General features: G+C 50.4%; 62 protein-coding genes and 1 tRNA gene (2 of these 63 running past the window's edge). 29 read left to right on the forward strand and 34 right to left on the reverse strand.

The genetic code is table 11. From position 1 onward, the window contains the following. Positions 1-540: the 3' portion of an intestinal colonization autotransporter adhesin MisL gene (misL, locus tag OGY04_RS00615; RefSeq protein ID WP_286584584.1), read on the forward strand. It extends 2265 nt beyond the left edge of the window; the window shows 540 of its 2805 coding nt (coding positions 2266-2805); the start codon falls outside the window, past its left edge; it ends in the stop codon at positions 538-540. Positions 541-648: 108 nt separating this feature from the next. Here the strand turns inward: misL and OGY04_RS00620 are convergent, their stop codons facing one another. The 3 genes from OGY04_RS00620 to OGY04_RS00630 form a co-directional block, all read right to left on the reverse strand. Further along, on the reverse strand, positions 649-951 hold the full coding sequence (locus OGY04_RS00620) for a type II toxin-antitoxin system RelE/ParE family toxin (protein ID WP_286584586.1): 303 nt from the start codon (positions 949-951) through the stop codon (positions 649-651). A 3-nt stretch (positions 952-954) separates the two neighbouring features. Further along, positions 955-1215 (reverse strand): type II toxin-antitoxin system Phd/YefM family antitoxin, encoded by a 261-nt coding sequence (locus tag OGY04_RS00625; RefSeq protein WP_008786497.1) that lies wholly within the window; start codon positions 1213-1215, stop codon positions 955-957. Positions 1216-1554: 339 nt separating this feature from the next. Further along, a complete protein-coding gene (locus OGY04_RS00630) occupies positions 1555-1845 on the reverse strand; it encodes a SymE family type I addiction module toxin (RefSeq protein WP_071444564.1) in 291 nt (96 codons plus the stop codon). 100 nt (positions 1846-1945) lie between these two features. Between OGY04_RS00630 and OGY04_RS00635 the strand changes: the two genes are divergently transcribed. Next, positions 1946-2140, forward strand: coding sequence for a toxin-antitoxin system HicB family antitoxin (locus OGY04_RS00635; RefSeq protein WP_008786495.1), 195 nt, complete (start codon positions 1946-1948; stop codon positions 2138-2140). A gap of 8 nt (positions 2141-2148) precedes the next feature. On the opposite strand, the gene OGY04_RS00640 is transcribed toward OGY04_RS00635, so the two are convergent. From OGY04_RS00640 to OGY04_RS00690, 11 genes are all read right to left on the reverse strand, one after another. Beyond that, positions 2149-2715, reverse strand: coding sequence for a DUF6680 family protein (locus OGY04_RS00640; RefSeq protein ID WP_032945404.1), 567 nt, complete (start codon positions 2713-2715; stop codon positions 2149-2151). A gap of 239 nt (positions 2716-2954) precedes the next feature. Continuing rightward, positions 2955-3275 carry a TA system toxin CbtA family protein gene (locus tag OGY04_RS00645; protein WP_096080170.1) on the reverse strand — a complete coding sequence of 107 codons (321 nt, stop codon included), beginning with the start codon at positions 3273-3275 and terminating at the stop codon, positions 2955-2957. Between the two features lie 33 nt (positions 3276-3308). Then, the gene (locus OGY04_RS00650) at positions 3309-3674 is read right to left on the reverse strand and encodes a type IV toxin-antitoxin system YeeU family antitoxin (RefSeq protein WP_096080169.1); all 366 of its coding nucleotides are present in this window, start codon (positions 3672-3674) and stop codon (positions 3309-3311) included. 31 nt (positions 3675-3705) lie between these two features. After that, on the reverse strand, positions 3706-3927 hold the full coding sequence (locus tag OGY04_RS00655) for a DUF987 domain-containing protein (protein ID WP_096080168.1): 222 nt from the start codon (positions 3925-3927) through the stop codon (positions 3706-3708). Positions 3928-3935: 8 nt separating this feature from the next. Next, positions 3936-4406 carry a RadC family protein gene (radC, locus tag OGY04_RS00660; RefSeq protein ID WP_096080167.1) on the reverse strand — a complete coding sequence of 157 codons (471 nt, stop codon included), beginning with the start codon at positions 4404-4406 and terminating at the stop codon, positions 3936-3938. A gap of 70 nt (positions 4407-4476) precedes the next feature. Beyond that, positions 4477-5298: a DUF932 domain-containing protein gene (locus OGY04_RS00665; RefSeq protein ID WP_096080166.1), complete on the reverse strand. Its 822-nt coding sequence runs from the start codon at positions 5296-5298 to the stop codon at positions 4477-4479. A gap of 74 nt (positions 5299-5372) precedes the next feature. Further along, positions 5373-5801 carry a hypothetical protein gene (locus OGY04_RS00670; RefSeq protein WP_096080165.1) on the reverse strand — a complete coding sequence of 143 codons (429 nt, stop codon included), beginning with the start codon at positions 5799-5801 and terminating at the stop codon, positions 5373-5375. 35 nt (positions 5802-5836) lie between these two features. Beyond that, positions 5837-6016, reverse strand: coding sequence for a hypothetical protein (locus OGY04_RS00675; RefSeq protein WP_096080164.1), 180 nt, complete (start codon positions 6014-6016; stop codon positions 5837-5839). A gap of 50 nt (positions 6017-6066) precedes the next feature. After that, complete coding sequence (locus OGY04_RS00680; RefSeq protein WP_096080163.1) at positions 6067-6870, reverse strand: hypothetical protein; 804 nt, start codon at positions 6868-6870, stop codon at positions 6067-6069. A 19-nt stretch (positions 6871-6889) separates the two neighbouring features. Continuing rightward, on the reverse strand, positions 6890-7324 hold the full coding sequence (locus OGY04_RS00685; RefSeq protein ID WP_096080162.1) for a hypothetical protein: 435 nt from the start codon (positions 7322-7324) through the stop codon (positions 6890-6892). 378 nt (positions 7325-7702) lie between these two features. Beyond that, positions 7703-8905, reverse strand: coding sequence for a hypothetical protein (locus OGY04_RS00690; protein ID WP_096080161.1), 1203 nt, complete (start codon positions 8903-8905; stop codon positions 7703-7705). Between the two features lie 365 nt (positions 8906-9270). Here OGY04_RS00690 and OGY04_RS00695 point away from each other — a divergent pair, with 365 nt between their 5' ends. The 8 genes from OGY04_RS00695 (at position 9271) to arsA (OGY04_RS00725) (ending at position 15287) form a co-directional block, all read left to right on the forward strand. Then, entirely contained in the window at positions 9271-9474 is a 204-nt protein-coding gene (locus tag OGY04_RS00695) for a helix-turn-helix transcriptional regulator (protein WP_096080160.1), read from the forward strand. 351 nt (positions 9475-9825) lie between these two features. Continuing rightward, on the forward strand, positions 9826-10845 hold the full coding sequence (locus OGY04_RS00700; RefSeq protein WP_096080159.1) for a YagK/YfjJ domain-containing protein: 1020 nt from the start codon (positions 9826-9828) through the stop codon (positions 10843-10845). A 380-nt stretch (positions 10846-11225) separates the two neighbouring features. After that, positions 11226-11348 (forward strand): putative zinc ribbon protein, encoded by a 123-nt coding sequence (locus OGY04_RS23155; protein ID WP_437439330.1) that lies wholly within the window; start codon positions 11226-11228, stop codon positions 11346-11348. A gap of 130 nt (positions 11349-11478) precedes the next feature. Next, positions 11479-11802, forward strand: coding sequence for an ArsR/SmtB family transcription factor (locus tag OGY04_RS00705; protein WP_020996602.1), 324 nt, complete (start codon positions 11479-11481; stop codon positions 11800-11802). A 1-nt stretch (position 11803) separates the two neighbouring features. Further along, positions 11804-12517: an arsenical resistance protein ArsH gene (gene arsH, locus OGY04_RS00710; protein WP_207401551.1), complete on the forward strand. Its 714-nt coding sequence runs from the start codon at positions 11804-11806 to the stop codon at positions 12515-12517. Positions 12518-12525: 8 nt separating this feature from the next. Next, positions 12526-13071, forward strand: coding sequence for a sigma-70 family RNA polymerase sigma factor (locus tag OGY04_RS00715; RefSeq protein WP_096080157.1), 546 nt, complete (start codon positions 12526-12528; stop codon positions 13069-13071). A 75-nt stretch (positions 13072-13146) separates the two neighbouring features. Next, positions 13147-13509, forward strand: a complete 363-nt coding sequence (locus tag OGY04_RS00720) for an arsenic metallochaperone ArsD family protein (protein WP_032943271.1) — start codon at positions 13147-13149, stop codon at positions 13507-13509. Between the two features lie 20 nt (positions 13510-13529). Then, entirely contained in the window at positions 13530-15287 is a 1758-nt protein-coding gene (arsA, locus tag OGY04_RS00725) for an arsenical pump-driving ATPase (protein ID WP_096080156.1), read from the forward strand. Positions 15288-15317: 30 nt separating this feature from the next. On the opposite strand, the gene arsC is transcribed toward arsA (OGY04_RS00725), so the two are convergent. The 5 genes from arsC to arsR are packed head-to-tail and all read right to left on the reverse strand — an operon-like array spanning position 15318 to position 19626. Continuing rightward, positions 15318-15743, reverse strand: a complete 426-nt coding sequence (arsC, locus tag OGY04_RS00730; RefSeq protein WP_000065761.1) for a glutaredoxin-dependent arsenate reductase — start codon at positions 15741-15743, stop codon at positions 15318-15320. Positions 15744-15755: 12 nt separating this feature from the next. Beyond that, positions 15756-17045 carry an arsenite efflux transporter membrane subunit ArsB gene (arsB, locus tag OGY04_RS00735; protein WP_016538086.1) on the reverse strand — a complete coding sequence of 430 codons (1290 nt, stop codon included), beginning with the start codon at positions 17043-17045 and terminating at the stop codon, positions 15756-15758. 46 nt (positions 17046-17091) lie between these two features. Beyond that, positions 17092-18849, reverse strand: coding sequence for an arsenite efflux transporter ATPase subunit ArsA (gene arsA, locus OGY04_RS00740; protein ID WP_096080155.1), 1758 nt, complete (start codon positions 18847-18849; stop codon positions 17092-17094). Positions 18850-18865: 16 nt separating this feature from the next. Next, on the reverse strand, positions 18866-19228 hold the full coding sequence (gene arsD, locus OGY04_RS00745) for an arsenite efflux transporter metallochaperone ArsD (RefSeq protein ID WP_057067457.1): 363 nt from the start codon (positions 19226-19228) through the stop codon (positions 18866-18868). Positions 19229-19275: 47 nt separating this feature from the next. After that, entirely contained in the window at positions 19276-19626 is a 351-nt protein-coding gene (arsR, locus tag OGY04_RS00750) for an As(III)-sensing metalloregulatory transcriptional repressor ArsR (RefSeq protein ID WP_096080154.1), read from the reverse strand. Positions 19627-19927: 301 nt separating this feature from the next. Here arsR and OGY04_RS00755 point away from each other — a divergent pair, with 301 nt between their 5' ends. Together OGY04_RS00755 and OGY04_RS00760 are read left to right on the forward strand one after the other, a co-directional pair. Beyond that, positions 19928-20914 carry an AAA family ATPase gene (locus OGY04_RS00755; protein ID WP_032294507.1) on the forward strand — a complete coding sequence of 329 codons (987 nt, stop codon included), beginning with the start codon at positions 19928-19930 and terminating at the stop codon, positions 20912-20914. A 3-nt stretch (positions 20915-20917) separates the two neighbouring features. After that, a complete protein-coding gene (locus OGY04_RS00760; RefSeq protein ID WP_096080153.1) occupies positions 20918-23308 on the forward strand; it encodes a S8 family peptidase in 2391 nt (796 codons plus the stop codon). Between the two features lie 100 nt (positions 23309-23408). Here the strand turns inward: OGY04_RS00760 and OGY04_RS00765 are convergent, their stop codons facing one another. Together OGY04_RS00765 and OGY04_RS00770 are read right to left on the reverse strand one after the other, a co-directional pair. Continuing rightward, positions 23409-24593: a tyrosine-type recombinase/integrase gene (locus tag OGY04_RS00765; protein ID WP_096080152.1), complete on the reverse strand. Its 1185-nt coding sequence runs from the start codon at positions 24591-24593 to the stop codon at positions 23409-23411. Positions 24594-24755: 162 nt separating this feature from the next. Continuing rightward, positions 24756-24850: transfer RNA gene (locus OGY04_RS00770), tRNA-Sec, on the reverse strand. Positions 24851-25140: 290 nt separating this feature from the next. On the opposite strand from OGY04_RS00770, the gene OGY04_RS00775 reads away from it, so the two are divergent. From OGY04_RS00775 to OGY04_RS00815, 9 genes are all read left to right on the forward strand, one after another. Continuing rightward, positions 25141-26523, forward strand: a complete 1383-nt coding sequence (locus OGY04_RS00775; RefSeq protein WP_103014665.1) for a glycoside-pentoside-hexuronide family transporter — start codon at positions 25141-25143, stop codon at positions 26521-26523. 10 nt (positions 26524-26533) lie between these two features. After that, positions 26534-28852 (forward strand): alpha-xylosidase, encoded by a 2319-nt coding sequence (gene yicI / locus OGY04_RS00780; RefSeq protein WP_286584594.1) that lies wholly within the window; start codon positions 26534-26536, stop codon positions 28850-28852. A 456-nt stretch (positions 28853-29308) separates the two neighbouring features. Further along, positions 29309-30862 (forward strand): BglG family transcription antiterminator, encoded by a 1554-nt coding sequence (locus OGY04_RS00785; protein ID WP_032945399.1) that lies wholly within the window; start codon positions 29309-29311, stop codon positions 30860-30862. A 26-nt stretch (positions 30863-30888) separates the two neighbouring features. After that, on the forward strand, positions 30889-31359 hold the full coding sequence (locus OGY04_RS00790) for a PTS sugar transporter subunit IIA (protein WP_128316420.1): 471 nt from the start codon (positions 30889-30891) through the stop codon (positions 31357-31359). Positions 31360-31378: 19 nt separating this feature from the next. Further along, on the forward strand, positions 31379-31699 hold the full coding sequence (locus tag OGY04_RS00795; protein WP_003827230.1) for a PTS fructose transporter subunit IIB: 321 nt from the start codon (positions 31379-31381) through the stop codon (positions 31697-31699). Between the two features lie 26 nt (positions 31700-31725). After that, on the forward strand, positions 31726-32817 hold the full coding sequence (locus OGY04_RS00800) for a PTS fructose transporter subunit IIC (RefSeq protein ID WP_003827232.1): 1092 nt from the start codon (positions 31726-31728) through the stop codon (positions 32815-32817). Between the two features lie 11 nt (positions 32818-32828). After that, positions 32829-33680 carry a class II fructose-bisphosphate aldolase gene (locus tag OGY04_RS00805; protein WP_032945395.1) on the forward strand — a complete coding sequence of 284 codons (852 nt, stop codon included), beginning with the start codon at positions 32829-32831 and terminating at the stop codon, positions 33678-33680. 80 nt (positions 33681-33760) lie between these two features. Beyond that, positions 33761-34621, forward strand: coding sequence for a ketose-bisphosphate aldolase (locus OGY04_RS00810; protein ID WP_003024018.1), 861 nt, complete (start codon positions 33761-33763; stop codon positions 34619-34621). A 49-nt stretch (positions 34622-34670) separates the two neighbouring features. Then, positions 34671-35348 carry a D-lyxose/D-mannose family sugar isomerase gene (locus tag OGY04_RS00815; protein WP_186412852.1) on the forward strand — a complete coding sequence of 226 codons (678 nt, stop codon included), beginning with the start codon at positions 34671-34673 and terminating at the stop codon, positions 35346-35348. Between the two features lie 42 nt (positions 35349-35390). On the opposite strand, the gene OGY04_RS00820 is transcribed toward OGY04_RS00815, so the two are convergent. Beyond that, positions 35391-37100, reverse strand: a complete 1710-nt coding sequence (locus OGY04_RS00820) for an AsmA family protein (RefSeq protein WP_286584600.1) — start codon at positions 37098-37100, stop codon at positions 35391-35393. 121 nt (positions 37101-37221) lie between these two features. Continuing rightward, a complete protein-coding gene (gene xanP, locus OGY04_RS00825; protein WP_003024026.1) occupies positions 37222-38613 on the reverse strand; it encodes a xanthine/proton symporter XanP in 1392 nt (463 codons plus the stop codon). A gap of 225 nt (positions 38614-38838) precedes the next feature. Here xanP and gltS point away from each other — a divergent pair, with 225 nt between their 5' ends. Continuing rightward, a complete protein-coding gene (gene gltS, locus OGY04_RS00830) occupies positions 38839-40044 on the forward strand; it encodes a sodium/glutamate symporter (protein ID WP_003024029.1) in 1206 nt (401 codons plus the stop codon). Positions 40045-40086: 42 nt separating this feature from the next. Here gltS and recG read toward each other — a convergent pair whose 3' ends face one another. From recG to gmk, 5 genes are read right to left on the reverse strand one after another with little or no spacing between them, the layout of a single operon-like run. Next, positions 40087-42168, reverse strand: coding sequence for an ATP-dependent DNA helicase RecG (gene recG / locus OGY04_RS00835; RefSeq protein ID WP_286584601.1), 2082 nt, complete (start codon positions 42166-42168; stop codon positions 40087-40089). A gap of 5 nt (positions 42169-42173) precedes the next feature. Continuing rightward, positions 42174-42863, reverse strand: a complete 690-nt coding sequence (trmH, locus tag OGY04_RS00840) for a tRNA (guanosine(18)-2'-O)-methyltransferase TrmH (protein ID WP_032945382.1) — start codon at positions 42861-42863, stop codon at positions 42174-42176. Between the two features lie 4 nt (positions 42864-42867). Further along, positions 42868-44982, reverse strand: a complete 2115-nt coding sequence (spoT, locus tag OGY04_RS00845) for a bifunctional GTP diphosphokinase/guanosine-3',5'-bis pyrophosphate 3'-pyrophosphohydrolase (protein ID WP_003024038.1) — start codon at positions 44980-44982, stop codon at positions 42868-42870. 18 nt (positions 44983-45000) lie between these two features. Continuing rightward, positions 45001-45276, reverse strand: a complete 276-nt coding sequence (gene rpoZ / locus OGY04_RS00850) for a DNA-directed RNA polymerase subunit omega (protein ID WP_000135058.1) — start codon at positions 45274-45276, stop codon at positions 45001-45003. 54 nt (positions 45277-45330) lie between these two features. Continuing rightward, positions 45331-45954, reverse strand: a complete 624-nt coding sequence (gmk, locus tag OGY04_RS00855) for a guanylate kinase (protein ID WP_003024042.1) — start codon at positions 45952-45954, stop codon at positions 45331-45333. 261 nt (positions 45955-46215) lie between these two features. Here gmk and ligB point away from each other — a divergent pair, with 261 nt between their 5' ends. Continuing rightward, on the forward strand, positions 46216-47895 hold the full coding sequence (ligB, locus tag OGY04_RS00860; RefSeq protein ID WP_286584603.1) for an NAD-dependent DNA ligase LigB: 1680 nt from the start codon (positions 46216-46218) through the stop codon (positions 47893-47895). Here the strand turns inward: ligB and OGY04_RS00865 are convergent. Next, positions 47892-48509 (reverse strand): trimeric intracellular cation channel family protein, encoded by a 618-nt coding sequence (locus OGY04_RS00865; RefSeq protein ID WP_003024049.1) that lies wholly within the window; start codon positions 48507-48509, stop codon positions 47892-47894. The two genes, ligB and OGY04_RS00865, sit on opposite strands and share 4 nt — an antisense overlap. Positions 48510-48767: 258 nt before the next feature. Then, positions 48768-49631 (reverse strand): YicC/YloC family endoribonuclease, encoded by an 864-nt coding sequence (locus OGY04_RS00870; RefSeq protein WP_003024052.1) that lies wholly within the window; start codon positions 49629-49631, stop codon positions 48768-48770. A 125-nt stretch (positions 49632-49756) separates the two neighbouring features. On the opposite strand from OGY04_RS00870, the gene rph reads away from it, so the two are divergent. Both rph and pyrE read left to right on the forward strand, forming a co-directional pair. Next, a complete protein-coding gene (rph, locus tag OGY04_RS00875) occupies positions 49757-50473 on the forward strand; it encodes a ribonuclease PH (RefSeq protein WP_003024054.1) in 717 nt (238 codons plus the stop codon). Between the two features lie 65 nt (positions 50474-50538). After that, a complete protein-coding gene (gene pyrE / locus OGY04_RS00880; protein ID WP_003837602.1) occupies positions 50539-51180 on the forward strand; it encodes an orotate phosphoribosyltransferase in 642 nt (213 codons plus the stop codon). Positions 51181-51246: 66 nt separating this feature from the next. Here the strand turns inward: pyrE and slmA are convergent, their stop codons facing one another. From slmA to coaBC, 3 genes are all read right to left on the reverse strand, one after another. Beyond that, positions 51247-51843, reverse strand: coding sequence for a nucleoid occlusion factor SlmA (slmA, locus tag OGY04_RS00885; protein ID WP_003827257.1), 597 nt, complete (start codon positions 51841-51843; stop codon positions 51247-51249). A 116-nt stretch (positions 51844-51959) separates the two neighbouring features. Continuing rightward, a complete protein-coding gene (dut, locus tag OGY04_RS00890; RefSeq protein WP_003827259.1) occupies positions 51960-52418 on the reverse strand; it encodes a dUTP diphosphatase in 459 nt (152 codons plus the stop codon). Further along, positions 52396-53616 (reverse strand): bifunctional phosphopantothenoylcysteine decarboxylase/phosphopantothenate--cysteine ligase CoaBC, encoded by a 1221-nt coding sequence (gene coaBC, locus OGY04_RS00895; RefSeq protein WP_218659692.1) that lies wholly within the window; start codon positions 53614-53616, stop codon positions 52396-52398. Before coaBC ends, dut begins: the two co-directional genes overlap by 23 nt. Positions 53617-53787: 171 nt before the next feature. Here coaBC and radC (OGY04_RS00900) point away from each other — a divergent pair, with 171 nt between their 5' ends. From radC (OGY04_RS00900) to mutM, 4 genes are all read left to right on the forward strand, one after another. Next, positions 53788-54453 (forward strand): RadC family protein, encoded by a 666-nt coding sequence (radC, locus tag OGY04_RS00900; protein ID WP_032945377.1) that lies wholly within the window; start codon positions 53788-53790, stop codon positions 54451-54453. 276 nt (positions 54454-54729) lie between these two features. Then, a complete protein-coding gene (rpmB, locus tag OGY04_RS00905; RefSeq protein WP_003024071.1) occupies positions 54730-54966 on the forward strand; it encodes a 50S ribosomal protein L28 in 237 nt (78 codons plus the stop codon). A 20-nt stretch (positions 54967-54986) separates the two neighbouring features. After that, positions 54987-55154, forward strand: a complete 168-nt coding sequence (gene rpmG / locus OGY04_RS00910) for a 50S ribosomal protein L33 (RefSeq protein ID WP_003024094.1) — start codon at positions 54987-54989, stop codon at positions 55152-55154. Between the two features lie 98 nt (positions 55155-55252). Then, a complete protein-coding gene (mutM, locus tag OGY04_RS00915; protein WP_003827288.1) occupies positions 55253-56062 on the forward strand; it encodes a bifunctional DNA-formamidopyrimidine glycosylase/DNA-(apurinic or apyrimidinic site) lyase in 810 nt (269 codons plus the stop codon). A gap of 38 nt (positions 56063-56100) precedes the next feature. Here mutM and coaD read toward each other — a convergent pair whose 3' ends face one another. Then, on the reverse strand, positions 56101-56310 hold the final stretch of the coding sequence (gene coaD / locus OGY04_RS00920) for a pantetheine-phosphate adenylyltransferase (protein ID WP_003024099.1). It continues 270 nt past the right edge of the window; the window shows 210 of its 480 coding nt (coding positions 271-480); its start codon lies beyond the right edge, outside the window; its stop codon occupies positions 56101-56103.

A 56310-nucleotide genomic window follows, 5' to 3' on the forward strand; every position in this document is an offset into this window, starting at 1 on the left:
TGGGCGCTGTACAACTGGTTTGATAACAAAGTGATGGGCCAGGAGCAGGCAGCAGAGAAATACAAATCCAGCGGGATAACTGCTTCGGTTGAAGCCGGTTACAGCTTCAAACTGGGTGAAAGCGAACGCAACAGCTACTGGCTGCAACCGAAAGCGCAGGTGGTATGGATGGACGTGCAAGCCGACAGTCACCGCGAAGCGAACGGTACCCGCGTGAAGGACAACACCGATGGCAACCTGATGACCCGTCTGGGTGTGAAAGCCTTTATTAATGGTCACAACGCCATCGACGACGGTAAATCTCGCGAGTTCCAGCCGTTTGTTGAAGCCAACTGGATCCACAACACGCAGACGACCAGCGTGAAGATGGACGATGTGAGCAATGACATGCGCGGCACCAAAAACATCGGCGAGCTGAAAGTCGGCGTTGAAGGTCAAATCACTCCGCGCCTCAATGTGTGGAGCAACGTGGCCCAACAGGTCGGGGATAAAGGCTACAGCGATACCCGCGGTATGCTCGGCGTGAAATATAACTTCTGATGCATTGCAGTAATGTAAATGCCGCTGATTAACCGATCGGCGGCTTTATTTTTTCTGGGAATCGTAGGCCGGATAAGCGTTAGCGCCATCCGGCATTAAGGTGGTGGGTTACAAACGTTGTCCCAGATGTTTTGTTGGTACTCGGCTTTGGTGTAAGACTGCCAATACAACAATATTTGTGTCTTGTGCACAGTAGTAAATCATATGACTAACATAAGGAAAGCTGTAAACATCTGCACCAAAATCATCAATGCGATGCTGCCCCATGCCTGGCATTTCAGCTAACTGAGAGAGAACGACCTGTAATTTCCTAAGATAACTCCTGGACTGTTTAGCGCCCCAATTTCTTGATGTGTAATCACGGATTTCAATAATATCGCGCTGTGCTTCTCCAGTAAGTTTGTAACTCACTTTTTATCCTTTGTGTTGATCCATCAACTCATCAAAAAAAGCATCACCATCAACAATATTGCCCAAATGAATATCGTTTTGAGCACGCTGAATTTTGGCCTTCAGTAACTGGAGCTTCATGGCTTCCATTTGTTCATAGTCTTCAATGGAGACGACAACTGCAACAGGTTTACCGTTACGATTAATTTGCACAGGTTCTCGCTGCGCTTTAAGTAGCATATCGCCAAACTGGGTTTTGGCTTCATTTGCCGTAAGAGTATGCATATTGCCACCATTTCGCATGAATCGTTCGATTCGTTCATTATAGTCGATATCTTTCTGGGGGTCACTATGAGGTGGGTGGTCAGACATAGGGTATTGTGAAAGTAGGCCGGATAAGCGCAAGTGCCATCCGGCACCAGGTGAGCATGTAAGTGTCACTTACATGATTCTAGAGAGCTATTGATCCGAAAAATCTAATCTTTCCCTTCCCAATGAACTATCCGGAATTTCCGGATAGTTCATTTTCTATCAAATCCAGTTCAGTTGAGTAGGCCGGATAAGCGCAAGCGCCATCCGGCACCAAGTAAACCTGTAAGTACCGCTTGCAGGTTCAGCCGTGCTTCACTGGAGAGTCGCCAATGTGCTCTCGATTCTGTTCAGCTTCTGATGTGCCTCTTTCAGCTCATCCTGCAACCGTTGCTCCTGCTCGCCATAGACCATCAGGACGATACAGCCATTCATCACTTTTACGGTAATCTGTTGCCCCGTATCAAACCCCGCTTCGCGTAGCCACTTGCCGGAAAGAATAATTTTGGGTGTAGATTTGTCGAAAACATTAGGGCGGTATCCCACAATTACCGAACGCTCGGTTCCGGATTGGTCGGTGTCTGGGGTAGAATGCGAATCAGCCATAATCAACTCCTTGATAGTTGGTGAGGTTAGCTCTCGTCGGGTACTGCGAATACCATGCGAGGGCGTTATAAGTCAGGTCGCCAGATATAAAGGTACGTACATGTCAACAGCTAAACGCGATCCAAATCAGTCTAAATCCGGAAAAGCACCAACTTTCCAGATTCGTATCACACCCGAGTTAAAGGCGCAGTTCGAGGCTGCGGCAAAGGCCGAAGGGATGAGTTTGGGGAATTGGCTCAAAACTTTAGGGAGAAAGGAGTTGGAACGGTTAGGTATTGAGCCACAGGATAAATAGTGAATAGATTAATTGCCCTGTCTTGCGGGAATATTAATAATTTCCATTTTTAGGGCATTTTCTCCTGAGAATATTGCAGCCAACCCCTGTCTAATTTTTAATTTATCGTTTTCTATTGCCCCGTGGGCAATAGGTGAATATATGGCTGTTTGTAATTGAACTCGCTCAAAATCATAGCCAATATCTTTCGCTATCTCTGATAGCAAGTCTAGAAAAAGATTGTTGCTTGTTTGGTTCCATATGGTGCCAGATGCATTATCATTATCAGGGTAAGATGTATTTAAATGTGCAAAGTAAAGTTTCCACGAAGATAATACCTTACTTTCAGAATCGCTTCTCTTGGTTCTTCCTCTTTTTATTTTTCCGTAAAATGCTAAGTCGATCATATTTAATGCGCGAACATGTTCATTAGACAGTCGAGAGTTCTGAGATCGAGTAGCCATAAGTTGTTTGAATATATCAATTTTTAATGATTTTTTCTGAGAATATCTTTCTATAAATTTCTGTGTCTGAATGGCTAATAATGGGCTAATTACAGTAGCAGCAATGGCCATGATCGTAAGGGCTGTGCTCATATGGGATTCTCGTTAATCATAAATGAAAATAGATATTGTGGGCGAGAATTATAAAAGCATGCATATGCTGAGAATATATGGCAAATGGCTGGGATGATATGAGAATTTTGGCGGAAGATCACAGGAGTCGCATTTGGTGGTTAATCATGTTGAATTTATTGATTATTTTCATATGCGCTTTACTGACATGCCCCCGATTATGCCCCCACATGTTTTTCCTTAATGATCAGCTGGCTGATTTATGAGCGTTTCAAGCCAAGGTTGAACTGTGCCCGATGAACATCCAAAGATGTTATCCAGTGTTCTTGATCCTGCCAGGAGAAACCCTTCTGGTCAATGCGCACAAGATCGAATCGTTCCACAAGGAAATTAACAGCATCAGTAAGATTCACTCCCGCCTCTATATGTTCCTGAATCGTCGTATCGTTACTGAACGGTGTATCGTTGATCGTGAGGCCGTAATGATGCTCTAAAATATACGTTAATAGTTTTTGCCAAACTTGGACAGGAGACAGGCGTGACGAAACCGTCACCGTTGCCGGTACAGTTGAAATATGCATGTGTTGAGTCCCTGATAAAAGAAGAGGAAGGTGTTATCTGGTTAGAGCTGACTGGGGATATATGGCAATGTAAACGTAGCCATGAGAGCCGAGAGTGTCAGCTTCACAAGTAAGTCCGTTGTGATGCCTTGTGACGCAGTGCTGGCTGCGAGGATCAAGCTCGCCAGTCGTGAGCATCCGCTCAAGCTGTTTCATCATCAGTGGAAATGCCTGGTCCAGACGCAAAGCTTCATCGTCACTGAATGAGCCATCAAACCCAGCCCGATCAGTCAGAAAGTAGAGACGGTTGCCTTCCTGTACCAGGCGAGCGCCGAAGCACGGCTTGATATTACGTTTTAATCCCCACTGAAGGCAGGATGCGTTCTCCGTTGATGAGCCGGATAAGGTGGTCGATTGCATTAACATATTCCTTAATGACTGAGAGAAGTGATTAATTCATCGTCACGCTGCGAAGGATGGCATATGGGCCTGCCCGGTCCTGACGACGCTCAACAAAAACAGCGAGTACACCGCCGATGTCCTGAACTTCACGTCCGTAGTAATGGCAGACACTGCCATGCCACTGGTAATGACCTGTACAGAAGGCAGATAACCGGGATTCGGGATGCTGACGATAAATATGCATCGCCTGGCGCTTACTGATGATTTTCATTCTGCACCTCACAACCAACCACATTCAGCAAAAGACACCACTTCGTTCCCAACAACCAAATGATCCAGCACTCGCACTTCTACCAGTGCTAACGCTTTCATTATTCGCTGGGTGATGTGTTTATCCTGCTGACTGATTTCTGTCGTACCGGACGGATGGTTATGCGCCAGAATTACTGCAGCGGCGTTGTGCTTCAGGGCAGACTTCACAACTTCGCGTGGATGTACTTCGGTATGGCTGAGCGTGCCGGTAAACAGCGTTTCTCGCCCCAAAAGGCAGTGCTGGTTATCGAGATACATCACGATAAATACTTCTCGCTCCTGATGAGCCATCTGTAGCTGAAGCCAGGTCTTGGTGAAGCTGGTGGAGGTAAAAGACTCACTCGGTTGACGCTGATATTTTTCCAGCAGTCGTAACGCCCGACGAATAACGCGCTGCTCATTTGGCAGGAATATTGGGGATAAATTGAGTGCCGACATAATTGCTCCTTAAAACAAAATGCCCCGCTTGCTTAGTGGCAGGGCATGAAGAGATGGATGGTAAAAAGGTTCATGAAGCAAGCTGCAGCATATTCTCGGCCATCACCCAAAGTGCGCGGTTCAGCTTCACATCCCCGTCGATGCCTTTAACGGCACGTGTATGGGAGCGTTGACCTTTGGTCGTTCGCCCCGACAGACCGCCTTTAATCAGGTTTTCCTGAATACGCTGGTAAGTGGTCCAGAGATCATTGCTTTCGTCCTGCCAGCGGCGTGGGGAAAGTATCTGCGATTCTGTCACCGGCTGATGCTCTTCACCAAAGCGATAGGTTAATGCCGCTTTAGCCATTGCCTGCTGAGCGGGAGGCGGCAACAAAAGCGACTGCATGGCATCGCGCTTCTCTTCTACGCGGTCAAATATCCCCAGTACTTCGTATGCTCCTTCGATTACTTTCTCTACTACGTTGCCTTTATGTGGCACACGAACTTCACCAAAACTCTCACCGCAAATCAGCCCATTCTGGCAAACCGATCTGAATAACCCCGGTAACATCTGATATGAGCTAGAGCCGTCGTGGCTGTTTAGTAGAATAATTTCTGGAACCTGTTTGCCAGTAATCTGACCTTCACGACGCAGGCGCAGCATGTGCTTCGTATGCTCTCGTTTGCTCTGGTCTCGAACTCGGGTCTGGCAGGCAAAGAATGGCTGGAAGCCTTCACGTTGTAGGTTATCGAGCAGGGAAATAGTTGGGATATAGGTGTACCTGTCACTTCGGGATTCATGTTTGTCTTCGCTGAAGACACTCGGCACATAGTGCGCCAGTTCGTCACGGGTTAGCGGGCGGTCGCGGCGAACAAGATTGACTGAGCCGAAGCGGCTGGCTAAACGGGTCATAAAAACTCCTGTAGAAAATGGACATAAAAAAGGCCACCCCGAAGGATGGCCCTGTCTGTTATTGATTAGTCTGATTAGGTCGCTGGTGGTAACGTGGGCTCCAGGGCAGGCGGCACCATTTCTGCTGAGCCGTGCCTTTCGGCCCGGTAGAGCTGGAGCTGCGCCAGTAACGGGGCTTTCCGTGACTGGAGATAATCCAGACACCATTCCCTTCTAACAACCAGTCTGACCGGCACAGGCAGAAGCTCATAAGCCTTACTGAACATCGACTCGATAAACACATCGTCACTGAGTTTATCCTCGGCAATGGTCAGCAAACCGCTGATAACGATATTGTCGAGCAATCGCTTATATCGGGTAGTACGGGATTCTGGCCCTTCTGTAATTTGCTCACTGACATTTTCTTCTACCTGCTCATCCTTGTTATCAGTGGGGGAGATATTTCCCCGCAGATTTAATTTCTCTTTCAGTCCCTTGAGTTTTCCTTGGGTATTTTCAGACATATTGCTTTTTTCCTCTGAGCTTGCAGCAAGGGAGATCAGGCAAGTGTGGCGAGTTTTTTGATGATGCGTATCAGACTCATTGTGGTGAGGCTGGCACCCAGTGCTTTAACCGCAACAGAATTGCTGCGCATCAATGTCACACCGGCAACACTCAAAACAAGTTGCCAGGTACAGTCCACGGTTGGTAGCGTTTCCTGATGTAATGTTTTTCCCACTGAACCTCCGTTAGCTGAATAACGGTTAAAAATTTATCTCACTGATAATGTTATTTATAACCATTGGGAATCCACTGGCCTTGCTTACGGATATCAGTAATGATGTCTCCCTGGTCGACCGAAATTGTGCGCCAGCCCGGCTCTTTACTGGAGGCATTACCGTAGGTGTACCCTACTGTCATAGTGAGAGCTTCACCCGTTGTGGTGGTTAAGTCAGCTTCATATGCCGCTTCGGTATTTTGTTTGCGGATGAAACGCACGGTATTAATGGCACGACAACGCAGACTACTTTTGGCATGTTCAAATGAGTTATCCGCCATCTGGCAACCTTCAGATTTAATTTCATCCGTCAGGCTTGTCGAAGCATTAAAGTTTTTAGGAGCAGGTACGAAATTCGCCATATCGCTGCGCATGGTTGGCGGATCTGTCTGAAGCACAAGATAAACAGGACAATCTGATTTTCCGACTTCACAGGCTTTTGCCACATAATCACGTACCAGCCAGCCTTTATTGCCGAAATACTCAGCACCACTCTCGTCTTTACATTGTGACCACGTGGCTTTTTGTCCCATCATCACGCCGTCTACCAGGACGCAGGTGACAGCTTTTACAGGCTTCCCGTCCCAGCGAACAGCGTCAAAGGGTTGAATGCCGGTGTGATTCACATCAAGCGTATAAGCCTGCGGGTTCTTCGCTATCCGGTCATTTGCCTGTTTCAGTTGATTACTGCCTTCCTGAGTCAGAAAGAAGGTATAGCGTCCGGGATGTATGTCGCCGTGAATTGTCATTGCAGACGAGACCAATGGAATAAACAGTGCTGCAGAGCTGAGAGATAAAACAACGAGTTTACGCATAAGGTTTCCTTTCAGTTTATTAGTGATTAATACAGTCCTGCCATGTGGTATCAGCCAGTGCTTCATTCAGCCCTTTGGCGCTGAATTTTTTAGAGATAGCGGCATTCATTGAGGTCATTTTTATTACGTCTTTTTCACTTGTCGCTTTTAGCGCAGTAAAGGTCGTTTCATCCAGAGGATGGTTTGTACCATTGATACTGACTCCAGGATCAGAAAGCCCTGTTTGTGACGAGACGCGGTAATCCTCCGCAGGTACGCTGTAAGCAGCAGCCAGCTTTCCGCTTGTGCAGGTCAGTGTGAGCACTTCGCCTGAAGCATTTTGAGTATTGAGTTCAAACTCCATGGCACTGATGTTCCCGTACCAGTCACCCCATTGCTGGTCAGCCTGTACGGCGCTGGCACTGTGGCTAAGCAGCAGTAATCCAGCCAGAGTTGCATAATAGTTTCTGAGCATTTTGGTTTCCTTTCCTGATGATTTAGATACAAAAAAGCCCGCTTCCGTGTTAAGGGGAGCAGGCTGATCGTATTGATAAAATGAGCTAGCAGATAATCGTTAATACAGATCAGTTTCAGAAAATTGATCGTTTGAATCTATCATTAAAACGATCGATACATCATTATCAATAGTCATTGGCTATCATGATTTAAGTATCGATCGGTACAACAGATCAATGTACAGAAGCCACACCAGTAATACATACCGGCGCGGCTTCATGGGGGTAATATAGGTGTGAAAATATGTGGAGTACTTTCAAGGCACTTTTATGGGGTAATTTATCCTGAGTAATAAGATCGCCAATTCCCCACTAGTTAATTTATTAGCTGTAGTTTGTTACTGATTCTTTTTATTTTTTCTTTTACGGGTAAGGTATGTATCCCTGGCACGCTTAAACTGCTGATACAGTTCTGGTTCGATGTAAGTTCCTCCAACATAGAAAATCCAGACTGCATGGATAGCTAAATATGTTTCTTTTGGTGTCGATGGCTGAATGATCTCAAATGCATCATGCCAGCCAATTTTGTTAAAACTGGAAAGTAGACCGCCATCTTCCGGGGAAAGGTCTATGGTTCTGTAACTAACCTTTTTTGTGCCACTTTCATGCCCTGAATTCTTATCACTAGCGGCGTCATTGCCGGTTGATTTATCGTAATCTTCCTGTGAAGTACTTTCTGACATATTCTGATTGCAGATATCATCTTTGTTGTCAGCAGTGCATACTGAGTGGATATTATATTCACCAGATAATGCAACACTCTTCTCCGGGGTGTCTGTGCTTTGGTCGTAAATACGCATTCTCCTGGACGGTTTGTTTTTCATATATTCCCAGGCCCACTGGCATAACTCTGTATTGTCCATGGGAATGCTTAACTTACGTTTTGCTTTAAATTTATTATCCCATTGGGATCTTATGTTTTTTATAAATGATAATTTATCAATGAAGTATGCTGGGACTAAATCCATAAAATACAGAATGGAGTTATAACGTTCTTTATGGGATGTGGGATGTGTATGCAGCGATTTTATTTCTGAAAGAAATGATTCTAACGCAATCGCATACTGAGTATTTGGGTTGAAATTATCAGAAACGGATAGATCAGTCAGGGAATGGACATGACTAAATTTTTGTGGTGCAACCTCCTTTTGGATATTTATCATTTCAGAAGATAGTAGAGGATAATATTTTTTAATGCTTAACCACACAAAATAGCAGGCATGCTCATTTTTCCTGAACCATTCAAACTCTGACTCCGGAAGAAGTGAGTCAAGAAACAACTCTATTTTTCTTTCATAATAAAGTATGGCATCAAGGACACCTGAATAATAATCGCTGACAATTTCAGATAATAGTAAAGGGGCATCCCGTATATTCATTCGATAAATTGAATTTATTCTTTTCATGTTTTTTAGAGGTGAGGAACGGTAATGATCGACCATAGGTTTATTTTCCATTACAAACCAATAAAAAACGGATAGTTCTCTTTTTGTTTTTATTTTTAGCCGGTAATCCTCATTCTTACCTTTGCTTAAACTCATCTTTTACCTCTTCGAATGGCGGACTCAATTTACAGCATATCCATTATTTTTATACTGATAATAGATGTAGTGTATTACGTAGTCAACAAGTGGATTTTTCATAGTTTTTTTGTAGTGTTTTTTTTGATAGAAAGTCCAGTATTACTGACAAATTACACAGAAAGTAGCTTTTTTTAGACAGGTATGTAAGGAGAGTTTCCTTATCGCCATAGTGAAAGGCCATAACCTGTCCCAGCATGCCTTCAGTAATGACTCTTCAACCACGATGGAGACTCTCCTTAGAAATGTAAAACCATACATACATGACCTATCCATTTGAAAGGATGCCGCCCGGCGTCCTCATGATAAATTCTTTTGGAGAAGTCATGAAAGAGATTGATCTTTATAAAGACCGATTCGTTGATATGGTTTTCATTACCGAGCTGACCAGTCTGTCTGATAAGTGGTTTTATAAAATGGCACAGCAAGGAAAGTTTCCAAAACCTGTAAAATTTGGCCGCAGTTCCCGCTGGATAGAGCGTGAAGTAAAAGAGTGGTTGGAAGCTCGTGTTAATGAGCCGAGAACATAAAAGACTGCTAAAGATGGTGATGGTGAGGGTTACTAACTTTACACCATGTTTATATACTCTCACGCCTTATGCCGTGTGAGTTTAATGTGATTTATAAAGTCGGTTTATTTATTATTGTATTCAATGCATTATCAATTATTCTTTAATGCACTCAATCACAAGTCAATATCACTTCATATAAACACGTTTTATCACACTCATTATAGCGTCATACACTTACACTCTGTTATCACACATACTCTACCTCTGATGTCACTATTCATACTGAATATCAGACAAAGACACTCATCCAATAACCACACAAATACATTGCCAGTCAGTCATTCCTGACTGGCTTCAGAGAAACACATCATGGACTTACCTGAATCATTCCTTTTATCTCATACTGAATATCACATTGAAAATAACACTCCACACCTAATCATATCTGATGACAATGTATTCAGATTCAGATTAGAACAACTGGACAGTTGTCTTAAAACTATCAGTAGAGGACGTAAGTTACCTTTCACTATTCTGTATAACCGTTCAGGATACAAAGAGAGTGCTGAGTCAGCCACCATTCTTGATGCCATCCGTTATCTCAATATGTTGCCACAAGATGCAATGAAAGTACGAATAGCTAATCCACGTATAGCTACCTTCCAGCGTTTATTTACTAGCGCCGATTTATATTCGCGTGTCCATAACGGGAAAATAGCAGGGGCAGACACTGTTACCACAGCAGAAATGCTGAATAAGCTGATACTGGATTACCGGTTTACTGTGAGCCAGGCAGGATTTAAAAAAGCATGCAGAAAGTACCAGAGGGCTTCGGTTAAAAATCTGAAGGGAGTGATGAATTACATCAGACATCTGCAGGAGCGTCATTCGCGGCTGCTGGTCTTGCGGGTTGATTTATCATGGGCAAATGAGCACAAAGCTGATATCACTGCTGATGATGCCCGTAAGCACCGTCAGCAGCTGTTTCGCAATATGCAAAAGAATCCAATGTTTCGCCATGTCCTCGGGACGGTATGGAAACTGGAATATGGCCCACAACGTAAATTTCATTACCACATGCTATTTATCTTAAATGGTAATAAGGCACAACAGGATGGCGTGATTGCTCATGCTTTCGGGAGATACTGGAATGAAACTATTACTAAAGGTAAAGGCATGTTCTACAACTGCAACGCTTACAAAGAGCGTTATGAGGACTGCTGCCTCGGCAAACTGAAACGCGGTGACAGTAGTAAGGACAAGGGGTTACTTAAGGCGCTAAGTTACATCACCAAAATCGATGCCTGCGCACGTCTGGTTCTTCCGGGTAATGCCAGAACCTTTGGTCGCGGAGAAGTACGTTCATTGAAAAAAAGGAAGAGAGCATAAATAGGCCGGTAAACCTAAGCTGTTGTAACAGTCGGTAATGCTTCCTTCCCCCCTCTATCTACAAAGCCAGCTAACCATGCTGGCTTTTTTCATTTGTTACGGAGTTCATGATGAATTACTTCGTCTTAGCCACTCACGCCGTCACCGTAGATGGTGAATGGGTTACACCAGAATCTGTTCAACAGTTTGATTTTGATTCATTGCTTTGTATTTACTGCAAACTGCAGATCGGTGTTCAGTTTGATCCTCTGACATCTACAAGAACGTTTGTGCACATACCAAGGCATATCAACAATATTGCTCGGCTTAAAACATGTCGATTTAACAAGCTCCAAACAGTACCAGAACAAACCTCGCCAAAAACTATCCCGCCTTCAGAAATGCGCCTTCGACCTACTAACACGACGATACGGCAATGGCGATGCTGCTGGTGCGATACTCACTGGCATGGGGACAAGGTTTGTCCGAAATGTAGCGACTTGATTTATGTGTTAGACGTTTAAGAGACAGTTTCGGTCGGTAGAGTTCGTAGATTAAATCTGAGCGTGCCGACATCGACCATTGTCCCTCTTTTACCAGGAAAGGAAATTAGATATATTTCTATAATTCCGGAAATATAGAAATGAGATGCAAATGGAGCTATCGAAAGCAGCAGAAACCCTGAAAGAGCTGGGTCATCCTACGCGCCTAAGCGTATACAGAGAGCTGGTTAAAGCCGGGCATGAAGGGCTACCGGTTGGCGAACTGCAGAAGCTGCTCGAAATCCCAGCGTCTACGTTGAGCCATCATCTTTCCTCGTTGATATCAGTTTCTTTGGTACGCCAGGAACGTCAGGGTAGAACGCTCTTTTGCCACGCTCGATATGAAAACCTTGAGGCTCTGATTGCCTTCCTGACAGAAGAATGCTGCTCAGGGACTAACGACTGCCTCCCCCTGCCCCAGAAGACGGAGAAGTAAAATGACAGGTGATCTTAAGAATGTTGATGCGGGTTTGTTCGACACCTCAATCACAGAAGCAAGATTCGGTGTTCCTGCCGTTCCTCATCCGCCGCGAATCCTCATGCTATACGGCTCTGTACGTGAACGCTCTTACAGCCGATTGGCAACGGAAGAAGCGGCAAGATTGCTTACAGCCATGGGCGCAGAGGTTCGGAGCTTCAATCCCTCAGGCTTGCCTCTTCCTGATGATGCGCCTGACTCGCATCCTAAAGTCATGGAACTGCGCGAGCTGGTTCGTTGGTCCGAAGGGATGGTGTGGTGTTCCCCTGAACGCCATGGTGCGATGACCGGCATCATGAAAGCCCAGATTGATTGGATACCGTTATCAGAAGGCGCTGTTCGCCCTTCGCAGGGTAAGACACTGGCCGTTATGCAGGTCTGCGGTGGCTCTCAGTCTTTCAATGCCGTAAACCAGATGCGAATTCTTGGCCGCTGGATGCGGATGATCACCATCCCGAATCAGTCCTCCGTGGCAAAAGCCTGGCAGGAATTTGATGAAGATGGACGAATGAAACCGTCGTCTTATTACGACCGGATCGTGGATGTGATGGAAGAACTGGTGAAATTTACTCTGCTGACCCGAGGTAACTCAGCCTATCTCGTTGATCGCTACAGCGAACGAAAAGAGTCTGCAGAAGAACTTTCACGGCGGGTTAATCAGAGCAAAATTTGAGGGCTGGTATGAGTGATGTAACGGCATTCAACAACTGCATGAGCGTGTTCTGGCGGCAACATGAAGCCGAACTATCTCGCTTTCTGACATCGAAGACAGGTGATAGCGAAAAAGCAGCAGACCTTCTGCAAGAGCTATTCCTGCGTGCCCGCGCTCATTCAGACAGTTTCTGCGAAATGGAGAATCCGCGAGCCTGGCTGTATCGGGCGGCGAGGAATCTGCTGATTGATGAGTACCGCACCACCAGGGAATTCGTTGAGCTGGAAGATGATGCCCCATTAACTGATGCATCCCCTGATGCAATCTCAACGCTGGATATTTGCCTGCCTGAAACATTGCAGGCATTACCTGAAGATGAGCGGTGGTTGATTGAAGAATCCGACCTTAACCGGCGTCCCCAGCAGTCCCTGGCCGATGAACTGGGAATCACGCTTACGGCGTTTAAATCCCGACTACTACGGGCCAGAAAGCACCTGAAAGAAACGATGGCAGAACTTTGTCAGATTGAGGCGGATGACACGTCTCCCGTCTGCTGCCACAAAAAAATGAATTAATCGCGCATCTTTTCCCCACCACCTTCGTTTACCTCAGTGTAAAGCCAAATGACTAAACACTGAGGTAAACAGTCCATGTCAAAAATTGAGATCTTTGAAGCAGCAGGCTGCTGTGCAACCAGCAGCGTTGTAGTCAGTGACGAAGCCGTCAAATGGAACGCCAGCGCCGAATGGGCGAAAAAGAATGGCGTTGATATACAGCGCTACAGCCTTGCGAAGAACCCGCAGCAGTTCCTGAATTCGCCGGTCATTAAAGAGTTTCTGAACACATCAGGGATGGAGTCCCTCCCTGTCACCTTGCTCGACGGCAAACTCGTGATGGCAGGCAAACTGCCGACTCGTGAAGATATCGCCCGTTGGGCAGGTATTCCGCTTACTCAGGACTGGAGTAAAGACAGCGCACAACCACGCTGCTGCAGCATTCCACGTATGCCTTAATTCCAGAGGAGCAATCACTGATGAATATGCCATTTTTAAAAGACATTCCCCCGTTCATCTTCTTCACTGGCAAAGGTGGCGTGGGTAAAACATCCCTGGCCTGTGCTACTGCGGTATGGCTGGCCGATCAGGGTAAGAGAACGCTTCTGGTGAGTACCGATCCGGCTTCCAATGTCGGCCAAGTCTTTTGCCAGACTATCGGCCACCGAATCACAGATATCAGTACCGTAGAAAATCTTGCCGCGATGGAAGTTGATCCGATGGCTGCAGCACAGGCTTATCGTGACCGAGTACTCGACCCGGTTCGCGGGCTGATGCCAGCCGATGTGGTCAGCAGCATTGAAGAACAGCTCTCCGGTTCATGCACTACGGAAATCGCGGCATTTGATGAGTTTACTGGTCTTCTTACCAACCATGAGTTGCGGGAAAAGTATGACCATATCGTATTTGATACTGCGCCAACCGGTCATACCATCCGTATGCTTGAGTTGCCGGGGGCCTGGAGCGGTTATCTCGAAGCGAACCCTGATGCCGCCGCTAACCTCGGGCCGCTGGTGGGGCTGGAGAAACAACAGCACCAGTACTCAGACGCGGTTAAGGCGCTGTCTGATGCAGCTCTCACGCGCTTGGTTCTGGTTGCCCGAGCCCAAGCTTCAACACTGAAAGAAGTCTCTCATACGCACGATGAGCTTTCTGCTATCGGTTTGCAGCATCAACACCTTGCCATTAATGGCGTGCTGCCGCCGTTTGCGGGTGAAAATGATCCACTCGCGCAAAGTATTCTGGCTCGAGAAGAAAAAGCATTACAGGCAATGCCAGAGAACCTGGCGAACCTTCCCCGCTCGCAGCTGTATCTGAAGCCATTTAATCTGGTCGGTCTGGAAGCCCTGCGTCAGTTATTTACGGAGAACAAAGCCTCGCTGCCGCTCCCTGCTACCACGCTGAATACTTTGGATTTACCGAAACTTGCCTCACTGGTCGATGAACTCAGCCAGACAGGCAAAGGGCTGGTCATGACGATGGGTAAAGGCGGAGTGGGTAAAACGACCGTAGCGGCATCGGTAGCGGTATCGCTGGCTAAGCGTGGTCACAAGGTCCACCTGACCACATCCGATCCGGCGGCACATCTGTCTTACACTCTGGATGGCTCGCTGCCAAATCTTCAGGTCAGCCGTATCGATCCGAAGGTGGAGACAGAGCGCTATCGCCGCTTTGTGCTGGAAAATCAGGGCAAAGGATTAGACGCTGAGGGACTAGCAGTGCTGGAGGAAGATCTCCGCTCGCCATGTACTGAAGAGATCGCCGTCTTCCAGGCATTCTCGCGGATCATCAAAGAGGCAGACGATCATTTTGTCATTATGGATACCGCGCCAACGGGTCACACACTTCTGCTACTGGATGCAACAGGAGCCTATCACCGGGAAATGGTGCGTCAGATGGGGCAAACACATGACCATGTGATGACGCCAATGATGCAATTGCAGGACCCGGAGAAGACAAAGGTTATTATCGTGACGCTTGCCGAAACGACACCAGTACTGGAAGCGGCGAACCTACAGCAGGATTTACGTCGCGCTGGCATCGAGCCATGGGCATGGGTTGTGAATAACAGCCTGGCGGCAGCTGAACCATCTTCACCTTTCCTGAAGACCAGGGCGAACCGCGAGTTGCCTCTCATCTCTGATGTGGAAGAGCAGTATGCAAAGCGTATTGCATTAACTGCGTTACAGAGCGAAGAGCCGGTAGGTATTGACCTACTGAAAGAAATGGCTAAGTAACCATGAAGGGGGCAAATGCCCCCCTCATTTTTATTTCAGTCTTTTACCTGCATCATTAACGACTTTTTCACCATCTTCTTTGGTGAAAGCCCCTTTCTGAGATTCTGGCAGGATATCCAGAACGACTTCAGAAGGACGGCAAAGTTTAGTTCCCAGTGGCGTCACTACAATCGGACGGTTAATCAGGATCGGATGTTGCAACATAAAATCGATTAGCTGGTCGTCAGTAAATTTATCATCTGCAAGACCCAGTTCCTCATACGGTTCGACGTTCTTACGCAGCAAAGCCCGGACGGAAATGCCCATATCTGCAATGAGTTTGACCAGCTCATCGCGTGAAGGTGGGGTCTCAAGGTAAAGAATAACGGTCGGCTCATTACCGCTGTTGCGGATCATCTCCAGCGTGTTACGCGACGTGCCGCAGGCCGGGTTGTGATAAATAGTGATGTTGCTCATATCAGTATCTCATTACAAAGTGAAAGAGAGACGTAGCGCCAGCGCTGCCAGCGTTACAAACAGCACAGGCAGAGTCATGACGATCCCGGTGCGGAAATAGTATCCCCAGGTGATGGTCATATTCTTCTGTGAAAGGACATGCAGCCAGAGCAGCGTTGCCAGGCTACCAATAGGTGTAATTTTCGGGCCCAGATCGCAGCCAATCACGTTGGCGTAGATCATCGCTTCTTTGATAACGCCTGTTGCAGTGCTGCCATCAATAGAGAGAGCGCCAACCAGCACGGTAGGCATGTTGTTCATGATGGAAGACAGGAAAGCCGTCAGGAAGCCAGTACCAAGCGTCGCAACCCAGAGTCCTTTATCCGCCAGTACGTTCAGCACACCTGAAAGGTATTCGGTTAGCCCAGCGTTGCGCAGACCGTAGACCACCAGGTACATCCCCAATGAGAAGATGACAATCTGCCATGGCGCACCGCGAAGCACTTTGCCAGTGTTAATGGCATGGCCTCGTTTCGCCACCGCAAACAGAATGACAGCTCCTACAGCAGCAATCGCGCTGACCGGGATACCCACCGGCTCAAGGACAAAAAAGCCAACCAGAAGAAGGATCAACACTATCCATCCGGTTCTGAAGGTTGCCAGATCTTTAATCGCTTTTGCCGGTGCTTTCAGGAGAGCCAGGTCGTAAGTCGGCGGAATATCCTTGCGGAAGAACAGATGCAGCATCACCAGCGTGGCGATAATAGCGGCAATATCCACCGGCACCATTACCGACGCATACTCAGTGAAGCCCAGCCCAAAGAAGTCTGCAGAAACGATGTTAACCAGGTTGGACACGATAAGCGGCAGACTGGCCGTATCGGCAATAAACCCGGCGGCCATGACAAATGCCAGCGTAGTACCTTTACTGAAACCTAATGCAAGCAGCATGGCGATGACAATTGGAGTAAGAATCAATGCCGCACCATCGTTGGCAAACAATGCCGCCACCGCTGCACCTAGCAGGACGATATACGTAAAGAGCAAACGGCCACGACCGTTACCCCAGCGTGAAACATGCAATGCTGCCCATTCGAAAAAGCCGGATTCATCGAGCAGCAGGCTGATGATAATCACCGCAATAAAGGTCGCTGTCGCGTTCCAGACGATATTCCACACCACCGGAATATCGCTTACATGCACAACGCCAGATATCAAAGCCAGTCCTGCGCCTAGCATTGCACTCCAGCCGATCCCTAATCCCTTCGGTTGCCAGATAACCAAAACAATGGTCAGGACAAAAATAGCGCCTGCCAGTAACATACATCCTCCTGACAGGGCGGTTCTACCGCCCTGTAAAAACAAAAAATTAACTCGCCAACTCTCTGAGTTTTTCAATACCGGCTGGCTCAGAAGCCAGTACCGGAACGAGCGCTATACGGTTAGCGTGCTGATTCTTAACAGCCTCAATCTGAGGCTGTTCCTGCTGGGCGCGCTGGCAAAGCAACGGAGAACTCGTATCCGCAATGGAAAGGCTGTTATTGATAATCCAGCCCCACGGATGAATCCCCGCACGCTCAAGATCGGACTGCAGGTTTGCCGCTTCCAGTACCGGTGTGGTTTCAGGCAGAGTGACCAGCAGGACTTTGGTGCGTTCCGTGTCCTGAAGCTGCATCATTGGGGTAGTAAAATGACCTTTACTCCCCATTTTTTTGGCAATCTCTCGGTGGTAAGCCCCGGTCGCATCCAGCAGCAACAGCGTGTGTCCGGTAGGGGCGGTATCCATGACAACAAACCGTTTACCCGCTTCACGAATCACCCTGGAAAAGGCCTGAAACACGGCAATTTCTTCAGTACAGGGAGAGCGCAAATCCTCTTCCAGTAGCCGTTTCCCTGCTTCGTCCAGATCCCTGCCTTTCGTCTCAAGAACATGCTGGCGATAGCGTTCGGTTTCATCGTGAGGGTTGATGCGGCTGACCTGAAGTTTTTTGAGGCTGCCGTTCAGCGTTGTACTTAGGTGCGCAGCAGGATCAGAGGTCGTGAGATGCACGTCAAATCCCATGTCTGCCAGCCTGACGGCGATGGCAGCAGCCATCGTGGTTTTACCTACGCCACCTTTGCCCATCAGCATAATCAAACCGTGTTCACTACGGGCGATATCATCAACCATGGCAGACAGCGACACATTCTCTGGCTTGATCTGCATGCTCTCGCTCTGTACAGGAAGCGATGCTGATTCAGCATATTCGTTTAGCAGGCCTTTCAGCGCGGAGACACCAACCATGTTCAGCGGCTGAAGGTATAAGCTGTCTGTCGGCAACTCAGATAACCCGGAAGGAAGATTTGCCAGCGCTTCTTGTTCCCGTTGCCATATCGCAGCGGCCAGGGCGTCATGTTCAGCTTCAGTTGTAGGCAGCACACCATTAATCACTAGGTACTGGTTTTTCAGCCCAATCGCAGCCAGTTCTTCATGGGTGCGGGCGACTTCCTGCAGCGTAGATTTTTGCAGTCGTGCAACCAGAACCAGTCGGGTACGATCAGGATCGGATAACGCCTCTACTGCATGAGCATACTGCTCACGCTGCTTTTCCAGCCCGGCCATTGGGCCAAGACAGGAAGCACCATCTGGATTGCTTTCAATGAAGCTACTCCAGGCACCGGGAAGCTGGAGAAGGCGAATCGTGTGGCCCGTCGGCGCTGTATCAAAAATGATGTGATCAAAGCGGGTCAGCAGAGAAGCGTCGGTCAGTAAGCCAGTAAACTCATCGAACGCCGCAATCTCAGTCGTACAGGCTCCTGAAAGCTGTTCGCTGATACTGTTAACAACGTCATCAGGCAGAAGACCTTTGATAGGATCAACGATTCTGGAGCGGTATTGCTGGGCGGCTTCCTGCGGGTCAATCTCCAGAGCAGAAAGCCCAGGAACTGCCGTCACAGGGCGAATGGTGTTACCGATAGCCTGGTCGAATACCTGTCCGACATTGGAGGCAGGATCGGTACTGACCAGCAAAACCCGCTTACCCTGTTCGGCAAGGCGGATAGCCGTCGCGCAGGAAATGGAAGTTTTTCCTACGCCTCCCTTACCGGTAAAAAACAGATAAGGCGGGATGTTCTGTAAGAATTTCATATGTCCTCCTGACATATCAGCAACAGGAAGTATTACCACCACAGCAGCTGGTGGGAGCTAACCCTACCTTCTCCAGCGGAATACCGAACCAGCGAGCCAGCTCAGCACGTTTTGGGTACCGCCCTGCCATCACCGTTTCGCCATCCAACAGCAGTAGCGGAAGCCCTTCTGCTCCAGATGCTTCGAGGAATGTTTTCGCTTTCTCATTCTGAACAAAGCTCATGGGCTGCTGTGCCAGGTTGTAACGTTCAACCTGTACACCACGTCCTTTCAGCCACTGCACATCTGCAGAGAAATCAACCAGAACCTGATCGACATCTGAGCCACATACGCCGGTACTGCAGCACATTGCCGGGTCAAACACCGTTAACGTTTTCATTCTGAATACCTCACATTCGAAAAATCATATATGTTCAGGCAAATTTTTTAGATACAAACAGCCTTACCGCTACCAGAGCAGTTTGCCGATGCCAGCTTACGGGCGATGACCTGTACGTCGTCCTGTTGGCTTAACCAGGCCTGCTCAATCACCTGAGCGGCCCAGGAAGGAATATGCGGGGATAAGCGGTAGTGAACCCACTTGCCCTGTTTGCGATCCAGCAATAGACCACTTTCCCGGAGCATTGCCAGGTGGCGGGAGATCTTGGGCTGTGACTGTTCTAGTGCAGTGCAAAGGTCGCACACGCACAGCTCTCCCATCTCTCTAAGCAGCAGCACGATGCCCAGACGAGTTTCATCAGAGAGATTTTTGAAGAGTTGTAGGGAAGTGACTAGCATCTGTCCTCCGATAGGTTTAATAACAGGATACTCTGTAGGTCTAAAATCGCAATAATACATTCGAAAAAACATATATAATCATTGTCGTGAAAATTTTTTAACTGATATAAGTGATTTGATTAACTTATTGATATTAATATTTTTTATACAACTTCCTAAAGGATTTAACCTCCGTTCTGATATGCAAATAAAATCTTTAGGGATTCACGAAATGTTGATAGAACGAACTTCTTATGGCGTAACGCCGATGCTAAACTGAACTCAAGGTTTGATTTGTATGTGTATGTTCAGGGGAAAATAGATGGCTAACGGTAAGGTTCTCAGACAGCTTATAAAAGCTGGAGCGACAGGTGATGTCGCGGCCTTCCGTCGTGTTTCGGAAGTGATCATTGAAGAAGAACGACAAAAACAACATCATCTTCTTGCCAATGACCTTGAACATATTCTTTATGGTGATCACGCGATACAAACCTCTCGAGTGCCCGCTGCACCTCCAGTGCCAGTGGACAAAGAACGAGGCTTGCCCTTGCTAGATATTAGACAGCCAAGTCGTTCTTTAGATGAAATCGTACTACCTGAATCAAGTTCAGATGCTGTCGAAGAGATACTTGAAGAAAATCGTAGGGCTGATGTGTTACGCACTTACGGAATGAAAGCTATCAGCAAAGTTATTTTTTTTGGTCCTCCTGGGTGCGGTAAAACTCTTGCTGCAGAAGTAGTGGCTTGTGAATTGGATATGCCGTTGGCTATCGTCAGGCTTGATACTTTGGTTTCTTCATATCTTGGTGAAACTGCTGCTAACCTACGCCAAATATTTGATTTTATCTCTCAATACCCAATGGTTGTACTCTTCGATGAGTTTGATGCTATAGGTAAAGAACGTGGGGATAGTGGGGATCATGGTGAGTTAAGACGAGTTGTGAATGCTGTTTTACAAATGATGGATGCATACCAAGGAAAAAGCTTAATTCTTGCAGCAACAAACCATGAACATATCCTGGATAGTGCTATTTGGAGGCGTTTTGACGATGCTATCGAGTTTCCACTACCCGATAAACATCAGTTGTCAGAATTGATGAAACTCAAACTTCGTGGTATTCGCCGCCAGTTTGAGCTTGAAGACGATGAGGTTCTCTCACTATTCATTGGAAAAAGTGGTGCTGATTTAGAACGGATTGTAAGACGTGCAATCAAGAGAATGATTTTACGTAGCCAAGAGTTTTTGACTCTCAAAGATCTTAAGAATGCACTTTTACGGGAAAATATAAACAAAACTCGTCAGGGATAATAAATGACGGAACAATATCAACATCTTAGTATTGCTAAAGAATCTCTTCAGAACCCTAGACGCACACGCCAGTTCAAAATTCCGAGAACACAGCGTGCTGACTTGCGTTTACATGGACGCATTTTGTCTGAGCAATTACGAAGCATTACACAATTAGCTAATCCACAAATTCCAGGAAAGGATAATGATGGTCGGTATATGCTGAAGTTACAGTATACCGGGATGTTAGATATTGCTCATATGGATAGGCATGGAATAGAGTTCGTCAGTCAAGAAGATAAAACAATATGTATTGCCTTTGCTGATGAACGAGGAATCGCTCTTTTTGAGGAACACCTTTCACAGCTTGGTCACGCTCATATAACCTACCAGCAAATTTTAACCGCATTGGATAGCGTTGATGTTTGGACTAATGAGGATCGCAAAAGCTGGTCAGTGAAACAGTATGGGTTTCCTGATTCAGATTCCTTTGGTCTAGATGTTGAGCTGTGGCCGGTAGAAACGACACAACATCCTTCTCGAGCTCGGATCTGCGGAGAATTTGAAAACTGGCTCCGTGAAAATATGATTCATCGCTTGGATAGAATTAATCTTGATAGTTTGCTGATGTACCGGGTAAGAGTAAATTTAGAGCAAGCTGAAAAACTGCTTGAGCACCGTGATGTTCGAATGGTGGACCGTCTTCCTGTCAGTGGAATCTCGTATGAGAAACTGAACAAAGATATCAATTTTATCCCCGAATATATCCCATCTCCATTACCTAATGCCGTAAAAGTTTGCATCCTTGATAGTGGAATTAATACCGCACATCCATTATTGCGTAGTGCAATAGCTGAGAGTGCCTGCTTCGTGGATAATGAAGATGAATCTGACCATTTTGGACATGGTACTGCTGTTGCAGGTATTGCCCTATATGGTGATGTTGAGGCTTGCGATGCTAGTAATTTCTGGCAACCGTCAATGTGGTTATATAATGGCAAAATTCTTAATGCCCAAGGGGAATTTGATACTGCTACGATTGAAACAACTTTGACCGAAGCAGTAGAATATTTCGTTGGTCTAGGATGTCGTATTTTTAACTTATCACTTGGCAATGCAAATGCGCCTTACGATGGAAAGCACATCCGAGGTATTGCTTATGTGCTTGATGTGCTGGCGAGGCGTCACAATATTCTTTTCGTAGTTTCCGCAGGTAATTTTAATGGTAGCATTGACCCTGATGTTCCAGTAGAAAGTTGGCGGGCAGAGTATCCCAGCTATTTAATCCACGATAGCTCAGTTATTATTGATCCAGCGCCCGCACTCAATGCTCTAACGGCAGGAAGCTATGCAAGGCATAATGCAACATTTGACGCTCAACGTCGTGCTGATGAAATTAGCCATTTAAGCCCTGCAGGTGAATATCAACCTTCGCCATTCACGCGGCATGGACCTTCTGTGAAAGGTGCATTTAAACCAGAAATAGTTGCGCACGGTGGAAACTTTGCGGCACCTATGCGTAATGCTGGAGGTCAATGGCGACAACATGCCAGAGGACTTGGTGTGCTAAGCTGCCACCATCAATTCCAAGGAAGTACACTTTTCTCTGAACAAAGTGGAACTAGTTTTTCTGCTCCTTATATCACGCACCTCGCTGCACGTTTACTCAATGAATATCCAGATATGTCTGCTAATATGTTGCGAGCTATGCTTGTCAATCACGCAGCGCTGACACCGCAGATGGAGAATACGTTCTCAGAAGAGGTTACAGAACATTATAAATCTGAACCTTCAACCCGAAATCGTAGTGTTATTCGAGATGTCGTTGGATATGGAATTGTTGAGGAAGATGGTTTATATCGCTCGTCCGAGGAAGTAGTTGTTATGATGTGTGAAGAGCAAATCTCTGATGACACTCATCAATTCTTTGAGCTTCCATTACCTACATCTTTTTTAAGAACTCAGCGAGCAGTAAGAGAACTGCACATTACTTTAGCGTATTCACCAGCAGTCAGGACAACGCGATTAGATTATACAGCAACACAAATATCTTACAGGCTTGTTAAAGGTTCTTCGTTGCAAGATGTTCAGCAATACTTTAATCATGATATACAAGATGGTACTGATTCTAGGAATGACGATGCGGTAAGCAATCGTTCTATTACTGCACAACAACGTGATCATGGTACAGTACAATCCTCTAGTTGGACTTTTAAGCAAAGGTCTCCAGATGAAAAGTGGTTTGTGGTTGTAACTAGAAATGATCGTGAGTGGGGCACCCCACTTAATAGCCAACATGAACCTTATGCATTAGTTGTTACTGCAACGGACAGAGAAAACGCTGAAGCTAATCTTTATGCCGAAATTGAGGCACGAATTCGTGAGCAGGAGCGTTCCAGGGCTCGGGTAAGTTAAATATAAAGTATTTAGCTTTTAAGATAGGTGGAAAAAAAGATTCTCAATCTCTATTATAAGAATGCTAATAGGGGTTGAGAATCTTTATACTGCTGAATTTTCACACACCTCGAGAGGCTAATCTTTCTACATAATCTGCATACTTCTGCATCATTTCTCTCCGCCCCTCCAAATACTGTGCATGGTTGTAAGTCCCACGTATCGCGTTCTTATCCACATGTGCTAGCTGCGTTTCTATCCACGCTGAGTTAAAACCTTCTTCATGGAGGATGGTACTCATCGTGTGGCGGAAACCATGTCCTGTCAGCCTTCCTTTATATCCCAATAACTCAATAACCTGATTAACGCTTTCCTTTGAGATCGGCTTCGTTCGATCGTTGCGTCCGACGAATACCAGTGGGTATAGCCCGGTAATAGGTTTAAGTGACTCAAAGAGCTCGACAACCTGACCCGACATCGGAACGATGTGTGGTCGTTTCATCTTCATCACTTCAGCAGGGATCTCCCAAAGCCGCTTTTCAAAATTGATATCCTCCCAGCGGGCAAAACGTAATTCCTGAGTTCGTACCCCTGTAAGCATGATGATTTGAGTCGCAGTCTTGGTAATAACGCTACCGGTGTAACCGGCAAGATCCCTAAGAAAGTGAGGGAGTTCTTCGGCTGTCAGGAATGGAAAATGTGTTTTCTTTGGTGTTGCGAGGGCTGTGGCGAGATCGGGTGCTGGATTGTATTCAGCGCGTCCGGTCACAATCGCATGACGGAATACTTCACCGCAGCGCTGTCTGACTTTGCGCATCTTTTCTAATGCACCACGCTTTTCCATACGACGAAGGGTTTCCAGCAATTCCATGGGCTTAATTTCAGCTATAGGGCGCTTACCGATGTAGGGGAAAATATCCTTTTCAAAGGTATCAATAATTTCATCTCGATAGCGTAATGACCAACGATCCGCTCTCAACTGATGCCATTCACGGGCAATAGCTTCGAAGGTATTTTCATAGTTAAGCTTTTGGGCAATTTTCTCTGCTTTCTTTACTTCACCGGGATCGCTTCCAGCAGACAGCAGCTTTTTCGCAGCATCACGCTTTTCGCGTGCTTGAGCGAGAGAAACCTCGGGATAAACGCCGAAAGCAAGACGCTTTTCTTTACCTGCGTAGCGATACTTTAAACGCCAGTAACGTGAGCCGTTGGTAGTTACTTCAAGGTAGAGGCCTCCACCATCAGATAGCTTATACGGCTTCTCTTTAGGCTTGGCTGTGTCGATTTGTCTGACTGTTAGCTTCATTGGGGGCATCTCAAAATGGGGCTATAAATCATGCCCCCCATTATGCCCCCAGAATGCACTTGATTCTGGTAGAGACAGTAGACCTCGGGAGAACATAATCAGCTTTAATTGCGGGTATTATAGGGGATTTACTTGAGACAGTGGAGTTCAGTAGAGGCTAATTGGCGGAAGATCACAGGAGTCGAACCTGCCCGGGACCGCTGGCGGCCCCAACTGGATTTGAAGTCCAGCCACCTCACCGGAGATGACGATCTTCCGCGCCTCGATTGCTACATGGAGGCGGGGCGCATTATAGCTACTTCCAAACGTTTCCACACCCCCTCACTCACTTTTTTAACTTCCGTTTCTCCATACCATGACCAGTTTCAAATAAATCCCCGCAAAATCCATTACTTACACTTAGACACATTTTTTGACGCTACTCTGATCACAGAAAACAAGAATCGTAATTTGATAACGAGATATCGGAATACCCGCGCTCACAGGGATGGTTTACAAGAACTGTAACCGGTATCAGTGCGTGTGAAAGTGCTAACAAGGATGCGTAATGAAAAGTGAGATTTTGTCCGTTAAAGAGAAGATTGGCTACGGCATGGGCGATGCCGCCAGCCACATCATCTTTGATAACGTTATGTTATATATGATGTTCTTCTATACCGATATTTTTGGTATCCCGGCCGGTTTTGTCGGCACGATGTTCTTACTGGCTCGCGCGCTGGATGCTATCTCAGACCCTTGCATGGGACTGCTCGCCGACCGCACCCGTTCGCGCTGGGGGAAATTCCGCCCGTGGGTGCTGTTTGGCGCTCTGCCATTTGGTCTGGTCTGTGTGCTCGCCTACAGCACGCCGGATCTCAGCCTGCACGGCAAAATGATTTATGCCGCAATCACCTACACGCTGCTGACCCTGCTTTATACCGTGGTGAATATTCCCTATTGCGCGCTGGGCGGTGTGATAACCAATGACCCAACGCAGCGTATCTCCCTGCAGTCATGGCGCTTTGTGCTGGCGACGGCGGGCGGCATGCTCTCCACCGTGCTGATGATGCCGCTGGTGAATCTGATTGGCGGCGAAGATAAAGCGTTGGGCTTCCAGGGCGGGATTGCCGTGCTCTCGGTTGTGGCGTTCCTGATGCTGGCGTTTTGCTTCTTCACTACCAAAGAACGTGTGGAAGCGCCGCCGAGCAGCAACTCAATGCGTGAAGACCTGCGCGACATCTGGCAGAACGACCAATGGCGCATCGTCGGCCTGCTGACCATCCTCAACATACTGGCCGTCTGCGTACGCGGCGGGGCGATGATGTATTACGTCACCTGGATTCTGGGTACCCCGGAAGTGTTTGTCGCCTTCCTCACCACCTATTGCGTCGGCAATCTTATCGGCTCTGCGCTGGCAAAACCGCTGACTGACTGGAAATGCAAAGTCAGCGTCTTCTGGTGGACGAACGCCCTGCTGGCGGTCGTCAGTCTGGCAATGTTTTTCGTGCCGATGCACGCAAATCTCACCATGTTCGCCTTCATCTTCGTGATTGGCGTACTGCATCAGCTCGTGACGCCAATCCAGTGGGTGATGATGTCCGACACCGTTGATTACGGCGAGTGGTGTAACGGAAAACGTCTGACGGGGATCAGCTTCGCGGGAACGTTGTTCGTGCTCAAACTGGGTCTGGCGCTCGGCGGGGCGATGATCGGCTGGATGCTGGCGGGCGGCGGTTACGATGCCGCAGCGAAAACCCAGAACAGCGCCACCATTAGCATCATTATCGCATTGTTCACGATTGTCCCGGCTATTTGTTACCTGTTGAGTGCCGTGATTGCCAAACGCTTCTATACCCTGAAAACGCCGTATCTGACGGAAATCATGAGTCAGCTGGCTCAGGGGGCGCACCGCAATCAGCAGGATTTTTCGACGAAAGAATTACAGAACTAAGGAACCAACGATGAAAATTAGCGACGGAAACTGGCTGACGCAGCCTGGCCTGAATTTAACTCACCCGATTCAGGTATTCGAGGTCGAGCAACAGGGTAACGAGATGATTGTCTACGTTGCGCCGCGCGATGTGCGTGAACGTACCTGGCAACTGGATACTCCACTCTTCACCCTGCGCTTTTTCTCGCCGCAGAAAGGCGTGGTTGGGGTGCGTATGGAACACTTCCAGGGCGCGTTGGATAACGGTCCGCACTATCCGCTGAACGTGCTGCAGGACGTCAACGTAGAGATACAAAACACTGCTGAATTTGCCGAACTGAAAAGCGGAAATTTGAGCGTGCGGGTCACTAAAGGTGAGTTCTGGTCGCTGGATTTCCTGCGTAACGGCGAACGTATTACCGGCAGCCAGCTGAAAAATAACGGCTACGTGCAGGACACCAACAGCGGGAAAAACTATATGTTTGAACGCCTGGATCTGGGCGTTGGCGAAACAGTGTACGGTCTGGGCGAGCGCTTTACTGCGCTGGTACGTAACGGCCAGACGGTGGAAACATGGAATCGCGATGGTGGCACCAGTACCGAGCAGTCTTACAAGAACATCCCGTTTTATCTCACCAACCGTGGTTACGGCGTGCTGGTAAACCATCCGCAGTGCGTGTCGTTTGAAATTGGCTCTGAGAAAGTGTCAAAAGTGCAGTTCAGCGTTGAAAGCGAGTACCTGGAATATTTCGTCATCGACGGCCCTACGCCGAAAGCGGTGCTGGATCGCTATACCCGCTTTACCGGTCGTCCGGCACTGCCGCCAGCCTGGTCATTCGGTCTGTGGCTGACTACATCGTTCACCACTAATTACGATGAAGCGACGGTGAACAGTTTTATCGACGGGATGGCCGAGCGCAATCTGCCGCTGCACGTCTTCCATTTCGACTGCTTCTGGATGAAAGCCTTCCAGTGGTGCGACTTTGAGTGGGATCCGGTGACCTTCCCTGACCCGGAAGGTATGATCCGCCGCCTGAAAGAGAAAGGGCTGAAGGTCTGCGTATGGATAAATCCTTATATCGGCCAGAAATCCCCACTGTTCAATGAACTGAAAGAGAAAGGTTATCTGCTCAAGCGCCCGGACGGCTCCCTGTGGCAATGGGATAAATGGCAGCCGGGCCTGGCGATTTATGACTTTACCAATCCTGAAGCCTGCGAGTGGTATGCCAACAAGCTGAAAGGTCTGGTGAATATCGGCGTTGACTGCTTCAAAACTGACTTTGGCGAACGCATTCCTACTGACGTTAAGTGGTTTGACGGTGCCGATCCGCAGAAAATGCACAACCATTATGCGTACATCTACAACGAACTGGTATGGAACGTGCTGAAAGAGACCGTCGGTGAAGAAGAGGCAGTGCTGTTCGCCCGTTCGGCCTCGGTGGGTGCGCAACAGTTCCCGGTGCACTGGGGCGGCGACTGCTACGCCAACTATGAATCGATGGCCGAAAGCCTGCGCGGCGGCTTGTCCATCGGCCTGTCCGGCTTTGGCTTCTGGAGTCACGATATTGGCGGCTTTGAGAATACCGCCCCGGCGCACGTCTACAAGCGCTGGTGTGCGTTCGGGTTGCTCTCCAGCCACAGCCGCCTGCACGGTAGTAAATCCTACCGTGTGCCATGGGCGTACGATGATGAATCCTGCGATGTGGTGCGCTACTTCACTGAGCAGAAATGCCGCATGATGCCGTACCTGTATCGCGAAGCAGCTCGCGCCAATGAGCTCGGAACACCGATGATGCGCGCGATGATGCTGGAGTTCCCGGACGATCCGGCATGTGATTATCTCGACCGCCAGTACATGCTGGGCGATAGCGTGATGGTTGCGCCGGTGTTTAGCGAGGTGGGTGATGTGCAGTTCTATCTTCCGGAAGGACGCTGGACGCATCTGTGGCGTAACGACGAGGTGGCGGGCAGCCGCTGGCATAAGCAGCAGCATGAGTTCCTGAGTCTGCCGGTTTATGTGCGCGACAATACACTGCTGGCGCTGGGCTGCAATAACCAGAAGCCGGACTACGCCTGGCACGAAGGGACGGCGTTCCAGCTGTTCCATCTGCAGGAGGGTCGGGAGGCGATTTGTGAAGTCCCGGCGGCTGACGGTTCGGTTATCTTCACGCTGAAGGCGACGCGCACGGGTAATACCATCACCGTGCAAGGAAGTGGCGAAGCGCGCAACTGGACGCTGTGTCTGCGTAATATTACGCAGGTTAGCGGCGTGAAGGGCGGCTCATCTGTGGGCAGTGAGTGGGGAACGGTTGTCACGCCGGATGCGGATGTGCTGACGATTACCCTGTAAGTAAATCTCAACGTGGGCTGGATGGCGACGCAATGCGTTTTATCCGGCCCACGCTGCGAGCAGCATTCCAGATCTGAAAATCCAAAACATCCTGAATTAAATTTTTATCTCCCCATATTTGCGAGCGATATCACTCTGAATCCCGCGAAAAATGTGATCTGCGCCGTAAATATCTCACTATTTCTCGTTTTTGTCTTATTTCTGTCCGGAATACAGGACACGATTTAGTATTGTTGGCGCATCGTAGTCCTCTTATATTTATCATCACGGATTACACGTGGAGCATAAATGCTTCTTTATAACCTAAATAATTCGAGTTGCAGGAAGGCGGCGACGCAGCGAATCCCCTGAACGTACATAAGTACGTGACTGGGGTGAGCGAGGAAAGCCAACGCACATGCAGCTTGAAGTATGACGGGTATAGATATTTAATCTGGTATGTAATAAGGGTAAATAATGCAAATGATTACCTCGCGACAAAACAGATTATTAAAATTTCTTCTGTCTAAGAAGGAATATGTCACGCTGCTGAAAATTGCCGAATATTTATCTGTTTCAGAGAAAACTGTGCAGCGCGATCTGCGCTTACTGGAACCATGGTTATCAGAATGGAAAATAGCCATCGATAAACGTGCTGGTGCTGGGGTGATATTAAGTGCTGATAATATTACAGACCTTTTATATATGGACCAGTTATTAGGAACGGAGGGTGATGATGCTGACGGCATGATGAATAATTCACGGCGAGTCAAGATAGCTTCACAATTATTAAGCGAAACGCCGCATGAAACGTCGATCAGTAAATTATCCGAACGTTATTTTATTAGTAGCGCATCGATTGTTAACGATCTGAAAGTAATTGAATCCTGGATTACCCCACTGGGCCTGTCGTTGATTCGCAGTCAGAGCGGCACGCACATCGAAGGCAGCGAGAGCGGTGTGCGCCAGGCGATGGCATCGTTGATTAACGGTGTGATTAACCATAATGAACCCGGCAGCGTGATTTATTCACGCCTGGATCCGGGCAGTTATAAAGCCTTAGTGCATTACTTTGGCGAAGAAGACGTTTTATTTGTCCAGACGTTATTGCAGGAAATGGAGAACGACCTGTGCTGGTCGCTCGGCGAGCCTTATTACGTCAATATCTTTACCCATATTCTGATCATGATGTACCGCATCACGCGGGGCAATGCGCTTCCGAGAAAAGAAGAAAGCATCTCTACCTGTGATGAGAACATATTTTCCATTGCCAGTCGCATGATTCAGCATATCGAAAAACGCATTGCCCACCCGCTGCCGGAAGACGAAGTCTGGTTTATATATCAATACATTATCTCCTCGGGTGTGGTGATTGAAGAGCATAATGACGTGAGCGTGATTGGTCATATGCACTCCAGCGACGAAGCGCGTTTGATTACCCATCGGTTGATTGCCACCTTCGCCGAGATGGTCGACAGCGATCTTAGCCAGGACACGGCGCTGTATGACGGATTGCTGATCCACATTAAGCCGCTGATTAACCGACTGAACTACCAGATCCGCATTCGTAATCCGTTGCTGGAGGATATCAAAGGCGAGTTGCAGGACGTGTGGCGTCTGACCCAGTGTGCGGTGAATAGGGTGTTTAGCGGTTGGGGCGAGCGGGCCGTGTCGGAAGATGAAGTGGGATATTTAACCGTGCATTTTCAGGCCGCAATGGAGCGTCAGATAGCGCGTAAACGCGTGCTGCTGGTCTGTTCAACGGGTATCGGCACTTCTCACTTACTCAAAAGCCGTATTCTGCGCGCCTTTCCGGACTGGACTATCGTCGGCGTGGTGTCGGCAGGCAGCCTGCCCACTGTACTGACGGACGATATTGAACTGGTGGTATCGACGATTAATTTACCCGCGGTTGCCATGCCGGTCGTGTATGTCACTGCCTTCTTCAATGATGCGGATATTAAGCGGGTAACAGAAACGGTTATTACGGAAAAATTACATCGGGCGACGTCGCTGGTCGTTGAAAATTAATGTCTGAACTCCATGAGGTATGATTGATGGACATCACGAAAATACTCAATACAAATCGCGTTATTTTGGACATGAAGGCTACAAGCAAAACGGAGGCTATTGAGGAACTGACGGATATTCTGCAAAAAGATGGAGCAATTAGCTGTCGTGAAACGTTTATTCAGGATGTCTGGCAACGTGAGTCAGAAGGCTCGACCGGCTTCGAAAACCATATTGCGATCCCGCACGGGAAATCCTCGGCGGTGGTCAATACCACGCTGGCGATTGGGCGTACCCGCGAGGATATTCCCTGGGAAACCCTGGATGGCAGCAACGTGCGCTGCATTATTCTGTTTGCCGTACGTCTTGAAGATCAAAACACCACCCATATTCGTCTGCTTTCGCAGGTTGCTGGCGCGTTGGCAGATGACGACATTATTGAACAACTATTAGTTGAAAGTAGTCCACAAAAAATTATTGAGCTTTTTAGCCAATATGCTGAATCCAATGTCTGCTAAATAAAATGTGGAGCATGTTATGAATATTGTTTGTGTTGCCGCCTGTACGGCGGGTATTGCGCACACCTATATTGCCCGTGAGAAGTTAATTAAAGGTGCTAAAGCGCTTGGTCATAATATAAAGGTTGAAACCCAGGGCACCATTGGCACAGAAAATGAACTGCTAACAGAAGATATTTCTGCGGCTGATGTCGTGATTCTTGCTGTCGATGTAAAAATAAAAGGGGAGGAGCGATTTTCAAACAAACGCATTGTGCGAGTAAAAACTGAAATCGTCATAAAATCGCCCATTCAGTTTCTTGAAAAGGTCGAAAAATCATTAGTTAATAATAACCAGTAGCGATCCTCATTCTGGAGGGGTTTCACATGAGTGAAAATAAAATTCCGCTATCTCAGGAAATAAAAAAACATTTATTAACGGGAATTTCGTGGATGATCCCGTTAATTGTCGCCGCCGGGATCTGTATTGCTCTCGGGCAAATACTTGGCGGCACTAACGTCGGTGAAAAAACAGGAACCATTCCCTGGATGCTCAACCAGATTGGCGGCTGGGGGATGGGGTTAATCGTACCGCTGATTAGTGCGGCGATTGCGTACTCCATTGCTGACCGTCCGGGATTCGCGCCGGGCCTGATTGTCGGCTTCGTCTGCGGAGAAATTCATACCGGTTTTATCGGTGGGATGCTGGGCGGATTTCTGGTCGGTTATACCGTCCTGCTGCTCAAGCGCTATATCCGTTTGCCGCAGTCGATGCAGGGGTTGATGCCCATCATGGTGCTGCCGGTACTGAGTACCGTTATCGGCGGCCTGTTGATGATGACGCTGATTGGCAAGCCGATTGCCTGGCTGCAGGACGCGTTGATTCATCTGCTGGAGTCCATGCAGGGCGGATCCCGCTTTCTGATGGGCGCTATCCTCGGTGCGATGGCGACATTCGACTTCGGTGGGCCGGTGAATAAAACCATGTCGCTGTTTGCTGACGGCATGTTGGTCAGCGGCGTGTACGGTCCGGAAGCGGTGAAGTTTGTTGGTTCGATGATCCCTCCATTTGGCATTACGCTCTCTTTCCTGCTGACGCGTCACAAGTACACCCGTGCGGAACGTGAGGCGCTGAAGGCCGCATTCCCGATGGGGATCTGCATGATTACCGAAGGGGTCATTCCGATTGCGGCGCGCGACCTGCTGCGCGTGGTGGGCTCCTGCGTGGTGGCCTCGGCGATTGCGGGTGGCCTGATTATGGTGTGGGGTGTCGAAAGCCCGGTACCGCATGGCGGCATGTTTGTGGTTCCGCTCTTTACGCATCCGCTGCTGTTTTGCCTGGCGCTGGGGATCGGTACGGTGATTTGTGGCGTCATGCTGTCGCTGTGGAAGAAACCGGTAACCGAGCGTGATGAAGAGTTTGACGAACTCAGCGATCAAAAGCTGAAAGACGAAGAAATCACCTTCACCCTGGAATAACCGGAGGCCGTATGTTTGCCGATATGAAAAGCATGGTGACCAAAGCCTGGCGCGAGCAGTACGCGCTGCTGGCCATCAACTGTATGAACCTGGAAAGCGCCCGCGCAGCGGTGCGAGTGGCGGAGAAACACCGTGCGCCCATCATTCTGAATTTGTATCAGGGGCATCTGGAGCATTTTCCGGCCCCGATAGCGGCAGCGGTGGTCAAAACGCTGGCAGAGGAAGCCTCGGTACCGGTCGCGCTGGCGCTGGATCATGGAAAGGATCCTGTACGCATTCGCCAGGCTTTTCGCGCCGGATTCAGCGGCTTAATGATCGACGCCTCCGCCTTTGCGCTGGAGGAGAATATTCGCCAGACCCGGGCGGTGGTTGAGCTTGCAGCCAGCGTTTCTCTGTGCGTGGAAGGCGAGCTGGGTCATCTGGCTGATGCTCCGTGCTATGACCACGCCGCTAACGCTGATTTGATGACCCAGGCCGCCGACGTGGAACCCTTTATCCAACAGACCGGGATCGATTTGCTGGCGGTGTCGGTGGGTACGGCACACGGCATGTACGCGCCGGGCATCACACCTGCTATTGATTTCCAGCGGCTGGAGGAAATAGCCCGGTTATCAACGGTTCCGCTGGCGCTGCATGGCGGCAGCGGGACGCCGTTTGACCAGCTACAACGCTGCCCGACGTTTGGTGTCGCCAAGATAAACGTTGGTGCGGCGGTTTTCGAAGCCGGAAAGGCTGCGCTACTGCATACCCTATGTCGCGACACATCCGGTGAACTCGTTGATGCCCTGGCCCTGATGGAACAGGCCTGCGAGGAAGCCATTATTCCGTACCTGCAGGCCAGCGGCGCTATCGGCAAAGCCTGATTCATTTTCTGTAACGCCTTCTATGCCTCTGCGATGACGCACTGGCAGGGCTTTCTACACCCTGAAACTGGAGAATTAACATGTTAGTTTCGATGAAAGAATTACTGCAACCTACCCGTCAGCACGGTTTTGCCATCGGCGCATTCAACGTGGCGGACAGCTGCTTTGTACGTGCAGTAGTGGAAGAAGCGGAGGCGACCAATACCCCGGCGATTATCTCCATTCACCCCAGCGAACATGATTTTGTCGGCGATGCGTTTTTTAGCTACGTCCGTGATATCACCCTGCGCAGCCCGGTTCCCTTTACTCTGCATCTGGACCACGGCGCTTCGGTTGAGCATGTCCTGCGGGCGATTCAGTGTGGGTTTACCTCGGTGATGATTGATGGCTCGCTGCTGCCATATGAAGAGAATGTGGCGCTGACCCGCGAAGTGGTCAAACTGGCGCATGCGGTAGGTGTTTCGGTAGAAGGGGAGTTGGGAACGATTGGCCAGACCGGGACGTCAGTGGAAGGCGGCGTGTCGAAGGTTACTTATACCGATCCTGCTCAGGCAGAGGATTTTATCGCCCGAACGGGTGCAGACACGCTGGCGGTGGCGATTGGAACCGCGCACGGGATCTACCCGAAAGGGATGCAGCCAGAGCTGCAAATGAACATCCTGCGCGATATCGCTGGACGTGTGGATATTCCGCTGGTGCTGCACGGTGGTTCCGCGAACCCGGATGCGGAAATTGCCGAATCCGTGACGCTGGGCGTTGGCAAAATCAACATTTCCAGCGATATGAAATACGCCTACTTCCAGAAAGTCCGCGAAATCCTGGCGAAAGAAACCTGGTGGGACCCGAACGTAATCTATCCGGAAGCCATTAGCGCCGCGCGGGACGTGATCCGCCACAAAATGAAACTGTTCGGTTCAACCGGCAAAGCATCACTTTACTAACGGCATGCAGGCGGGGCGACCCGCCTCTTTCGCAACAAGGAAAAGTGGAATGAAGCGTTCACACATTAATTATGCCGTCGATAAAGCGCATGCCATCGCTGAGACTTTTCGGGTCTGTCTGCCTGATTTTGCGTATTTTACGGTCGATGCCTGGCGGCAACAGGATCAAACTCTGTGGCGTGAAGTGCGCGATCTCCAGTTGGGCTGGGATATTACCGACTTTGGGCACGGAGATTTTGCGCAAACAGGGCTGACGTTACTAACGTTGCGCAATGGTCTGATGGGGTCAGCGGATTACCCCAAACCGTATGCCGAAAAGATGCTGCAAATTCAGCAGGATCAGCAAACGCCATGGCATTTTCATCGCCATAAAATGGAAGATATCGTTAATCGCGGCGGCGGTGATTTATGTATGCAGCTGGCGTGGGCCACGCCTGATGATGAGTATGACGCCCGACGCGTTGTTGAGGTTAGCGTGGATGGTCAGCGGCGTACAATTAACGCTGGCGAGACGCTGGTATTGAAACCGGGACAAGGAGTGTGTCTGCCGCCGCGCTTGTATCATCGCTTTTGGGCGGAGAAGGCGTTTGTGCTGGGCTGGGAAATCTCGATGGTCAATGACGACCAGCATGACAACCACTTTCTGGAACCTGGCGGTCGCTTCCCGGTGATTGAAGAAGACGAGCCGGTGAAATGGCTGTTGTGCAGTGAATATATTCACTTATGAGCGTGAGTAGGCCCGGTAAGCGAAGCGCCACCGGGCAATAAATCATTGTGCAGGTGGTGGTGCAGTGACTTCACTCCCCGAAACCACGCCCGCCTGCATGGTTTGCGTTACCTGCTGTTTCTCCACGTTCACCGCATGCAGCTGACCGTTGACCGTTGGCTTGAGCGGCGCATCGGCCTGAATATTGCCGCTGGCGGTAAGCTGGATGTTGCCATCGCCGGAAAGCGGCAGTGCGGGCCAGCCCCACTGCTGCAGGATCGTCATTGGCACGCCGCGCCCGTTCAGGCTGACCTGCGTCTGGCGCTGAGGTAGCTGCGAAATGCTGGCGGTGGCCTCCAGCAGTCCTTTTTCCGTATAGGCGCTCAGTTCGCTGATATTGATGGTGCTGCTGTTTGCCGTTAGCGCCAGAGAAGGACGACGCACATCCGTACGGTTAAAGGTGGCTGCGGCAGCGTTGAGGGTGGCGCTCCCGCTCCAGATCCCCCACTGATTGTTCTGTACCAGCCCGAGGTTAGCGCCGTAGCCGTCCAGCGCGGTGAGCTGCCACGGGAAATTCGGGTCGATATCAATCACCAGATTGCGGCTGGCGCTGAATTTCTTCAGCGTCAGGCTGTTTAGCCACGCTGGCAGGGGTTTCATCCACAGCTGCTTCCAGTTTTCCGGCAGCGTGTATTCCAGACCAGCAATAGCGGCATCGTCAAGGACCAGCGCTTTGTTGCTGCGCATCCAGTTTCCGGATGTTCTGACCATACCGCCTTCCCAGCGGGTGGTGAACTGGCGCAGCGCAATGCCCTGCGGTGAGAACTCGGCGTTCAGAATCGGATCGAAGAAGTGCAGAGAGCCGTAAATAAACTCGCTGGCATTCATCGACAGTTTGCCTTCCTGAGTTTGCCAGTCGTCCTTGCTGAAGGTCATGTTGCGCAAGCTCAGATCGAGATCCGTCACCGCCCAATCGGGGCCTTGCAGACGGGCATCCGTCACTTCCAGACGACCAATTTGCAGGGAAGGAATAGTGCTTAACGGGGCAAAAAAGTCGGCCAGCGATTTGTCGCTTTGCAGCCGGATATCGTTCAGGCGCAGATTCTCCACAACCCAGCTCCCGTCGGCATTGCGTTGCGCTACGCCGGTTAATGCCCCACGCGCCACGTCAGCGCCAATATTGCTTAGCGTCACCCGGTCATGGTCGATGCTGCCTTCAATCAAGACGTTGGTAGTTGGAACATCGTTGAGCGTCAACGAACTGGCGCTGAGCTGAATTTGCGCTTTGCTCCCGAGAATTTTACCTGCCTTAGGGCTCCAGGGAATGACGCCGCCGTTAACGCGCTGGGCGCTGAGATTCCACTCGCTGCCGGGGCTGTTAAGCGCCATATCCTGCAATTGCAGGCGATCGGCCTGGAACGGCAGCGGTGCGGTTTGCTGGGAAAGATTCAGCGTGCCGTTTTGCAACAAAATGGTGTCTACGTGCAGCGGGTCGGTGATTTGGCGGCTGCTCAGCCCAATATCGACCGTTTTAGCGACCAGCGTTGCGGGCTGACCATCCCGGCCAAAGGTGACGTTTTCCAGCAGAATATGGGAAGGGGAGGAAAACCGGTGATCGATGGCATCAAACGCCAGATGGTAGCTGCTGTTCTCCGAAACCCAGGCGCTGACGTGCTCTGCCCCCCAGCGGGTTTGCAGTAGAAAATAAAGGCCGAGAATCGCCACTGCAAGGGCGATCAGCACGTAAAGAAGCAGCTTTCCAATAAATTTCATGGTCTTCCATCCCGCGAAGTGCACATAGTCAAGTTATGCACGATTTAGGCGCAATGCTCAAGGCGGGAATGGTGAAAGAGCGTTACAGCGGCGTTGATTCAGAACCAACGCCGCATTTTGCTTATTGCTTTTCTGGTGGGAATACCAGATTCAGAACGATTGCGGTAATACCGCCAGCGGCGATACCGGAAGAGAGTAGGTTTTTCACCCAATCCGGGGCGAACTGGAGAATCAGCGGCTGCTGGGAAACACCCAGACCAACGGCCAGCGACAGCGCGATAATCAGAATCGCGCGGCGGTTCAACGGCTCGCGGGACACGATACGCACACCGGATGCTGCGATAGTACCGAACATCACCAGCGTTGCGCCGCCCAGTACCGGCTCAGGAATATGCTGTACAAAACCGCTGACTGCCGGGAACAGGCCCAGCGCGATCAACATCAGCGCCACCACAAAACCAACGTAGCGGCTGGCAACGCCTGTTAACTGAATAACCCCATTGTTCTGGCCAAAACAGGAGTTCGGGAAGGTGTTGAACACGGCGGAAACAAACGAGTTCAGACCGTTCGCCAGCACGCCGCCTTTCAGGCGCTTCATATACAGCGGACCAGAAACCGGCTGCTCGGAGACATCAGAGGTAGCCGTAATATCGCCGATGGTTTCCAGTGAAGTGATCATAAAGACCAGCATCAGCGGCAGCAGTAAACTCCAGTCGATGCCCAGGCCATAATACAGCGGTGTTGGCACCATCAGCAGGTCCTGACTTACCGGTGCGGTATTTTGCGGCAGCATGTCCATAAACCAGGCCAGCAGATAGCCTGCCGCCATCGCAATTACCAATGACGCAACGCGCAGGTACGGGTTGCGTTGACGGTTAAGCAGGATGATTAGCGCCAGCACCACGCCTGCCAACAGTAAATTCTTCGGCGCACCAAAGGTGTTGTCGCTCATTGCGGCATAGCCACCGCCAATCGATGTCAGACCCACCTGAATCAACGACAGGCCGATAATCATCACTACCACCCCTGAGACCAGCGGAGTAATAATACGACGCGCCAGGTGCAGGACACGCGAGATAACCATCTCGGTGCAGCTTGCCAGCATCAGCGTACCGAACAGCGCCGCCATCATGGTTGGGACATCTGCGCCACCGGTTTTTAGCGCCGTACCGCCCATAATCAGTGGCGCAACAAAGTTAAAGCTGGTGCCCTGAATGGATAGCAGCCCTGAGCCGACCGGCCCCCAGGCTTTGATCTGAATGATAGAAGCCACGCCGGAGGCGAACAGCGACATACTGATAATGTGTTGAGTATCCTGAGCCGGTAAACCAAGCGCCTGGCAAATTAACAGAGCAGGGGTGATCACCGCGACGAACATGGCCAGCAGATGCTGGCAGGCGGCAAACAGGGTCTGGGCTAACGGGGGGCGATCTTCAAGACGGTAAATCAGTTCACTGTTGTGAGTCTGCGCAACCGGTTGCGCATTTGTTGACTCTACGGCGTTAACGGACATCAGAGGCAATCCCATGGTGGAAAAGCGGTGATTTTATCTGACCAGGGCAGAAAAGCAAACGTTTGCTAGCAGGTATTCTTAATATTTAAAACGGATAAACAAACATTTTTATATAACTTTTCATCATTTTCTGCTTAAAATCCACTCCGAAAACTCAATAAGAGCTAAAAATCGGTCTGGAATGCATCGTGCGTGATTGTGCTAAACGCACTAATGGAGCTGTAAATGTTTTATCTCGATACGTTATCAACGCTGGTTGCGGCAACCCTTGTGTTGCTGCTGGGACGTAAGCTCGTCCAGTCTGTTTCCTTTCTGAAAAAATACACCATTCCCGAACCTGTTGCAGGCGGATTGCTGGTGGCGATTGCGCTGCTGGTGCTGAAAAAAAGCATGGGTTGGGAAGTGAACTTCGATATGACCCTGCGCGATCCGCTGATGCTGGCCTTTTTCGCCACTATCGGTCTGAACGCCAATATCGCCAGTCTGCGTGCTGGTGGCCGCGTGGTGGGTATCTTTCTGATTGTGGTTGTTGGCTTGTTGCTGATGCAAAACGCCATCGGTATTGGTATGGCGACCCTGCTGGGTCTGGACCCGCTGATGGGTCTGATCGCTGGCTCGATCACCCTCTCTGGTGGACACGGAACCGGGGCCGCGTGGAGCAAGCTGTTTATTGAACGTTATGGCTTCACCAATGCGACTGAAGTGGCGATGGCTTGCGCAACGTTTGGTCTGGTGTTGGGTGGGCTGATTGGCGGCCCGGTGGCACGCTATCTGGTCAAACACTCCACCACGCCAGACGGTATGCCGGACGATCAGGCCGTGCCGACCGCATTTGAAAAGCCGGACGTTGGGCGCATGATCACCTCGCTGGTGCTGATTGAAACCATTGCTCTGATCGCTATCTGTCTGACGGTGGGTAAAATCGTTGCGCAAATGCTGGTTGGAACAGTGCTGGAATTGCCGACCTTCGTCTGCGTGCTGTTTGTTGGGGTGATCCTCAGTAACGGTCTGGCGCTACTGGGCTTTTATCGGGTGTTCGAACGTGCGGTTTCTGTACTGGGTAACGTTAGTCTGTCGCTGTTTCTGGCGATGGCGCTGATGAGCCTGAAGTTGTGGGAACTGGCTTCACTGGCCTTGCCGATGCTGGCAATCCTGGTTGTGCAGACTATTTTCATGGCGCTGTACGCGATATTCGTCACCTGGCGCATGATGGGTAAGAACTACGATGCCGCCGTGCTGGCTGCCGGACACTGCGGTTTTGGCCTCGGCGCGACGCCGACGGCGATTGCCAACATGCAGGCGATTACCGAACGTTTTGGACCATCCCATATGGCGTTTCTGGTGGTGCCGATGGTGGGGGCGTTCTTTATCGATATCGTCAACGCGCTGGTGATTAAGCTGTATCTGCTGTTACCGATTTTCGCGCAATAACGGCTGTGCGGCGGGGTAACGTCCGCCGCCGCTATGAATTAACTACGCGTTGGAGTAGCGTTCGGTTTCCGGCATCCAGCGTTCTATCAGTGCCGCGGCCTGTTGCGGATAACGTTCGTGAATATGGCGGGCAATGCGCTGAACTTCCGGGATAATCGCCTGATCGCGCAGTAAATCTGCGACCTTGAATTCTGCTGTTCCGGTCTGGCGAGTACCTAACAGCTCGCCGGGGCCGCGAATCTCTAAATCTTTTTGCGCAATTACGAACCCGTCATTGCTGTCTCGCAGAACCTGCAGGCGTTTCTGCGCGGTTTTAGACAGCGGTGATTTGTAGAGCAGAACGCAGTGGGAAGCCACCGCGCCACGGCCTACGCGACCACGCAACTGGTGCAACTGGGCCAGACCTAAGCGTTCCGGGTTTTCAATAATCATCAGGCTGGCGTTTGGCACGTCCACGCCCACTTCAATCACCGTGGTAGCAACCAGCAGATGCAGTTCACCCTGCTTAAAGGCCGCCATTACTGACTGCTTCTCGGCGGGCTTCATGCGCCCATGTACCAGGCCAATATTGAGTTCTGGCAGCGCCAGTTTAAGCTCTTCCCACGTCGCTTCTGCCGCCTGAGCTTCCAACAAGTCAGACTCTTCAATCAGCGTACAGACCCAGTATGCCTGACGTCCTTCGTGGGTACAGGCGTTGCGCACGCGATCAATGATATCGCTGCGGCGGGTATCCGGAATGGCGACCGTAGTGACCGGCGTACGCCCCGGAGGCAGTTCGTCAATGACCGACGTGTCGAGGTCAGCATAGGCTGTCATCGCCAGGGTACGTGGAATCGGCGTGGCGGTCATGATTAGCTGGTGTGGGTGGAAACCCTGCTGCTGACCTTTTTCCCACAGCGCCAGGCGCTGATGAACGCCGAAGCGGTGCTGTTCGTCGATGATAACCAGCGCCAGCCCGTTGAACTGCACCTGTTCCTGGAAAATCGCGTGCGTGCCGACAATCATCTGCACCTGACCGCTGGCGATGGCTTCTTGTTGCGCCAGACGCGCTTTACCTTTCTGCTTGCCCGCCAGCCAGCCCACTTCAACGCCCAGTGGCGCGAACCAGTTGCGGAAGTTATTTGCATGTTGTTCAGCCAATAGTTCGGTAGGAGCCATTAGCGCAACCTGCTTACCATGTGCGATAGCCCGCAGCGCGGCCAGCGCGGCAACCAGCGTTTTACCGGAGCCGACATCACCCTGCACCAGGCGCATCATCGGCACATCCAGTGCCATATCGCGTTCAATCTCAGCGGTAACGCGGGCCTGTGCGCCAGTAGGTTTGAACGGCAATGCTGCCAGCAGCTTATCTTTTAGCGCGTTGTTAGCACTTAACGGCTGGGCGTGAAAACGCTGTGCCCCGGCGCGTAGTGACAGCATGCTGAGATTATGCGCCAGTAGTTCTTCGAGAATCAGACGTCGCTGCGCCGGATGTTGTCCGGTTTCCAGATCGCTGAGTTGCAGCGACGGTGGGGGGCGGTGCAACGTGCGCAGTGCTTCGGGTAGGCTCATCATGCCCTGTGACAGCTCTGGCGGCAGCAGTTCGGCAATGGCGCAGGTATCGAGTAGATCCAGTGCCTGATCGGTCAGCTTGCGCAGCGTGGCCTGCTTCACACCTTCGGTGGTTGGATATACTGGTGTGAGTGTTTCCTGCAATTCTGGCGTGCTGAGATCGCCTTGTACGCGGTATTCCGGGTGAATCATCTCTGCGCCGTATTTCCCGCGTTTGGCTTCGCCGTAGGCTAGTACCCTACGCCCGGTAGCAAGGCTGTTTTTCATCGCTGCGCTGAAGTTGAAAAAGCGCATGGTGAGAATCCCCGAACCATCGCTGATTTGACAGGTCATCATCCGGCGGCCGCCGAAGGTAATATTGCAGTTCAGCACTTCGCCTTCAACGGTGGCATAGACACCCGGCAGCAGTTCGCCAATTGGGTACAGATGGGTACGGTCTTCGTAACGCAGAGGGAGGTGGAGCAGGAGGTCCTGCACGGTGTGCAGGCCAATTTTCGCCAGTTTACTGCTTTGCGCTGCGCCAACGCCGGTCAGAGAGTTGAGTGGGATGGCATCCAGTAAACGGCCTTTCATCGCGTTTATCTCGCAGATTGCATAGTGGCCCACCACGTTGCATCGGCTTCAATTTCGCCCTGCGTGTTTACGTGAGGGTAGGGAAGACCTTTGCGCTTAGCGACATTCGCCAGCACCGGATAACCGCCTTCAAACAGTAAGCGCTGCTGCTCTTCTTGTGGCAGCATGCTGTTTTCTCGTCGGTACATCCCCGCGTTTTGCCGCTGGCGCTGTGCTTCGTACAGAATCAGCGCGGAGGCGACAGAAACGTTCAGTGACTGCACCATGCCAGTCATGGGAATGATGATGTCCTGATCAGCCAGATCCAACGCTTCCTGAGTGATGCCGGTTTTCTCCTGGCCCATCAGGATGCAGGTGGGGCGCGTGTAATCAATCTCGCGAAAATCCACGGCTTTATCTGACAGATGGGTTGCCAGGACCTGCATGCCCCGGCTTTTTAAATGTGTGACCGCATCGCCAATGGTAAGGTGAGTTTTCACCTGCACCCAACTGTTGCTGCCTGCGGCAGAAGAGGCCATGGTGCGCATACGGCTACCCGGCCAGACGGCGTGGACTTCATGCACGCCGACCGCATCTGCAGTACGAATAATCGCAGAAACGTTATGAGGTTTGTGAACCTGCTCCATGCAGACGGTCAGATCGGGCTGACGACGTGCGAGCATCTCGCGGATACGTGCATAGCGCTGTTCATTCATAAGACTAGTTTCGGTTACGGGTGACTTTTATCACGTCCGGCATGACGCGGATTTTGCGCATGATATTCGCCAGGTGCACGCGATCGCGAGCGGTCAGGCGAATAAAGGCGCTATAAACGCGGCCATCTTTCTCTTCCGTATTCAAACTTTGAATATTGGAGGTGGTCGTGTTGATTGCCGCCGTCAGGTTCGCCAGAGCACCCTGGTGGTTAAACATATCCACCTTAATCTCGGTGATGAATTCCTGCTCCGTCTCTTTATCCCATTCCACCGCCATAAACTTCTCTGGCTCTTTCTGGTAGCCACGAATATTACGGCAGGACTCATGGTGGATCACCAGACCTTTACCCGGACTGACGTGGGCAATGATTGGATCACCTGGAATTGGACGACAGCATTTCGCGAAGGTGATCAGCACGCCGTCTGCGCCTTTGATTGGCAGATGACCATGGCCAGATTGTGCTGGTACGTTCGCTGTTGCTTCGCCCTGCTGGAGGTTTTTCGCTACCACCACGCTCATGGCGTTACCCAGACCGATTTCTGCGAGCAGATCGTCAAGCGTGGCGAGCTTCATACGCTCAAGCTCACGCTGGATGCTCTCTGGCGGGATCTCAGCCAGTTTACGGCTACCGCCCAGGGCATGGTTGAGCAGTCGACGACCCAGACTGACGGAATCATCGCGCTTGAGGTTTTTCAACAGTTGACGAATCTTGGCGCGCGCTTTCGAACTGACGACGAAGTTTAGCCACGCTGCGTTCGGACGTGCACCCGGCGCGGTGATAATCTCAACGGTCTGGCCGCTAAAGAGCGGTTGTGAAAGCGGGTAAGGCTGTCTGTCGACGCGCGCGCCGACGCAGGCGTGACCGATATCGGTATGCACGGCGTAGGCGAAGTCGACAGGCGTTGCACCGGCGGGCAGTTCGACAATGCGCCCTTCCGGTGTGAAAACATAAATCTCATCCGGGAAGAGATCAGATTTGACGCTTTCAATAAATTCAAACGAGCTACCGGCGCTCTGCTGCAGTTCCAGCAAGCTTTGCATCCAGCGCTGAGCGCGGATTTGCGCAGTGGTGCTGCTTTCGCCGCCGTGCTCTTTGTAAGCCCAGTGCGCTGCGACACCCATCTCTGCCATCTGGTCCATGTCTTCAGTACGAATCTGTACTTCAACCGGGACGCCATGAGGGCCGATCATTGAGGTGTGCAAAGACTGATATCCGTTCGCTTTCGGAATGGCGATATAGTCTTTCACGCGACCAGGGCGTGGTTTGTACAGGCTGTGCATCTGGCCGAGTACGCGATAGCAGGTATCGGAATCATGAACGATGACGCGAAATGCGTAGATATCCATGATGGAGTGAAAACGCTGCTCTTTGAGCACCATTTTGCAGTAAATAGAGTACAGGTGCTTCTCACGCCCGCTTACGCGACACGGAATACCTGCCTCCTGCAAACGCCCTTCGATTTCCGAGAGGATTTTTTGGATCATCTCTTTGCGGTTGCCGCGAGCGGCTTTAACCACTTCTTTAATCACGCGATAGCGGTTTGGGTACAGCGCTTCAAAACCCAGCTCTTCCAGCTCGGTTTTAATGTGATGAATACCTAAACGGTGTGCCAGCGGACTATAGATTTCGAGAGTTTCACGGGCGATGCGGCGACGCTTGTCCGGGCGTAATGAACCCAGCGTGCGCATGTTGTGGGTGCGGTCGGCAAGTTTGATGAGAATGACGCGGATATCCTGCACCATCGCCATAATCATCTTGCGAAAGTTTTCAGCTTGCGCCTCTTTCTTATCGCGAAACTTAAGCTTATCAAGTTTCGATACCCCTTCTACCAGCTCTGCAACGCTTTTACCAAAAAGCTGTTCCATGTCCTGATAGGTGGCTGGGGTATCTTCAATCACGTCATGCAGCAGCGCAGCCATCAGCGTTTCGTAGTCGAGTTTCATCTCGGCCAGAATGCAGGCTACCGCTACCGGGTGCGTGATATAGGGTTCACCGCTTGAACGTGTCTGGCCCTCGTGAGCGTCACGTGCAACGAGATACGCCTGCCGAAGACGCTTAATCTGGTCTTCCGGCAGGTAGTTTTGAATCAGTTGATTCAGGCTTTCAAACAGATACAAGGGCGACCCGCTTTGTGATTAACGACGACCTTCAGCAATAGCGGTAACGGCTTGTAATTCAGCGGCTTCCTGCTCTTGCTGTTCCTGGCGCTCACGCACGTCGAGGATCTGGTTGTTGATCAGACCTTCTTCGATTTCGCGCAGCGCGATAACGGTAGTTTTATCGTTTTCTTCCGGTACGAGCGGATCCTTTCCGCCTACCTGCATCTGACGAGCGCGACGCGCGGCGACCAGTACCAGGTCAAAACGGTTACCAATTTTCTCTACAGCGTCCTGAACAGTTACGCGTGCCATACTTAAAATGCTCCACAGGTGAAGAAATGACTGGGCATGATACTGAATGTGGGTTCAGTCTGCCAACAGTTTGCTGATTAAAGCGTCATGACGCTGCTTTTGGCGGCTCATGCGCAGACGTTCGGCGCGAATGATGGTTTTCAAATCGCCCAGGGCGGTGTCGAAATCATCATTCACAATAAGATAATCATATTCGGCGTAATGGCTCATTTCTGCAACAGCTTGCGCCATACGTTTCGCGATCACGTCTTCGCTATCCTGACCGCGGCCACGCAGGCGGCGGTCCAGCTCAATCTTAGACGGTGGCAAAATAAAAATACTGCGCGCATGCGGCATTTTTTCACGAATTTGCTGCGCACCTTGCCAGTCGATATCTAAAAAGACGTCTACGCCGGATGCTAATACTTGCTCAATGGTTTCACGCGAGGTGCCGTAGTAATTACCGAAAACCTCCGCGTGTTCCAGGAACGCGTCTCTGCCAATCATGGTTCTGAATTCATCATGGTTCACAAAGAAATAGTGTTCACCGTGCACTTCCCCCGGGCGCGGTGCGCGCGTGGTGTGCGAAACAGAAACCTGGGTGTCATACAACGGTTGGGTCTTTAATAAAGCCTGAATCAGGCTGGATTTACCCGCGCCACTGGGGGCAGAAACAATATAAAGCGTGCCTTGAGCCATGAGTATCTTAATGTATGTGATTGTCGAAAGAGAGCCTACATACGGGCTTATTATACACGTAGCCGCTATGTGACGTAGCCCTTGTCACACTTTTTGCGCATGTTTATTGCGTTTTGCGTACCAGTTTCCTGTTTTATCGGTGATTTGCAGCAATACATGCAAATGTCCGGAAAGCTGTTCGCAGGATGAATTTTTGCCGCTCTGTTTCTATTTCACTTCGCGCTATACCTGCCGGGAAACGTATCGTTCAGCGGAGATAGCATGGGATTATGGAAATGCATAGGGCTGGTTTTACTGGTGTGGCATTTACCTGCGTGGGCGGTATGCCCCGTCTGGTCGCCTGCCAGGGCAAACGAGGAAATTTCACGACTTCAGCAGCAGATTACACAGTGGAATGACAGTTACTGGAAACAAGGGGAAAGTGCCGTAGACGACGGCGTTTATGACCAGCTCAATGCGCAACTAATTCAATGGCAGCGCTGTTTTGGCGATGAAGCCCCACCAGATCTTTCTGCGCCCCCAACAAGTGGCACCGTCTCGCATCCTGTTCCCCACACGGGCGTTCGAAAACTTGCTGATAAGCAAGCGCTACAGCAATGGATGCTCGCTCGCAGCGATCTCTGGGTTCAACCGAAGGTGGATGGCGTGGCGGTGACGTTAGTCTATCGCAATGGCAATCTGGTACGGGCGATTAGCCGTGGTAATGGCCTGAAAGGCGAAGACTGGACGCAAAAGGTTCTGCAGATCCCTTCCGTACCACATTCCACCAAGGGGAAACTCGCTAACAGTACGTTGCAGGGTGAGATATTTTTGCAGCAAGAGGGGCATATTCAGAAGCAGAGAGGGGGAATGAACGCCCGCTCGAAGGTTGCTGGATTAATGATGCGCCAGGGCAATCCGGAAATGTTACGCTCGCTGGCAATTTTTATCTGGGCCTGGCCTGATGGTCCGGCGGTCATGCCTGAAAGACTGGAGCAGCTCACGGCTGCCGGGTTTAGTTACACGCAACGTTATACTCAGGCCGTGAAGAATGCGGATGACGTCGAAAAGTCGCGCGCCAGGTGGTGGAGTTCAGCATTACCTTTTGTGACAGATGGTGTCGTGGTGCGAACGGCAAAAGAACCACAGGCGCAGTATTGGCTACCCGGGCAGGGTGAGTGGCTGGCGGCGTGGAAATATCCTCCCGTGACGAGGGTATCTGAGGTTACTGGTATTCAGTTCTCCGTTGGTAAAAGCGGGAAAATTGCGGTGGTTGCATTGCTGACTCCCGTCATGCTGGATGATAAACGCGTACAGCGCGTCAATATTGGCTCCGTCCGACGCTGGAATGAATGGGATATCGCGCCTGGCGATCAGATTCTGGTGAGCCTGGCTGGACAAGGGATACCCCGTATAGACGAGGTGGTCTGGCGCAGCACTCAGCGTACTAAGCCAATACCCCCCGAGGGGCGCTTCAATTCATTAACCTGTTTTTATGCTACAGCGGAGTGCCAGGAACAGTTTGTTGCCAGACTGGTCTGGCTGGGCGGCAAAGAGGTGCTGGGGCTGGAGGGGATCGGCGAGGCGGGATGGCGAGAGCTCAACCAGGTGTATCGCTTTGAACATATCTTTTCCTGGCTTGGGTTAACTCAGGAACAGTTAGAGTCTGCACTTGGTGTAATCAAAGGGGAGAAGCTGTGGCATCAGTTCAACCTGTCGCGCGATCTCCCGTTCACGCGCTGGGTGATTGCCATGGGAATACCGTTAACACAGGCAACGCTAAATGCCAGCCGGGATGGTTCGTGGCAGCAATTAAAAGAACGCGATGAACAAAGCTGGCGGCAGCTCCCTTTCATGGGAGAACGGCGGGCACGGCAGGTTATTCAATGGCTGGAGGATCGAGAGGTCACAGCGCTGAGCAACTGGTTAGCTGCTCAGCGGATCGCGGGCTTTATGCCTTAATGGCCTTCGTGGCGATAGTAAAATACCGGCAGACCTAACTTCAGGCGCAGCGCCAGTAATCGGGCGGTAAAGCCGAAGAGCAGAGTAGAGATAACCACTACATCATGACTGGAGACATAATGCTGTAGCACGATGTACAACACAGCAGCGGCGAATGATACGCCAGCATACAACTCTTTCTGGAACACTAACGGGATGCGTTTGCAGAACATATCGCGTAATACGCCACCGAAGACGCCGGTCGTGACCGCAGCGACCACGGCGATAATCGGTCCATGACCCATATCCAGTGCCACCTGAGCACCGATAATAGAAAAGACCACCAGGCCCAGCGCATCCAGTACGAGGAATATTTTGCGCAGATAGGGCATGACGGGAGCAATAATGGTGGTGAGTACCGCAGCGGTCGCCACGATAATGACGTATTCAGGGTGCTTTACCCAGCCAAGAGGATAGTGGCCGAGAAGAATATCGCGTACCGATCCGCCGCCAATGGCCGTTGCGGTGGCAATGATGATGACGCCAAATGTATCCATACGACGACGCCCAGCCGCAAGCGCACCGGTCATGGCTTCGGCAGTAATACCAATTAAATATAAAACGTGTAACAGCATGTATTCCCCCTGATTTGCTGGGGGCTAAGGTTAACGATTTGTGCGCCTTGTCACGATTGAGATTTTCTAAGGTGAAGTGATTTTAATAACTACAGCTAATGCGAGTTCGCCGAAAATGCGTGGTGATATGCGCTTTGTGTTATGAGCTTTAATAAAGAATGATGAGAAAATATAATTCGAATTGAACAAGGGAGTACCAAAGCGTCGGGAAAAATACGTAGCCTCGCCATTTATTGGCGGGCTACGTAGAATGGCTGCTTACTCGATGTTCTGAATCTGCTCGCGCATTTGCTCGATCAGTACCTTCAGTTCAATCGCGGAATTCGTCACTTCGGCATTGATAGACTTCGATGCCAGAGTGTTCGACTCACGGTTGAATTCCTGCATCATGAAGTCCAGACGACGGCCAACCGCCTCTTTTTTCTTCAGAATGTTGTAGGTTTCTTTGACGTGGGCTTCCAGACGATCTAATTCTTCTGCCACATCGATACGCTGCGCCATCAGCACCAGTTCTTGCTCAAGGCGGTTATTCTCCAACTGTACCTGGGCGTCTTCCAGTTTGGCTACCAGACGCTCGCGCTGCCATTGCAGGATTTCCGGCATATGAGCACGCACTTTTGTGACTTCAGCACTGACGCCTTCCAGACGCTGCTCGATCAGCGCCTTCAGCGCCTGACCTTCGGTTTCACGCGCAACGATGAAGTCATCCAGCGTACCGTCAAGCGCGGCGAGGATTTCGGCGGCAATGGCGTCCAGATCCTGCTCCTGGGCAGCCATTACGCCTGGCCAGCGCAGGATATCAACCGGGTTGATTTCACCTTCATCGCTCTGCATTTTGACCCAGTTAGCAGCGCTAACGAGCTGTTTAGCGAGTTTTTCATTCAGAATCAGCTCGCCTTGCGCGCTGGCATCAGGCTCAAAACGCAGCGTACATTCGACTTTACCGCGCGTCAGACGCGTGCGAATACGTTCGCGAACAACGGGTTCGAGACTACGGAACTGCTCCGGCAGGCGAAAATAAGTTTCCAGATAACGCTGGTTTACCGAGCGCATTTCCCAGGTGGCGCTACCCCATTCACCCTTGATTTCACGCCGGGCGTAGGCGGTCATGCTGCGGATCATAGACGTTCCTGTTTTTAAAGATGAGATGGGAGGATTATAGCCATCCGCGTCTTGTCAGGATAGGAATAACAGTCGGAAGTCCGTATAATGCGCAGCCACATTCGTTTCAAGCCGGAGATTTTATCATGCGTCCAGCAGGTCGTAGTGCCAATCAGGTGCGTCCCGTCACCCTGACCCGTAATTATACAAAACACGCTGAAGGCTCCGTGCTGGTCGAATTTGGTGATACCAAAGTGCTGTGTACCGCCTCTATTGATGAAGGCGTACCGCGTTTTCTGAAAGGTCAGGGCCAGGGCTGGATCACCGCAGAATATGGCATGCTGCCACGCGCTACGCACACCCGTAACGCCCGTGAAGCGGCAAAAGGTAAGCAGGGCGGTCGTACCATGGAAATCCAGCGTCTGATCGCCCGCGCGCTGCGCGCAGCTGTTGACCTGAAAACGCTCGGCGAATTCACAATTACGCTGGACTGCGATGTTATTCAGGCCGATGGCGGTACGCGCACCGCATCAATTACCGGCGCATGCGTTGCGTTGGCTGATGCGCTGAACAAGCTGGTGGCGAGCGGTAAGCTGAAAACTAACCCGATGAAAGGGATGGTCGCCGCGGTTTCCGTGGGCATTGTGAACGGTGAAGCACTCTGTGACCTTGAGTACGTTGAAGACTCTGCTGCTGAAACCGACATGAACGTAGTGATGACTGAGGACGGTCGCATTATAGAGGTTCAGGGTACGGCGGAAGGCGAACCGTTCAGCCATGAAGAACTTCTCACCCTACTGGCATTGGCCCGAGGGGGAATCGAATCCATTGTAGCGACGCAGAAGGCGGCGTTAGAAAATTGATTTTAAAGGCGACTGATGAGTCGCCTTTTTTTTGTCTGTAATAAAGTGAGATGAGGAGCGAATCCATGAAACCGTATCAGCGCCAGTTTATTGAGTTTGCGCTTAGCAAGCAGGTACTAAAGTTTGGCGAATTTACGCTGAAATCCGGGCGCAAAAGCCCCTATTTCTTCAACGCCGGGCTGTTTAATACCGGGCGCGACCTGGCACTGTTAGGCCGTTTTTATGCCGAAGCGCTGGTGGATTCCGGTATTGAGTTCGATTTGCTGTTTGGCCCTGCCTACAAAGGTATTCCGATTGCGACTACTACGGCTGTAGCACTTGCGGAACACCACGATAAAGATTTGCCGTACTGCTTTAACCGTAAAGAGGCGAAGACCCACGGTGAAGGCGGCAATCTGGTCGGTAGCGCACTAGAGGGACGTGTGATGCTGGTGGATGATGTTATCACCGCAGGTACGGCGATTCGTGAGTCGATGGAAATTATCCAGGCGAATGGCGCCACCCTGGCGGGGGTACTGATTTCTCTCGATCGTCAGGAACGCGGTCGCGGCGAGATTTCCGCGATTCAGGAAGTGGAACGCGATTATGGCTGCAAGGTGATTTCTATCATTACCCTGAAAGATCTGATTGCGTATCTGGAAGAGAAACCAGAGATGGCGGAGCATCTGGTGGCAGTACGGGCCTATCGCGAAGCGTACGGCGTTTAAGAACTGCCGGATGGCGCTGCGCTTATCCGGCCTACGTAACCCCGTAGGCTGGACAAGACGAAATCGCTACTGCAATTGAGCGGCAACCAACGGCCAGCGGGTGTCAAAATCATCCGTTGGGCGGTATTTAAATTCGCTACGTACAAACCGAGACAGCATACCTTCGCAGAAAGCCAGTAACTGGCTGGCCAGCAGCGTTTCATCCACGGTGTAGCCTTCACCTTCACGCATTCTTTTTTCTCGCAGAACCTGGCGCAACTGCGCTTCAATGCGCTCAAAAAGTTGGTTAATGCGACCTTGCAGACGGTCTTGCTCGAACATCAACGCGTGTCCGGTCAGAATTCGTGTCAGGCCTGGATTACGCTCACCAAACCCTAAAATCAGCAGAACGATCAGACGCAGACGCGCGTTGGTGTCTTTTTCATCTTTCAAAATCAGATTGATACGCGTAATCAGACTATCTTCGATAAACTCAATCAGGCTATCGAACATACGGGTCTTGCTGGGGAAATGGCGATACAATGCCGCTTCGGATACGCCAACTGAGGCTGCCAGCTTTGCTGTGGTGATGCGTTGGCTACCATCGCTGGACTCAAGCATCAGTGCCAGAGACTGAAGTATTTCTTCGCGACGATTCCTTTTCGCAGTTTGCTTTTCTACCATGTTACAAAATACCCCTGAAAATAAGCTCTTGCCAGGCAGGCATCCACACAGCGACCGCAAACTGTTGTTTGCGGTGTGTTATTGCGTTATTACGCTATGGGATGCTTTTCTGCGGGTTACTTGCGCCCGGAATGGCCGAAGCCACCTTCGCCACGATCGGTGGCTTCAAACTCTTCCACCAGATTAAATTCAGCCTGCACGACCGGTACAAATACCATCTGCGCGATACGTTCGCCCGGCTCAATAGTGAAGCTGTCCTGACCACGGTTCCAGACGGACACCATCAGTTGGCCCTGGTAGTCGGAATCAATCAAACCAACCAGATTGCCCAGCACGATACCGTGCTTATGGCCCAGCCCGGAGCGAGGGAGCATTACCGCTGCCAGAGAAGGATCGGCAATGTGGATAGCTAACCCGGTTGGCACCAGCGTTGTTGCGCCCGGCGCCAGCTCTACGGCGTCATCAAGACAAGCACGCAGGTCAAGTCCGGCAGAACCAGAAGTGGCGTACGTCGGGAGCGGAAATTGTTGCCCTACGCGCGGGTCCAGAATCTTAACGTCGATTTTTTTCATCATAACGGGTCACGATCTCGTCGAGTAATAATTGGCCCAGGAGTTCTTTACGCTCAAGCGGTAAGACTTTGTCTCCATCCTGCCAAAAAAGGTGTAATGCGTTGCTATCGCTGTTAAACCCTTGAGTTGACAGCGAAACGTCGTTCGCACAGATCACATCAAGGTTTTTGCGGATGCGTTTTTGCCGGGCATATTCTTCCACATTATTTGTTTCGGCGGCAAACCCAACGACAAAAGGACGGTTAACATCCAGTGCGGCAACACCGGCGATAATGTCCGGATTTTTGACCATTTTTACTGTTAATTCATCGCCCTGCGTCGCTTGTTTTTTTATTTTTTCGTGGGCGACAGTTTCAGCGCGATAATCAGCGACTGCAGCGCAGCCGATAAAAATATGCTGTTGTTGCACCGTAGACTGCACAGCGGCTTCCATTTCCAGCGCGGTCATCACATCAACCCGTTGAACAAATGGTGGTGTGGATAACGAAACCGGACCCGATACCAGTGTGACGTTTGCCCCGCGCTTTGCGGCAGCGGCCGCGATCGCAAACCCCATCTTCCCGGAACTGTGGTTGGAAATATAACGCACGGGATCAAGCGGTTCACGCGTCGGACCCGCCGTAATCATGATGTTGAGATGTTGCAGATCGTTGACAGGTGAAAAATGTTCTGCCGCCATATCCACAATCGTTAACGGATCCAGCATACGTCCAGGGCCGATATCACCACATGCCTGACTACCGCTGTCAGGACCCCAAATGAGCAAACCGCGTGAGGCAAGAATACCCAGATTGTGCTGGGTCGCGGCAGCGCGGTACATCTGCTGGTTCATTGCTGGCAGTACAGCAACAGGAGCAGGCGTTGCCAGACAAATCGTTGACACCAGGTCGTTGGCCATACCTGCGGCGACACGAGCAATCAGGTCTGCTGTAGCGGGTGCCAGGATGACCAAATCGGCCCATTTTCCCAGCTCAATGTGGCCCATCGCGGCTTCGGCTGCGGGGTCAAGCAGGCTGTCGGAAACGGGATAACCTGAAACCGCCTGTAAACTCAGGGGAGTAATAAATGCTTTTGCCGCTTCGGTCATCGCCACGCGGACGTCAGCGCCGCGTTCCCGTAAACGACGCACCAAATCAGGGGTCTTGTACGCAGCAATACCGCCACTGACGCCAAGTACGATTTTTTTACCGGCCAGGCTCATCATGATCTTTCCTGTTGGGTTTCACCAGAAGGCGGATATTTTATCACAATCCGCAATTTGTCGTGCTTTTGACCGTACTCCACTTTGCGAGGCGCTACGAAGAAGTGAAAACAGCACGTCGATTCACCGTCGGTGTTATGCCACTATGCGGACGCGAAAGGAGGGAGAAGCATGGAAAATACAGGAAGTATGATGCCCCGGGAAAAGCTATTGGCGCAGGGGGCCAGTTCTCTGACCGATGTTGAGCTTTTGGCTCTTTTTTTACGTACCGGCATGCAGGGTAAAGATGTGCTTACGCTGGCGAAAGAGATGCTTCAGCATTTTGAGTCGCTGTATGGCCTGTTGTCTGCTGATTACATGGATTTTAGCTATGTTCAGGGAATCGGTATCGCGAAGTACGCACAGTTGAAGGGGATTGCGGAGCTGGCAAGACGCTACTACAACGTGCGAGTGATAGAGGAGCGGGCTCTACTTAGTCCGGAAATGGCGCGTGAATTTCTGCAAAGCCAGCTTTCGCAAGAGGAACGCGAGATCTTTCTGGTGATCTTTATGGATTCTCAACATCGCGTGATTAAACACAGCAAACTTTTTTCCGGTACGCTTAGCCATGTCGAGGTGCATCCGAGAGAAATTGTCCGTGAAGCGATAAAAATGAATGCTTCTGCGGTGATCCTTGCGCATAATCACCCTTCGGGGTGTGCAGAGCCGAGTAAAGCAGATAAACTCATCACCGAGCGTGTTGTGAAATGCTGTCAGTTCATGGATATCCGGGTGCTTGATCATCTGGTCATTGGGCGCGGAGAGTACGTTTCTTTTGCGGAACGCGGTTGGATTTAACGCACTTTACGCGATCCATCGGGATCTTTGTCTGTTCGGGACTTGAGCACATCGCTGACTCAGCGTATACTACGCCACCTTTGAGAATCTCGGGTTTGGCATTTGGGCCTGGCAATCGAGAGTTCGCAAATACGCAAAATCATTCTTGTTGCGTCCAATGACGAGGCAACATTGAAAGATTAAGTGTATTGAACTGCGATAACCGGGCTGAGAAGCCTGACGAGGCGCCAATACCCCATACGAAGCTCGAGCTAATTTGATTTTTGGAGAATAGACATGTCCCGAGTCTGCCAAGTTACTGGCAAGCGTCCGGTGACCGGTAACAACCGTTCCCACGCACTGAACGCGACTAAACGCCGTTTCCTGCCTAACCTGCACTCTCACCGTTTTTGGGTTGAGAGCGAGAAGCGTTTTGTCACCCTGCGTGTATCTGCTAAAGGTATGCGTGTTATTGATAAGAAAGGCATCGAAACAGTTCTGTCTGAACTGCGTGCCCGTGGCGAAAAGTACTAAGTACTAAGAGGAAATAAATCATGGCTAAAGGTATTCGTGAGAAAATCAAGCTGGTTTCTTCTGCTGGTACTGGTCACTTCTATACCACTACGAAGAACAAACGTACTAAGCCGGAAAAACTGGAACTGAAAAAGTTCGATCCAGTTGTTCGTCAGCACGTTTTATACAAAGAAGCGAAAATCAAATAATTTTCGTTTCGATGTAAAGAAAAACCCTGCCTCGGCGGGGTTTTTTGTTTTCTGGCCGTCCCCATATTAATGAGACCTGACATACCGCCGGAGATACTATGCCTGAATTACCTGAAGTCGAAACCAGCCGCCGTGGTATTGAGCCGCATCTGGTGGGGGCAACGATTATGCACGCGACGGTGCGTAACGGTCGTTTGCGTTGGCCAGTATCTGAGGAAATCTATCGTCTGAGTGATCAACCTGTCCTCAGCGTACAGCGGCGCGCGAAATACCTGCTGCTAGAACTGGCGGATGGCTGGATAATCATTCATCTGGGGATGTCGGGTAGCTTGCGTATCCTTCCTGAAGAGCTTCCGGCAGACAAGCACGACCACGTTGACTTAGTGATGAGCAACGGCAAAGTTCTGCGTTATACCGATCCCCGTCGCTTTGGCGCCTGGCTGTGGACTAAAGAACTGGATGGACATAATGTCCTCGCTCATCTTGGCCCTGAGCCGCTGAGCGATGATTTCAACGCCAATTATCTACAGCAGAAATGTGCGAAGAAGAAAACGGCGATTAAACCCTGGCTGATGGATAACAAACTGGTGGTGGGTGTGGGTAATATCTACGCCAGCGAGTCGCTATTTGCGGCTGGGATTCATCCTGACCGTCTTGCGTCATCATTGTCGAAAGATGAGTGTGAATTGCTGGTACGCGTTATCAAGGCGGTGTTGCTGCGCTCTATCGAGCAGGGCGGGACGACGCTGAAGGACTTTCTGCAAAGTGATGGTAAGCCTGGCTATTTTGCCCAGGAGCTGCAGGTCTATGGGAGAGAAGGTGAACCTTGCCGCGCATGTGGCGCACCGATTGTTGCGACAAAACACGCCCAGCGTACAACGTTCTATTGTCGTCGCTGTCAGAAATAGTTTCATTGCTGGCCGGATGCTGCATCCGGCCTGGTGCATTACTTCAGTTTACTCATTAATGCCTGATGGACGTTTTCCGGCAAAAAGTGCGTCACGTCACCCTGGTGGCGGGCAACTTCTTTCACCAGTGACGATGAGATAAATGACCACTCTTTAGATGGCATCAGAAAAACGCTTTCCAGCTGTGGCATGAGGTGGCGGTTCATATGGGCCAGCTGCATTTCATACTCAAAATCGGCTACCGCGCG

The sequence above is a fragment of the Citrobacter sp. Cpo091 genome, assembly GCF_030332645.1.
GTDB lineage: Bacteria > Pseudomonadota > Gammaproteobacteria > Enterobacterales > Enterobacteriaceae > Citrobacter > Citrobacter portucalensis.

What these genes read in the sequence shown, in the direction of transcription:
- OGY04_RS00625 (WP_008786497.1), bottom strand. Translation starts at nt 1,215, where the DNA reads ATGCATACTCTTACGGCAAATGAAGCCAAAACCCAGTTTGGCGATATG.
- OGY04_RS00630 (WP_071444564.1), bottom strand. Translation starts at nt 1,845, where the DNA reads ATGGCTGATTCGCATTCTACCCCAGACACCGACCAATCCGGAACCGAG.
- OGY04_RS00635 (WP_008786495.1), top strand. Translation starts at nt 1,946, where the DNA reads ATGTCAACAGCTAAACGCGATCCAAATCAGTCTAAATCCGGAAAAGCA.
- OGY04_RS00640 (WP_032945404.1), bottom strand. Translation starts at nt 2,715, where the DNA reads ATGAGCACAGCCCTTACGATCATGGCCATTGCTGCTACTGTAATTAGC.
- OGY04_RS00645 (WP_096080170.1), bottom strand. Translation starts at nt 3,275, where the DNA reads ATGCATATTTCAACTGTACCGGCAACGGTGACGGTTTCGTCACGCCTG.
- OGY04_RS00650 (WP_096080169.1), bottom strand. Translation starts at nt 3,674, where the DNA reads ATGCAATCGACCACCTTATCCGGCTCATCAACGGAGAACGCATCCTGC.
- OGY04_RS00655 (WP_096080168.1), bottom strand. Translation starts at nt 3,927, where the DNA reads ATGAAAATCATCAGTAAGCGCCAGGCGATGCATATTTATCGTCAGCAT.
- radC (WP_096080167.1), bottom strand. Translation starts at nt 4,406, where the DNA reads ATGTCGGCACTCAATTTATCCCCAATATTCCTGCCAAATGAGCAGCGC.
- OGY04_RS00665 (WP_096080166.1), bottom strand. Translation starts at nt 5,298, where the DNA reads ATGACCCGTTTAGCCAGCCGCTTCGGCTCAGTCAATCTTGTTCGCCGC.
- OGY04_RS00670 (WP_096080165.1), bottom strand. Translation starts at nt 5,801, where the DNA reads ATGTCTGAAAATACCCAAGGAAAACTCAAGGGACTGAAAGAGAAATTA.
- OGY04_RS00680 (WP_096080163.1), bottom strand. Translation starts at nt 6,870, where the DNA reads ATGCGTAAACTCGTTGTTTTATCTCTCAGCTCTGCAGCACTGTTTATT.
- OGY04_RS00685 (WP_096080162.1), bottom strand. Translation starts at nt 7,324, where the DNA reads ATGCTCAGAAACTATTATGCAACTCTGGCTGGATTACTGCTGCTTAGC.
- OGY04_RS00690 (WP_096080161.1), bottom strand. Translation starts at nt 8,905, where the DNA reads ATGAGTTTAAGCAAAGGTAAGAATGAGGATTACCGGCTAAAAATAAAA.
- OGY04_RS00695 (WP_096080160.1), top strand. Translation starts at nt 9,271, where the DNA reads ATGAAAGAGATTGATCTTTATAAAGACCGATTCGTTGATATGGTTTTC.
- OGY04_RS00700 (WP_096080159.1), top strand. Translation starts at nt 9,826, where the DNA reads ATGGACTTACCTGAATCATTCCTTTTATCTCATACTGAATATCACATT.
- OGY04_RS23155 (WP_437439330.1), top strand. Translation starts at nt 11,226, where the DNA reads ATGCGCCTTCGACCTACTAACACGACGATACGGCAATGGCGATGCTGC.
- OGY04_RS00705 (WP_020996602.1), top strand. Translation starts at nt 11,479, where the DNA reads ATGGAGCTATCGAAAGCAGCAGAAACCCTGAAAGAGCTGGGTCATCCT.
- arsH (WP_207401551.1), top strand. Translation starts at nt 11,804, where the DNA reads ATGACAGGTGATCTTAAGAATGTTGATGCGGGTTTGTTCGACACCTCA.
- OGY04_RS00715 (WP_096080157.1), top strand. Translation starts at nt 12,526, where the DNA reads ATGAGTGATGTAACGGCATTCAACAACTGCATGAGCGTGTTCTGGCGG.
- OGY04_RS00720 (WP_032943271.1), top strand. Translation starts at nt 13,147, where the DNA reads ATGTCAAAAATTGAGATCTTTGAAGCAGCAGGCTGCTGTGCAACCAGC.
- arsA (WP_096080156.1), top strand. Translation starts at nt 13,530, where the DNA reads ATGAATATGCCATTTTTAAAAGACATTCCCCCGTTCATCTTCTTCACT.
- arsC (WP_000065761.1), bottom strand. Translation starts at nt 15,743, where the DNA reads ATGAGCAACATCACTATTTATCACAACCCGGCCTGCGGCACGTCGCGT.
- arsB (WP_016538086.1), bottom strand. Translation starts at nt 17,045, where the DNA reads ATGTTACTGGCAGGCGCTATTTTTGTCCTGACCATTGTTTTGGTTATC.
- arsA (WP_096080155.1), bottom strand. Translation starts at nt 18,849, where the DNA reads ATGAAATTCTTACAGAACATCCCGCCTTATCTGTTTTTTACCGGTAAG.
- arsD (WP_057067457.1), bottom strand. Translation starts at nt 19,228, where the DNA reads ATGAAAACGTTAACGGTGTTTGACCCGGCAATGTGCTGCAGTACCGGC.
- arsR (WP_096080154.1), bottom strand. Translation starts at nt 19,626, where the DNA reads ATGCTAGTCACTTCCCTACAACTCTTCAAAAATCTCTCTGATGAAACT.
- OGY04_RS00755 (WP_032294507.1), top strand. Translation starts at nt 19,928, where the DNA reads ATGGCTAACGGTAAGGTTCTCAGACAGCTTATAAAAGCTGGAGCGACA.
- OGY04_RS00760 (WP_096080153.1), top strand. Translation starts at nt 20,918, where the DNA reads ATGACGGAACAATATCAACATCTTAGTATTGCTAAAGAATCTCTTCAG.
- OGY04_RS00765 (WP_096080152.1), bottom strand. Translation starts at nt 24,593, where the DNA reads ATGAAGCTAACAGTCAGACAAATCGACACAGCCAAGCCTAAAGAGAAG.
- OGY04_RS00775 (WP_103014665.1), top strand. Translation starts at nt 25,141, where the DNA reads ATGAAAAGTGAGATTTTGTCCGTTAAAGAGAAGATTGGCTACGGCATG.
- yicI (WP_286584594.1), top strand. Translation starts at nt 26,534, where the DNA reads ATGAAAATTAGCGACGGAAACTGGCTGACGCAGCCTGGCCTGAATTTA.
- OGY04_RS00785 (WP_032945399.1), top strand. Translation starts at nt 29,309, where the DNA reads ATGCAAATGATTACCTCGCGACAAAACAGATTATTAAAATTTCTTCTG.
- OGY04_RS00790 (WP_128316420.1), top strand. Translation starts at nt 30,889, where the DNA reads ATGGACATCACGAAAATACTCAATACAAATCGCGTTATTTTGGACATG.
- OGY04_RS00795 (WP_003827230.1), top strand. Translation starts at nt 31,379, where the DNA reads ATGAATATTGTTTGTGTTGCCGCCTGTACGGCGGGTATTGCGCACACC.
- OGY04_RS00800 (WP_003827232.1), top strand. Translation starts at nt 31,726, where the DNA reads ATGAGTGAAAATAAAATTCCGCTATCTCAGGAAATAAAAAAACATTTA.
- OGY04_RS00805 (WP_032945395.1), top strand. Translation starts at nt 32,829, where the DNA reads ATGTTTGCCGATATGAAAAGCATGGTGACCAAAGCCTGGCGCGAGCAG.
- OGY04_RS00810 (WP_003024018.1), top strand. Translation starts at nt 33,761, where the DNA reads ATGTTAGTTTCGATGAAAGAATTACTGCAACCTACCCGTCAGCACGGT.
- OGY04_RS00815 (WP_186412852.1), top strand. Translation starts at nt 34,671, where the DNA reads ATGAAGCGTTCACACATTAATTATGCCGTCGATAAAGCGCATGCCATC.
- OGY04_RS00820 (WP_286584600.1), bottom strand. Translation starts at nt 37,100, where the DNA reads ATGAAATTTATTGGAAAGCTGCTTCTTTACGTGCTGATCGCCCTTGCA.
- xanP (WP_003024026.1), bottom strand. Translation starts at nt 38,613, where the DNA reads ATGTCCGTTAACGCCGTAGAGTCAACAAATGCGCAACCGGTTGCGCAG.
- gltS (WP_003024029.1), top strand. Translation starts at nt 38,839, where the DNA reads ATGTTTTATCTCGATACGTTATCAACGCTGGTTGCGGCAACCCTTGTG.
- recG (WP_286584601.1), bottom strand. Translation starts at nt 42,168, where the DNA reads ATGAAAGGCCGTTTACTGGATGCCATCCCACTCAACTCTCTGACCGGC.
- trmH (WP_032945382.1), bottom strand. Translation starts at nt 42,863, where the DNA reads ATGAATGAACAGCGCTATGCACGTATCCGCGAGATGCTCGCACGTCGT.
- rpoZ (WP_000135058.1), bottom strand. Translation starts at nt 45,276, where the DNA reads ATGGCACGCGTAACTGTTCAGGACGCTGTAGAGAAAATTGGTAACCGT.
- gmk (WP_003024042.1), bottom strand. Translation starts at nt 45,954, where the DNA reads ATGGCTCAAGGCACGCTTTATATTGTTTCTGCCCCCAGTGGCGCGGGT.
- ligB (WP_286584603.1), top strand. Translation starts at nt 46,216, where the DNA reads ATGGGATTATGGAAATGCATAGGGCTGGTTTTACTGGTGTGGCATTTA.
- OGY04_RS00865 (WP_003024049.1), bottom strand. Translation starts at nt 48,509, where the DNA reads ATGCTGTTACACGTTTTATATTTAATTGGTATTACTGCCGAAGCCATG.
- OGY04_RS00870 (WP_003024052.1), bottom strand. Translation starts at nt 49,631, where the DNA reads ATGATCCGCAGCATGACCGCCTACGCCCGGCGTGAAATCAAGGGTGAA.
- rph (WP_003024054.1), top strand. Translation starts at nt 49,757, where the DNA reads ATGCGTCCAGCAGGTCGTAGTGCCAATCAGGTGCGTCCCGTCACCCTG.
- pyrE (WP_003837602.1), top strand. Translation starts at nt 50,539, where the DNA reads ATGAAACCGTATCAGCGCCAGTTTATTGAGTTTGCGCTTAGCAAGCAG.
- slmA (WP_003827257.1), bottom strand. Translation starts at nt 51,843, where the DNA reads ATGGTAGAAAAGCAAACTGCGAAAAGGAATCGTCGCGAAGAAATACTT.
- dut (WP_003827259.1), bottom strand. Translation starts at nt 52,418, where the DNA reads ATGATGAAAAAAATCGACGTTAAGATTCTGGACCCGCGCGTAGGGCAA.
- coaBC (WP_218659692.1), bottom strand. Translation starts at nt 53,616, where the DNA reads ATGAGCCTGGCCGGTAAAAAAATCGTACTTGGCGTCAGTGGCGGTATT.
- radC (WP_032945377.1), top strand. Translation starts at nt 53,788, where the DNA reads ATGGAAAATACAGGAAGTATGATGCCCCGGGAAAAGCTATTGGCGCAG.
- rpmB (WP_003024071.1), top strand. Translation starts at nt 54,730, where the DNA reads ATGTCCCGAGTCTGCCAAGTTACTGGCAAGCGTCCGGTGACCGGTAAC.
- rpmG (WP_003024094.1), top strand. Translation starts at nt 54,987, where the DNA reads ATGGCTAAAGGTATTCGTGAGAAAATCAAGCTGGTTTCTTCTGCTGGT.
- mutM (WP_003827288.1), top strand. Translation starts at nt 55,253, where the DNA reads ATGCCTGAATTACCTGAAGTCGAAACCAGCCGCCGTGGTATTGAGCCG.